Origin of the sequence: Streptomyces acidiscabies, assembly GCF_020010905.1 — a bacterium.
GTDB classification, from domain to species: Bacteria; Actinomycetota; Actinomycetes; order Streptomycetales; family Streptomycetaceae; genus Streptomyces; species Streptomyces acidiscabies.
In genome coordinates this window covers 5,450,184-5,507,020 of record NZ_JAGJBY010000001.1, presented here as the reverse complement: position 1 = coordinate 5,507,020, position 56,837 = coordinate 5,450,184, and the positions used below count along the sequence as shown (strand labels likewise).

General features: G+C 69.6%; 50 protein-coding genes and 6 pseudogenes (2 of these 56 cut by a window edge). 28 read left to right on the top strand and 28 right to left on the bottom strand.

Going from position 1 to position 56,837, the window contains the following annotated elements:
* Both J8M50_RS25055 and J8M50_RS25050 read right to left on the bottom strand, forming a co-directional pair.
* On the bottom strand, window positions 1–199 hold the 5' end (the start) of the coding sequence (locus tag J8M50_RS25055) for a zinc-dependent alcohol dehydrogenase family protein (RefSeq protein ID WP_010360736.1). The gene continues 767 nt to the left of window position 1, outside the view; only the first 199 of its 966 coding nucleotides appear in the window; its start codon is at window positions 197–199; the stop codon falls past the left edge of the window.
* A gap of 103 nt (window positions 200–302) precedes the next feature.
* Window positions 303–926 carry a TetR/AcrR family transcriptional regulator gene (locus J8M50_RS25050; RefSeq protein ID WP_010360734.1) on the bottom strand — a complete coding sequence of 208 codons (624 nt, stop codon included), beginning with the start codon at window positions 924–926 and terminating at the stop codon, window positions 303–305.
* 183 nt (window positions 927–1,109) lie between these two features.
* Between J8M50_RS25050 and J8M50_RS25045 the strand changes: the two genes are divergently transcribed.
* From J8M50_RS25045 to J8M50_RS25030, 4 genes are all read left to right on the top strand, one after another.
* Complete coding sequence (locus tag J8M50_RS25045; RefSeq protein WP_010360732.1) at window positions 1,110–1,526, top strand: nuclear transport factor 2 family protein; 417 nt, start codon at window positions 1,110–1,112, stop codon at window positions 1,524–1,526.
* A gap of 61 nt (window positions 1,527–1,587) precedes the next feature.
* The gene (locus J8M50_RS25040; protein ID WP_010360731.1) at window positions 1,588–2,004 is read left to right on the top strand and encodes a nuclear transport factor 2 family protein; all 417 of its coding nucleotides are present in this window, start codon (window positions 1,588–1,590) and stop codon (window positions 2,002–2,004) included.
* Window positions 2,005–2,077: 73 nt separating this feature from the next.
* Window positions 2,078–2,668, top strand: a complete 591-nt coding sequence (locus J8M50_RS25035; protein ID WP_010360730.1) for a flavodoxin family protein — start codon at window positions 2,078–2,080, stop codon at window positions 2,666–2,668.
* A gap of 351 nt (window positions 2,669–3,019) precedes the next feature.
* Complete coding sequence (locus J8M50_RS25030) at window positions 3,020–3,277, top strand: hypothetical protein (protein WP_059047864.1); 258 nt, start codon at window positions 3,020–3,022, stop codon at window positions 3,275–3,277.
* Between the two features lie 48 nt (window positions 3,278–3,325).
* Here the strand turns inward: J8M50_RS25030 and J8M50_RS25025 are convergent.
* The 6 genes and pseudogenes from J8M50_RS25025 to J8M50_RS50135 form a co-directional block, all read right to left on the bottom strand.
* Window positions 3,326–4,122, bottom strand: a pseudogene (locus J8M50_RS25025) (P1 family peptidase); the annotation flags it as partial.
* A gap of 28 nt (window positions 4,123–4,150) precedes the next feature.
* Entirely contained in the window at window positions 4,151–5,389 is a 1,239-nt protein-coding gene (locus J8M50_RS25020; RefSeq protein WP_050987431.1) for a low temperature requirement protein A, read from the bottom strand.
* A gap of 203 nt (window positions 5,390–5,592) precedes the next feature.
* Window positions 5,593–5,769, bottom strand: a complete 177-nt coding sequence (locus tag J8M50_RS25015; protein ID WP_162947222.1) for a hypothetical protein — start codon at window positions 5,767–5,769, stop codon at window positions 5,593–5,595.
* Between the two features lie 3 nt (window positions 5,770–5,772).
* Window positions 5,773–6,015, bottom strand: coding sequence for a hypothetical protein (locus J8M50_RS25010; protein ID WP_040838822.1), 243 nt, complete (start codon window positions 6,013–6,015; stop codon window positions 5,773–5,775).
* Between the two features lie 4 nt (window positions 6,016–6,019).
* Window positions 6,020–6,826: pseudogene (locus J8M50_RS25005) on the bottom strand (IS5 family transposase); the annotation flags it as partial.
* Between the two features lie 89 nt (window positions 6,827–6,915).
* Complete coding sequence (locus J8M50_RS50135; RefSeq protein ID WP_075662020.1) at window positions 6,916–7,224, bottom strand: enoyl-CoA hydratase/isomerase family protein; 309 nt, start codon at window positions 7,222–7,224, stop codon at window positions 6,916–6,918.
* Window positions 7,225–7,262: 38 nt separating this feature from the next.
* Between J8M50_RS50135 and J8M50_RS24995 the strand changes: the two genes are divergently transcribed.
* The 5 genes and pseudogenes from J8M50_RS24995 to J8M50_RS24975 all read left to right on the top strand — a co-directional run bounded on the left by J8M50_RS24995 (window position 7,263) and on the right by J8M50_RS24975 (window position 11,846).
* Window positions 7,263–8,240 (top strand): LysR family transcriptional regulator, encoded by a 978-nt coding sequence (locus J8M50_RS24995; protein WP_078481541.1) that lies wholly within the window; start codon window positions 7,263–7,265, stop codon window positions 8,238–8,240.
* A gap of 119 nt (window positions 8,241–8,359) precedes the next feature.
* Window positions 8,360–9,271, top strand: a complete 912-nt coding sequence (locus J8M50_RS24990) for an alpha/beta hydrolase fold domain-containing protein (RefSeq protein WP_010360718.1) — start codon at window positions 8,360–8,362, stop codon at window positions 9,269–9,271.
* Window positions 9,272–9,516: 245 nt separating this feature from the next.
* Window positions 9,517–10,364, top strand: a pseudogene (locus J8M50_RS50130) (AMP-binding protein); the annotation flags it as partial.
* 69 nt (window positions 10,365–10,433) lie between these two features.
* A complete protein-coding gene (locus J8M50_RS50125; protein ID WP_223786330.1) occupies window positions 10,434–10,745 on the top strand; it encodes an AMP-binding enzyme in 312 nt (103 codons plus the stop codon).
* Between the two features lie 528 nt (window positions 10,746–11,273).
* Window positions 11,274–11,846 (top strand): TetR/AcrR family transcriptional regulator, encoded by a 573-nt coding sequence (locus J8M50_RS24975; RefSeq protein WP_010360717.1) that lies wholly within the window; start codon window positions 11,274–11,276, stop codon window positions 11,844–11,846.
* Between the two features lie 46 nt (window positions 11,847–11,892).
* Here J8M50_RS24975 and J8M50_RS24970 read toward each other — a convergent pair whose 3' ends face one another.
* The 3 genes from J8M50_RS24970 to J8M50_RS24960 all read right to left on the bottom strand — a co-directional run bounded on the left by J8M50_RS24970 (window position 11,893) and on the right by J8M50_RS24960 (window position 14,721).
* Window positions 11,893–12,600 carry an alpha/beta fold hydrolase gene (locus J8M50_RS24970; protein WP_029184702.1) on the bottom strand — a complete coding sequence of 236 codons (708 nt, stop codon included), beginning with the start codon at window positions 12,598–12,600 and terminating at the stop codon, window positions 11,893–11,895.
* A gap of 154 nt (window positions 12,601–12,754) precedes the next feature.
* Window positions 12,755–13,996, bottom strand: coding sequence for an IS256 family transposase (locus J8M50_RS24965; RefSeq protein WP_059048641.1), 1,242 nt, complete (start codon window positions 13,994–13,996; stop codon window positions 12,755–12,757).
* Window positions 13,997–14,343: 347 nt separating this feature from the next.
* Window positions 14,344–14,721 (bottom strand): hypothetical protein, encoded by a 378-nt coding sequence (locus J8M50_RS24960; RefSeq protein WP_141655649.1) that lies wholly within the window; start codon window positions 14,719–14,721, stop codon window positions 14,344–14,346.
* Between the two features lie 134 nt (window positions 14,722–14,855).
* Here J8M50_RS24960 and J8M50_RS24955 point away from each other — a divergent pair, with 134 nt between their 5' ends.
* The 8 genes from J8M50_RS24955 to J8M50_RS24920 all read left to right on the top strand — a co-directional run bounded on the left by J8M50_RS24955 (window position 14,856) and on the right by J8M50_RS24920 (window position 25,663).
* Complete coding sequence (locus tag J8M50_RS24955; protein ID WP_223786262.1) at window positions 14,856–15,779, top strand: alpha/beta fold hydrolase; 924 nt, start codon at window positions 14,856–14,858, stop codon at window positions 15,777–15,779.
* A 435-nt stretch (window positions 15,780–16,214) separates the two neighbouring features.
* A complete protein-coding gene (locus J8M50_RS24950; protein ID WP_029184486.1) occupies window positions 16,215–16,829 on the top strand; it encodes a TetR family transcriptional regulator in 615 nt (204 codons plus the stop codon).
* Window positions 16,830–16,963: 134 nt separating this feature from the next.
* Window positions 16,964–17,833, top strand: coding sequence for an alpha/beta fold hydrolase (locus J8M50_RS24945; RefSeq protein WP_010359015.1), 870 nt, complete (start codon window positions 16,964–16,966; stop codon window positions 17,831–17,833).
* 737 nt (window positions 17,834–18,570) lie between these two features.
* Window positions 18,571–19,554, top strand: a complete 984-nt coding sequence (locus J8M50_RS24940) for a helix-turn-helix transcriptional regulator (RefSeq protein WP_010359016.1) — start codon at window positions 18,571–18,573, stop codon at window positions 19,552–19,554.
* Window positions 19,555–19,775: 221 nt separating this feature from the next.
* Window positions 19,776–21,155, top strand: a complete 1,380-nt coding sequence (locus J8M50_RS24935; RefSeq protein WP_010359017.1) for an APC family permease — start codon at window positions 19,776–19,778, stop codon at window positions 21,153–21,155.
* Window positions 21,156–21,341: 186 nt separating this feature from the next.
* Window positions 21,342–21,689, top strand: a complete 348-nt coding sequence (locus J8M50_RS24930; protein WP_010359018.1) for a N,N-dimethylformamidase alpha subunit family protein — start codon at window positions 21,342–21,344, stop codon at window positions 21,687–21,689.
* A gap of 18 nt (window positions 21,690–21,707) precedes the next feature.
* A complete protein-coding gene (locus J8M50_RS24925; RefSeq protein WP_029184487.1) occupies window positions 21,708–24,023 on the top strand; it encodes a N,N-dimethylformamidase beta subunit family domain-containing protein in 2,316 nt (771 codons plus the stop codon).
* A gap of 200 nt (window positions 24,024–24,223) precedes the next feature.
* Complete coding sequence (locus tag J8M50_RS24920; RefSeq protein WP_010359019.1) at window positions 24,224–25,663, top strand: gamma-aminobutyraldehyde dehydrogenase; 1,440 nt, start codon at window positions 24,224–24,226, stop codon at window positions 25,661–25,663.
* A gap of 193 nt (window positions 25,664–25,856) precedes the next feature.
* Here J8M50_RS24920 and J8M50_RS49225 read toward each other — a convergent pair.
* From J8M50_RS49225 to J8M50_RS24905, 4 genes and pseudogenes are all read right to left on the bottom strand, one after another.
* Window positions 25,857–26,298 (bottom strand): annotated as a pseudogene (locus J8M50_RS49225) (IS1380 family transposase); the annotation flags it as partial.
* Between the two features lie 54 nt (window positions 26,299–26,352).
* Window positions 26,353–26,535, bottom strand: a pseudogene (locus J8M50_RS49220) (siderophore-interacting protein); the annotation flags it as partial.
* Window positions 26,536–26,988: 453 nt separating this feature from the next.
* The gene (locus J8M50_RS24910) at window positions 26,989–27,798 is read right to left on the bottom strand and encodes a class II aldolase/adducin family protein (RefSeq protein WP_010359021.1); all 810 of its coding nucleotides are present in this window, start codon (window positions 27,796–27,798) and stop codon (window positions 26,989–26,991) included.
* 33 nt (window positions 27,799–27,831) lie between these two features.
* Window positions 27,832–29,352 carry an aldehyde dehydrogenase family protein gene (locus J8M50_RS24905; RefSeq protein ID WP_010359023.1) on the bottom strand — a complete coding sequence of 507 codons (1,521 nt, stop codon included), beginning with the start codon at window positions 29,350–29,352 and terminating at the stop codon, window positions 27,832–27,834.
* A 164-nt stretch (window positions 29,353–29,516) separates the two neighbouring features.
* Here J8M50_RS24905 and J8M50_RS24900 point away from each other — a divergent pair, with 164 nt between their 5' ends.
* The 6 genes from J8M50_RS24900 (at window position 29,517) to J8M50_RS24875 (ending at window position 35,939) form a co-directional block, all read left to right on the top strand.
* Entirely contained in the window at window positions 29,517–30,500 is a 984-nt protein-coding gene (locus tag J8M50_RS24900) for an SMP-30/gluconolactonase/LRE family protein (RefSeq protein ID WP_010359024.1), read from the top strand.
* A gap of 50 nt (window positions 30,501–30,550) precedes the next feature.
* Window positions 30,551–31,378 carry an SDR family oxidoreductase gene (locus J8M50_RS24895; RefSeq protein ID WP_010359025.1) on the top strand — a complete coding sequence of 276 codons (828 nt, stop codon included), beginning with the start codon at window positions 30,551–30,553 and terminating at the stop codon, window positions 31,376–31,378.
* 34 nt (window positions 31,379–31,412) lie between these two features.
* Window positions 31,413–32,654 carry an amino acid deaminase/aldolase gene (locus tag J8M50_RS24890; protein WP_010359026.1) on the top strand — a complete coding sequence of 414 codons (1,242 nt, stop codon included), beginning with the start codon at window positions 31,413–31,415 and terminating at the stop codon, window positions 32,652–32,654.
* 29 nt (window positions 32,655–32,683) lie between these two features.
* Entirely contained in the window at window positions 32,684–33,940 is a 1,257-nt protein-coding gene (locus J8M50_RS24885; RefSeq protein ID WP_029184491.1) for an MFS transporter, read from the top strand.
* A gap of 9 nt (window positions 33,941–33,949) precedes the next feature.
* A complete protein-coding gene (locus tag J8M50_RS24880) occupies window positions 33,950–35,257 on the top strand; it encodes a D-arabinono-1,4-lactone oxidase (RefSeq protein ID WP_010359028.1) in 1,308 nt (435 codons plus the stop codon).
* A gap of 82 nt (window positions 35,258–35,339) precedes the next feature.
* Entirely contained in the window at window positions 35,340–35,939 is a 600-nt protein-coding gene (locus J8M50_RS24875) for a TetR/AcrR family transcriptional regulator (RefSeq protein WP_029184492.1), read from the top strand.
* A 387-nt stretch (window positions 35,940–36,326) separates the two neighbouring features.
* On the opposite strand, the pseudogene J8M50_RS50120 reads toward J8M50_RS24875, so the two are convergent.
* The 7 genes and pseudogenes from J8M50_RS50120 to J8M50_RS24840 form a co-directional block, all read right to left on the bottom strand.
* A pseudogene (locus tag J8M50_RS50120) lies at window positions 36,327–36,876 on the bottom strand (SDR family oxidoreductase); the annotation flags it as partial.
* A gap of 100 nt (window positions 36,877–36,976) precedes the next feature.
* Window positions 36,977–37,615, bottom strand: a complete 639-nt coding sequence (locus J8M50_RS24865) for an antibiotic biosynthesis monooxygenase (protein WP_223786261.1) — start codon at window positions 37,613–37,615, stop codon at window positions 36,977–36,979.
* Between the two features lie 340 nt (window positions 37,616–37,955).
* Window positions 37,956–38,390, bottom strand: a complete 435-nt coding sequence (locus J8M50_RS24860; protein WP_010359032.1) for a VOC family protein — start codon at window positions 38,388–38,390, stop codon at window positions 37,956–37,958.
* 16 nt (window positions 38,391–38,406) lie between these two features.
* Window positions 38,407–39,411, bottom strand: a complete 1,005-nt coding sequence (ilvC, locus tag J8M50_RS24855) for a ketol-acid reductoisomerase (protein WP_010359033.1) — start codon at window positions 39,409–39,411, stop codon at window positions 38,407–38,409.
* 117 nt (window positions 39,412–39,528) lie between these two features.
* A complete protein-coding gene (locus J8M50_RS24850; protein WP_029184493.1) occupies window positions 39,529–40,596 on the bottom strand; it encodes a ferritin-like domain-containing protein in 1,068 nt (355 codons plus the stop codon).
* A 233-nt stretch (window positions 40,597–40,829) separates the two neighbouring features.
* On the bottom strand, window positions 40,830–41,528 hold the full coding sequence (locus J8M50_RS24845) for a sigma factor (protein WP_029184494.1): 699 nt from the start codon (window positions 41,526–41,528) through the stop codon (window positions 40,830–40,832).
* Between the two features lie 92 nt (window positions 41,529–41,620).
* The gene (locus J8M50_RS24840; protein WP_010359036.1) at window positions 41,621–44,440 is read right to left on the bottom strand and encodes a helix-turn-helix transcriptional regulator; all 2,820 of its coding nucleotides are present in this window, start codon (window positions 44,438–44,440) and stop codon (window positions 41,621–41,623) included.
* A 445-nt stretch (window positions 44,441–44,885) separates the two neighbouring features.
* Between J8M50_RS24840 and J8M50_RS24835 the strand changes: the two genes are divergently transcribed.
* Complete coding sequence (locus tag J8M50_RS24835; RefSeq protein WP_010359037.1) at window positions 44,886–45,152, top strand: FAD-binding protein; 267 nt, start codon at window positions 44,886–44,888, stop codon at window positions 45,150–45,152.
* Window positions 45,153–45,159: 7 nt separating this feature from the next.
* On the opposite strand, the gene J8M50_RS24830 is transcribed toward J8M50_RS24835, so the two are convergent.
* The 3 genes from J8M50_RS24830 to J8M50_RS24820 form a co-directional block, all read right to left on the bottom strand.
* Window positions 45,160–45,996, bottom strand: a complete 837-nt coding sequence (locus tag J8M50_RS24830) for a helix-turn-helix transcriptional regulator (protein ID WP_010359038.1) — start codon at window positions 45,994–45,996, stop codon at window positions 45,160–45,162.
* Between the two features lie 129 nt (window positions 45,997–46,125).
* Complete coding sequence (locus J8M50_RS24825; protein WP_162947399.1) at window positions 46,126–47,559, bottom strand: aldehyde dehydrogenase family protein; 1,434 nt, start codon at window positions 47,557–47,559, stop codon at window positions 46,126–46,128.
* Between the two features lie 112 nt (window positions 47,560–47,671).
* Window positions 47,672–48,457, bottom strand: a complete 786-nt coding sequence (locus J8M50_RS24820) for a DUF427 domain-containing protein (protein WP_029184495.1) — start codon at window positions 48,455–48,457, stop codon at window positions 47,672–47,674.
* 112 nt (window positions 48,458–48,569) lie between these two features.
* Here J8M50_RS24820 and J8M50_RS24815 point away from each other — a divergent pair, with 112 nt between their 5' ends.
* Window positions 48,570–50,081 (top strand): MFS transporter, encoded by a 1,512-nt coding sequence (locus tag J8M50_RS24815; protein ID WP_010359042.1) that lies wholly within the window; start codon window positions 48,570–48,572, stop codon window positions 50,079–50,081.
* A gap of 71 nt (window positions 50,082–50,152) precedes the next feature.
* On the opposite strand, the gene J8M50_RS24810 is transcribed toward J8M50_RS24815, so the two are convergent.
* A complete protein-coding gene (locus tag J8M50_RS24810) occupies window positions 50,153–50,605 on the bottom strand; it encodes a cupin domain-containing protein (protein ID WP_010359043.1) in 453 nt (150 codons plus the stop codon).
* A gap of 44 nt (window positions 50,606–50,649) precedes the next feature.
* A complete protein-coding gene (gene qcrB / locus J8M50_RS24805) occupies window positions 50,650–52,239 on the bottom strand; it encodes a cytochrome bc1 complex cytochrome b subunit (protein ID WP_010359045.1) in 1,590 nt (529 codons plus the stop codon).
* A gap of 283 nt (window positions 52,240–52,522) precedes the next feature.
* On the opposite strand from qcrB, the gene J8M50_RS24800 reads away from it, so the two are divergent.
* Together J8M50_RS24800 and J8M50_RS24795 are read left to right on the top strand one after the other, a co-directional pair.
* Entirely contained in the window at window positions 52,523–53,623 is a 1,101-nt protein-coding gene (locus J8M50_RS24800) for an acyl-CoA synthetase family protein (protein WP_010359046.1), read from the top strand.
* Entirely contained in the window at window positions 53,623–55,014 is a 1,392-nt protein-coding gene (locus J8M50_RS24795) for an aldehyde dehydrogenase family protein (protein WP_010359047.1), read from the top strand. The genes J8M50_RS24800 and J8M50_RS24795 overlap by 1 nt, the downstream gene beginning before the upstream one ends.
* Window positions 55,015–55,021: 7 nt before the next feature.
* Here J8M50_RS24795 and J8M50_RS24790 read toward each other — a convergent pair whose 3' ends face one another.
* A complete protein-coding gene (locus J8M50_RS24790; protein WP_223786260.1) occupies window positions 55,022–55,570 on the bottom strand; it encodes a DUF5134 domain-containing protein in 549 nt (182 codons plus the stop codon).
* Window positions 55,571–55,750: 180 nt separating this feature from the next.
* Here J8M50_RS24790 and J8M50_RS24785 point away from each other — a divergent pair, with 180 nt between their 5' ends.
* Window positions 55,751–56,837, top strand: partial view of an L-aspartate oxidase gene (locus tag J8M50_RS24785; RefSeq protein WP_029184496.1) — the 5' portion only. The gene runs 644 nt beyond the window's last position; the window shows 1,087 of its 1,731 coding nt (coding positions 1–1,087); it begins with the start codon at window positions 55,751–55,753; the stop codon falls past the right edge of the window.

Below are 56,837 nucleotides of genomic sequence, written 5' to 3'. Positions count from 1 at the left end.
CACCCTCGCTGCCGAGGACCAGCGGGAGCGGTGGCCGCCCGAGCTCGCCCCTGACGACCTTGAGGTCGTGCAGGTTCAGCGGTGAGAACTCGACCGCGACCTTGACCTCGCCGGCGCCGGGAGCGTTCGGCTCCTGGAGATCGACGACGCGTACGACGTCCTCCGGCTTGCCGAACTGGGTCATCTGGATGGCACGCATAGGGACTCCCGGTGAGAGGCGGCGAGCTCTTCGCCACAGTCAAACTGCACATTTTGCTTATGTCCGACGCGGCATGTCCGTCGTCGGAAGAGAGGGGGGAATGTCAGCGCCGCACGTACGGTGCGTCCGCCCTGGGGATCAGGTCCAGCGCCTGCCGGGCCGTCTGTCGGAGCGTCGTGGCGTCGACACCCGCCTTGGCCATGTTGTCGATGCCCCTGATCACGCTCAGCAGCAGATATCCCAGGGCCGTGGCGTCGGCGTGCTCGGCCACTTCTCCCGCGTCCTGGGCGTCGCGTAGCGCGGACGCGAGGGCGTCGGCGAGATCCTCGAACGCGCGACGGGCCGTGCCCGCCACCATGTCGTCCTCTCCAGCGCGGTCCGCGGTGACCTTGGTGAGGAAGCATCCCCGGCGGGGCGACTCGCTCGCGAAGGCGTCGGCGAGTGAGACGACGTAGCGCTCCAGGCGGGCCATCGGCGAGGTGAGCACCGCATGCGGGCCCTCCCGCAGCTCCTCGCGGGCCTGGGCGACGATGCCCTGGCAGTAGTCGGAGAAGACGCGCACGTAAAGGGCGTTCTTGTTGCCGAACGCCTTGTAGATGCTGCCCTTGCCCAGGCCGGTCGCATCCATGAGGTCATAGGTGGACGTGCCGTCGAATCCGGTGGTCCAGAACCGGTCGCGGACAACATCGAGCACGGTGGTCTCGTCGAAGCCTCGTTTTCGCCCCATGACCTCACGATACCTCATTGTGGTCCAGTTGGACCACAATGCTCGACAACCCGACCCTCCGTGCCGGCGCGGGCATATCGCCTGACACTCTTCGCCTTGTTGACCGATTGGACCACTTCATGCTCCCATTGTGGTCCAGTTAGTCAACAAAGCCGTGTCAGTCGGCAAACCTGTGGAGGACTGATGACTCAGAGCCGAAGGAAGACGGAGACGGAGCGGAACAAGGCCGCCGTCCTCGAATTCCTGACGACCGCGTTCAGCTCGAAGGACTTCACCGCGCTGGACCGGCACCTGCACCCCGACTACATCCAGCACAGCCCGACCATCCCGCCGGCCAGGGCCGGGCTGCGCAACTTCATCGCGGACCTGCCCGACGCCACCCGGTACGAGCCGGGAGCGATCATCGCCGAGGGAGACCTGGTCATGATCCACGGCAGGTACTCCGGCAGCACCGAGACACCCCTCATGGCGGTCGACATCTTCCGCTTCGAGGAGGGCCTGGTGGTGGAGCACTGGGACGTCCTGCAGGACGAAGTGCCCGCGAAGGACGCGGTGGCGGGCAACCACATGTTCACCAACCCGCAGGCCGGCCGGGCCTGAGGCACCGGGCTGAGGCCCGACCGACACCTGATGCAAACGAAGAGACAAAGGACAAGGACCGATGACGACAGATACGCAGACCTCGCGGACCGTGGCCAAGAAGTTCGTGGAGCGCCTCGCGAAGCATGACCCCGACGGCATCCAGGAACTGTTCGCCGAGGAGATCGACTGGCACGTCCCCGGCAGCGACGCGCTGCCCTGGACCGGGCGCCGTACCCGCCGGGAGGAGGTGGCACCGTACTTCACCACGATGTGGTCGCACTTCGCGCACGACGAGAGCAAGGCCGTACTGGAGCGCATCATCGTCGACGGTGGTGACGTGGCGCTGATGGCGGTCTTCACACACACCGTCGCGGCCAATGGCAAGGAGTTCAGCACACCGACGGCCATGCACCTGACCGTCGAGGACGGCCGGATCGTTCGCCTGCACCAGTACGAGGACACGCTGACCGTCGCCGAGGCGTTCAACGCCAGCTGAGCAAAGCGTACTCAAGGGCCCCGCGGCCCGGGTCCCGCGCGGCCCGACATGCACATCCGAAGGAGCAAGTAACGTGACCGCCTCTGTCGTTTCCATCGCCTACCACTCCGGCTTCGGCCACACCGCCGTCCTCGCCGAGGCCGTCCGCGATGGGGTGATCACCGCCGGCGCCACCGCCCACCTGATCAACGTCGAGGAGATCTCCGAGGAGCAGTGGAACCTGCTCGACGCCTCGGACGCGATCATCTTCGGCTCGCCCACCTACATGGGCACCGCCTCCGCCGTCTTCCACGCCTTCGCCGAGGCCAGCTCCAAGCGCTGGTTCAACCAGGTGTGGAAGGACAAGATCGCCGCAGGTTTCACCATCTCCGCGGGCAAGAGCGGCGACAAGCTCAACACCCTGCAGTACTTCACCGTGCTCGCCGGGCAGCACCACATGCAATGGGTCGGCCTCGGTCTGATGCCCGGCTGGAACACCTCCACGGCGTCCGAGAACGACCTCAACCGCCTCGGCTTCTTTCTCGGCGCCGCCGCCCAGAGCAACCAGGACCAGGGAGTCGAGGGCGTACACAAGGCCGACATCGCCACCGCCGCCGAGCTCGGCAAGCGCGTCGCCGAGGTCGCCCGCGTCTACGCCGCAGGCCGCACCGCCCTCGCCGCCTGAGCGACCGACGCCGGGGCGGATGCGCGGCCCGGACGGCGAGGTGGTGCTCGACGAAGCGCACCGGCGACTGGCTCGGGACCGGGCAGCAGCACCGCAGACTCGCGATCAGCGACGCGCAGCAACGCCATCATGAGGCGGTCACCGGCCCCAGGGATCAACGGAACCGTGGCTGGCGCTGTAATTAATCTTGAGCGATGGCGACGCCCTTCCGCACACCCCCCGGCTCCGACTCGGCACGCTTGGGGCAATCGGCCAGACACTCCCACTCGTCGAGGGTCTGCGGACCAAGCGCCCAGCGAACGGCGATGACGGCAAGAGCCAGCAGGGCGGCGACCGTGGTGTCTGGCGCCGATGGCGTTGTGGTCTTCGACATGGAGCGCGGCCGGGCTCATCGCCGTGGCGTGCGCATTCCGCCGCGACAACGACTGGCCCGGTTTCGCCGCCCTCACCGCGGTCATGATGCCGTGGACCGTGTCTTTCCTGGCCAGCTGGATTCCGCTGAACGACAACCCGCGCGGCTGGATCAGCGCCATCGTGTTCGCCGCGTTCGCCGCTCTAGCCGTCCTCCTCGTCCGCTGGGACGAACCGCCTGGGGGACGCTGTCAGTGACGCACTTCAGGCGACGGCCACCGTGGGCGCGGCGCTCATCACCGCCACGGCGACGGACACCACGGTGGTCCCGTCGTTCAGCAGATGCACCGGCCGCACGGCGCGCGCGATGCCGTCGTGCGCCGTGCCGGCCTTCTGCGCCTGCGCCTTCGGCAGGTCCGCGCCGGTGGCGACCACGGCGAGCGCGGTGTCCGGCGGGGGCGGCGCGTTCTTCGCCGCGATCTCGGCCAGCCGCAGACGCGCGGCCCGGTGGACGTCCTGTGCCGGACAGCTCACCCGCCCCTGCGACAACTCCCCGTACAGCGCCCCGGTCCCGGGTTCCACGGCCGACCCCGCCTCGTTGGCCACCACCAGCGCGTCCACCGTGACCCCCGAGTCGAGCACCGTGCTCGCGGTGCCGATCCCGCCCTTGACCGGCCCCGCGGTGGCTCCCGTACCGGCGCCCACACAGCCCTCCGGCACCGCGGCGCCCGCATCGACCGCGGCCCGTCCGGTGGCCGCGTCCGGCCTGGCCCGGAAGTCGCCGCCGCGGCCGAGGCCGAAGACACAGGCGGCGGGCACCACCGGCACGACATGCGCCGGATCCCCCCACCCGCACCCCGCGTCGCTGTTCCTCCAGCCAGGCCATCACCCCGGACGCCGCGTCGAGCCCTGACGCGCTGCCGCCGGTCAGCACGATCGCCTCGACCTTCGGCACCAGGTTGCGCGGATCGAGCGCGTCGATCTCCTTGGTGCCGGGCCCGCCGCCGCGCACGTCCACCGTGGTGCCGGTGAGCCAACCCTCGCCGGTACGCGTCGCGTGCCCCCCGCGGCCCCACGACATCTGACCGAGCGTCAACTGTCATGGGGCCCATCTCGTCCGGACCGGGCCGGTCAGGCGAACGGCGCTCCCACCGCCGTCTCGCGCTCCCGGCCCGTCGTGCGCGCCGTCAGTGTCTCGCCGGTCACCACCGTCAGCGCGCAGACGAGACCGGCCGAGAGCACCGCCCACTCGCCCAGGAACATGCAGCAGCTCACCAGCAGCGCCGCGGTCGGCAGTACCAGCTGCTGGGCGATGCCCACCTTGAAGTGACGCGCGTGCAGTGCCCAGACGGTGAACAGATACAGCGCCGTCGGCAGGGTCACGGCCGCCGACGCGGACAGCGTCGAGATGTGCGCCTTGCCCACGGACTGCTCGACCGCCACCTCCAGACCCGCACCGATCGCGGCCGCCGAGGCGAAGACGACGTAGTGGCCGTAACCCCACAGGAACGCCTGCCTGTTGGATCTCAGATGACCGTGGATCGGCACCACGAAGTAGATCCACCAGGCGGCGAAGATGATCAACAGCCCGCCCGCGGCGATCGGCAGCAGTTCGCCCAGCGCGTCCTGCTCATCGATGCCCGTCTTCACGGCGACCGTGGCCGCCGCGATGGTCTCGCCGAGCACGATGATCGTGAACAGCCCGTACCGCTCGGCGATGTGGCGCGGGTGCCAGGACGTGGGCTGGACCTTCTCGGCGTACGCCGGCACGCACATCTCGAGGACCGCCATCACCACGAACACCGCGACCAGGGTGTCCTCGGGCAGGACCACGAGGCCGACCCAGCCGATCTGGCACAGCACCACCCCGCCGGCGTACCGCAGGGCCACCCTGCGCTCCCTGCCCTGACTCGACCTGGCCACGCGCAACCATTGGGACACCGAGGCGAGCCGCATGATCACATAGCCCGCCACCCCCGCCCGGTACTCGTGGTCCTCGAACGCCCGGGAGACCCCGGCCGCGAGCACCAGCACACCGGCGATCTGGATCAGCGTGACGACCCGGAAGAGCACGTCGTCGTTGTCGTAGGCCGAGGCGAACCACGTGAAGTTCATCCACGCCCACCAGATGGCGAAGAACACCAGCGCGTAGTAGAGGATCCCCTCGCCCGCATGGCCCTCGGCGACCGCGTGCACCAACTCGATGCCCGCCTGGGCGATGGCCACGACGAAGCACAGGTCGAAGAAGAGCTCCAGCTGAGTGGCGGATCGGTGTACCTCACCGCGGTCACGGGCAGTGAGCCTGCGCAGCGGGCTGAGGTGCGCGGGCGATCGGGGCGCGTCCGGCGCGGGAGTGGAACTTGGCGTCATGAAGTCAAGCACAGCAGATGAGGCACTTAATCTCTTGCCCAGCGTGGTTTTTGTTGGTGGGAACCTGACACCGCTTGTCGCTCAGTGCCGAGAACACCTGGTTTCGCGGGAGGGCGATGTCTGTGAGAGGGCGGTATGAGACCTGATGCTCGATTCTTCGTTTCGTGCGGGACGAGCGGGCAGGTCATGGCGACTTCGATCGACTACGGCCGGGGCTGAGTGAACAAGCCTGGCTCGGTCTCGGCCAGGACCCCGCGGCCGGCCAGCCGCTTGAGCTTGAGGCGGACGTTGTTGATGTTGTTGGGCGCGACCGCCAGGTCCATCGCCTCGCACACCTGCCGCGCACGCAGCGGCTGGTCGGCTGCGGTGAACACCGCCATGATCTACTCGTAGGCCGGATGGTCCGGCAGTTTCGGTGCCGACGGCGCGGGCGGTTGCGGGTCGGGCAGCCCCAGCAGTGTCTTGCGGGTGATCCGGACTTCTTCGGCGGCCCGGCCGAGTTCGTCGAGCTGTGTGGTCAGCTGCGTGATCTGTTCTCGCGTGGTCTCGGCCTGCGCGGTGATCTCGCGTTCCCGCTCCTCCAGCCGTGCCAGCACCGCGCCGAGCGTCAGTTCCCCGCCGGTCATGCGGTGCGCCAGGCCAGCGCGGTCGCCGCGGTATCACCGCGGTCGCCCAGTACACCCGCGACTCCGAACTGCGGGGCAGATGCCCGTAGCCGCGCACCAGCCTGCGATGCAGCATCAAGATCCCATACGCGCGTTCCACGACCCACCGCTTGGCCTGGGGAACGAACCCGCTCTGCGCGGGATTGCGCTCCACGACCTCCACCTCGATGCCCACCTTCTCCCCGTGCGCGACGACGGCGTTCTTGAAACCCTGGTCGACCAGGGCCTTCTGCACGGTGTCGTTGTCGTCGGCGACCTTGTCCAGCAGCGCGATGCCGACGGCGTTCTCGTGCGCAGACGCGGCCGACACGACTACCGCGATCGCCAGCCCCAGAACGTCAACGCCCAGGCCGCGCTTGCGGCCCGGTACTTTTTTTGCCGCATCGCGCCCCATCGACTCGGCGGGCACTCCGGCCGCCGCGTGCACGCTCTGGGTGTCGAGCACCACCAGACTCGGATCCGCCTTCCGCCGCGCCATTTCCCGCACCTGCCAGCGCAGCAGGTCGTGAATGGTCTGGTCGATGCCGTCGTCACGCCAGGTGTAGAAGTAGTACTTCACTGCGCCGGGTGGCGGAAAGTCGTGTGGGAGCAGCTCCCACGGGCCACCGGTCCGGCCCTGGTAGAGCAGTGCGTTGACGATCTCCCGCATCGCGTACCGACCCTAATGGCCGCTGACCGAGGGATGCGCGGCCTTCCATGCGGCGATCACAGGCTCGACCAGCGCCCACTGCTCGTCGCTCACGTCGGTCTTGTAGGGCTTGCGCTCGCTCACGGTACTCAGCTCAACATGCCCGTGGCCGCCGACCGGCCGGAACGCCGCACCGCCACATCTTCAGGTGACGACAAAACTCCTATGCACTCTCATTCCGTCCTCTGAGGATCTCCAGGGCGGTCGACGCAGCTGCCGCCCAGGGCGTATCGACGTGACGCAGACGTTTGCCGATCTCGCCGAGGCTCGGCGCGCCGAACGCCCGGTCCACGTCCGGGAAGAACCCGATCCCGGCCCCAGGCATCGCCGGCACCGCGCTCGGTGACGACGTGGACGGACAGACCGAGACCGCCGCCCATGCACAGGCCGTCGATGAGCGAGACGACCGGCACGTGGCACTCGGCAATCCGGGCATTGAGCCGGTACTCGAAGCTGGCGAGCACCACGGCGGACAGCAGCATGTGCTCCCACGCCGCGCGCACGGTCGATGGCGGCGACCATGCCTATCGTCAGGGCGTTGAGCGCACTGGGCCGGTTCCTGACGCGCAGACTCGCGGTGTCCCGCACCGGACGCCCGGTGACAGCCGCCGACGCTCTCGGCGTGGACCACACCACCGTGTCCCGCCATATCCCCGCGCCGGAAAAGCGCCTCGGCCTGCGTCTCATCGAGCGCGGTACCGAAGGCTGGACGCTGACGGACATCGGGCGTGCCGTCCCGGAGAACGCACGCGCCATCGAGCACGTCGTCGACACCGTTGCGGGCCAGGACTCGCCACCCCTGCACGGTACGGTGCGTGTCAGCGCGCCCGACGGCTTCGGCGCCCCCGCCCTGGTACGGCTGCGCCGCCGGCATCCCCGGCTCCAGACCGAACTCATCACCACGACACGGCAGTTGGCCCTACGCCCGTCCGGTTTCGATCTCGCGTGCACCATCGGCGTCCTGCCGGCCTTCCTGACTCAGCGGACGCGACTGCGCCGACTGCTCGCCGACGAGATCGACATCCGGCTCCCCCTCACCCTGGCCGTCCGCCGCGAGGCGGTGACACACGCCAGCGGCTTCAGCGCGCGCAGCTTTCACGAGGTCCCTGCGGGGCTTCAGGTCCTGTACCCGGTTTCTCGTCCGCGTTCATTCGCCAGGCACCCGACACAGCACCCTGCGCAACGGGTGGCGACACATGTCAGCAGCACGTCCTGTGCCACATACCGTGCTCGGCCGAGGCACCCACCCTCGCCTCATCCCATTCTCCAGGTCGCCACCACCCGGCTGCACAAGGTGCGAAACACCGGCCGTCCGACCCCAAGGTTCCGAACTCGCCTTCCGCCACACGCAGTACAGAATCCCGGCGGCAAGGACAGCCGTCCCTCACGGCCGCCGGTCCTCAGCCATCTCAAGGGCCCCCTCGTTCGGGCGGTTCGACGTGCCCGGATCGAGCGAGGGTCCACGCCAATGCCCCCAAGGGCCTGCTCGCGTCCATGAGGATGACTTCACCACCTAGGTTTACTTTTCTATACTCAGCCAGTAGCGTCGTGGACAGCACATCGACCCAGCTGCCGCGGGGAACCCCGCACGGCACCCGTCCGAGAAGGAGCACCCTCATGGGCGTCAGCAAGGAAGCACACGAGTTCGCGGAGTTCCTCGCCAGCGTGACTGCGAAGGCCGAGACACCAGGGCTCGACCTGGGCATCGTCCGCGACGTCATCGACTCGCACCACAAGGCGTCGACCGAACCGGAAGGCGTCACCTACGCCGAGGTCGACGCGGACGGCGTACCCGCCCTCTGGGCCATCCCCGAGGGTGCCGCCCCCGACAAGGCGCTGCTCCACTTCCACTTCGGCGGATCCGTCGCCGCCTCCATGCACTCCGACCGCAAGGCCGCCGGCCACATCGCCAAGGCTGCCGGAGTCCGCTCCCTGGTCGTGGACTTCCGCCTGGCGCCGGAGCACCCCTACCCGGCGCAGCTCGACGACGTCGAGACGGCCTACCGGTGGCTGCTCTCCCAGGGCTACGAGCCCCGGAACATCGGCAGCACCGGCCACTCCATCGGCGGCACGCTCGCGATCCTGCTGCCGCTGCGCCTGCTGGCCAAGGGCGAGCCCGCCCCCGGTGCGATCGTCAGCGTCTCGCCCTGGACCGACCTCACCCTCCAGAACAAGTCGGTGGACGCCAACGAGGAGAACGACAAGATCCTCAGCCGCGCCACCCTCGAGTTCTTCCGCGGAGCCTGGGTGCAGGACCCCGCCATCGACCCCGCCGACCCCCGGGTCAGCATCGCCAACGCCGACCTGACCGGCCTGCCGCCCACGCTCGTCTACTACGGCGAGTACGAGACCCTCGCCGACGACGGTGCCGACCTCGGGCGCCGGCTCGCCGACTCCAAGGTCACGTCCGAGACCCACGGCCTTCCCGAGGGCCAGCACTCGTTCATCATGGGCGCGGGCCGCGTGCCCGAGGTGGACCAGGCCATCGGGCAGATGGGCCAGTGGCTGCGCACGCACCTCGGCGCGTGAGCGAAAGCCACGCCTGACGTCAGGCCGCCGCATCACCGCGATGCCGGTGACTGATCCACCGATCACCGGCATCCTGCTCGACCACACACGCATGCGGTACCTGTGTCCGCCGCGCCCTTGACTCCTCGGGCACGCCGTTCCGCCGCTGGTTTCCCTACGCGCGGCTCAACGTCTGCTTCAACGCGCTCGACCGGCACGTCGAGGCCGGCCGGGGCGAACAGCCCGCGCTCGTCCACGACTCCCCCGTGACCGACACCTACGCGCAGCTGAGGGACAAGACGGCAGCCTTCGCCGGAGCGCTGACGGGACTCGGCGTGGAACAGGGCGACCGGGTCGTCATCTACATGCAGACGGTCCCCGAAGCCGTGGTCGCGATGCTGGCCTGCGCACGGATCGGCGCGGTCCACTCCGTCGTCTTCGGCGGCTTCGCCCCCGCGAACTCGCCCTGCGTATCGACGACGCGGCCCCCGAAGTCGTCGTCTCCGCCTCCTGCGGCGTCGAGGGCAAGCGGGTCATCGCGTACAAGCCCCGGAAGAGTGTGATCCTGCAACGCCCGCAGGGGCTGGCCGAGTTGGGTCCCGACGATCTCGGCTGGGCCACTCTGGTCGCTGCCGCGTCCCCGGCCGACTGCGTTGCGTCCGGAACGACCGGAAACCCCAAGGGAGTCGTCCGCGGCTGTGGCGGCTATGCGGTCGCCCTGCGCTGGTCGATGGGCACCGTCTACGACATGGGCCCCGGCGAGACCATGTTCACCGGCTCCGACGCTCGTACATCGTCTACGGGCCCCTGCTCGCCGGCGCCACCGTGCTGTACGAGGGCAAGCCGGTCGGCACCCCGGACGCGGGCCTTCTGGCGCGTGGCCTCCGAGCACCGGGCCAAGACCATGTTCACGGCCCCCACCACCTTCCGGGCCATCCGCAAGGAGAACCCGGAGGGAACGCTCACCGCCGACTACGACCTGACCGGCCTGCGGTATCTCCTCCTCGCCGACGAGCGCCTCGCCCCCGAGACCTATCACTGGGCGAGCGATCTCCTGGGCATCCCGGTCATCGACCACTGGTGGCAGACCGAAACCGGCTGGCCCATCGTCGCCAACCCTGTCGGCATCGAGGCCGCCCCGGTCAAACCAGGCTCGCCCACCCGCCCGCTACGACGTCGCCGAATGCGCCGTCATCGGCGTCGCCGACGCCCTGAAGGACAGGTACCGCACGGCTTCGTCGTCCTCAAAGCCGGCATCAGCCGCGACGCGACCGAGGTCGAGGTCGAACTCGTCCAGCTCGTCCGGACATGCATCGGCGCCGTCGCCGCCCTCAAGGACATCGCGGTCGTGGCGGCCCTGCCCAAGACCCGCTCGGGAAAGACGATGCGCGGCATCGCCGACGGCCGTGACAAACCCATCCCCTCCACGGTGGGCAACCCCGGCGTCATCGAAACCCTTCGCCCGGTTCTCCGCCGCGACCGTCACACGCCGTGAACAGCTGCCCCGGAACCTGAACCACGGTGCACATGTTCCACGCCGTTGCTCCCTTGTGGGTAATGCCCGACCGTCGGCGGCACCGGCCCCACCGCCCGCGCGGTCGACTTCACGGAACTGCCGGTCGGCCCACCCCTGGCTCTGGACGGACCCCCCTTCGAAACCGCCGTCGCCCTGCTGCGTGACTGACCTTCGCCACCGAACTCATGGTCAGCGAACTGATGACGAACGCCATCCGCCACGGCAAGTGCCCCATCCAACTGCGGATGATCCTTCAGTTCCGCGCCGCCACCGCAGCCAACGGCTACCTGGTGCACCAGTTCCCGCCTGACGACAAGCGAGGTGCCCGGGGGAATCACCGCCCGGGGCACCTCAGCACACACGGCCGCTTCACCTCGCCGCCGGCGTTCCATGCCGCGGCGTCGCCGACCGGGTCGAAGCCTCCAGTGCCATCATATTACGCATGACAGACCATGGCTTACGCTTGAGTACGAAGCAACGACCCTGTGGAGCGAACGGAGGAAGCCTGTGGTGCGCTACGCCAAGGAACACAAACAGGTGACGCGGCAACGGATCCTCGAGAAGGCCGGCCACCGGTTCAAGCAGGACGGCATAGACGGCTCGGGCGTCTCCACGCTGATGTCGGACGCAGGGCTCACCAACGGCGCCTTCTACGCCCACTTCACTTCCAAGGACGACCTCGTGGCCAACGTCGTGGCCGACCAACTGCGCACGCAGCTCGCGGAGTACGACGCCCTGCGACCCGGCCGCACCGGACTCGAGGACCTCATTCGCGAATATCTGTCGCCCGAGCACCGGGACAATCCCGGCACGGGGTGCCCCTCCGCCGCCCTGCTCGACGAGATCGGCCGCTGCGGAGACGCGACCAAGCAGGCCTACACCGACGGCGCGCGGAGCATCTTGGACGAGATCGCCGCCCACCTGACACCCGGGGACCCGCAGTCCGCCCGCGGCAAGGCCATCGGGCTCTACACCATGCTGGCGGGGACGCTACAGCTGTCCCGCGCCCTGGCCGACCGGAAGTTCGCCGACGAAATCCTGGAGAAGGGCATCGAGAACGCCCTGGCCTTCATGGACTGACGGGGGCGGCCAGATCCCCACCAGGGCGCCGACCGCGCTTCGGTTCCTACTGCCCGTTCTGGCGTTCAAGGAACGCGATGGCTGTCTTCACGAACTGACCGTGGAACTGGAAGATGCCGCCGTGGCCGGCGTCGGGGTAGATCTCCAGCTCGGCGTCGGGCAGTCGCCGGGCCAGGTCGTACGAGTTCTTCGACGGAACCATCCTGTCGCCATCGCCGTTGGCGACAGGCACGGGCTGCCGGACGACGGAGAGATCGTGGGGCTTCTCCAGGCCCCAGCGGTGGATGGCCTTGAGCTGGTTGCTGTAGGCGATCGGTGACACTGCCTTGTCCTGGTCGACGGTGCGCTCCTTCAGGCGGGCCAGGAACTCCTTGCCGGCCCGGCGCCCGTTGGCCGTGCGGGTGAAGAAGAGGAACTGCTTCGGATCCTGGAAGGTGAGCAGGGCCCGAATGAAAATGAAGGTGACGGCGTCCTTCGCCATCCCCTGGATGGTGCGCGGCGTCGAGCCGGTGGAAGCACCGACACCCCTGTTGTCGAACGTGATGACATGGTGCTTGGCGGCGATGCCGTCGACGACACGGGGGTCCCAGTTGTCGAGGGCCCCGTAGAGATGGTTGAGGAAAACGACCGGGACGCCTGAGCGGGGACCGAGCTCGCGGTAGGCGGAGGCCGCTCCCCCAGCCGTGACGGTACGGGTCGGCGCGTTCTTGTACGACGTCACCACGTCGCCCCGAACCTCATGCGAGTCATTCACGGTCGTGCCCTTCGGATACGGGTCTTCTGCGAGCGGGCGACACCGCCTTCATGCACGTAAGACCGCAGGCAGTACCTGCAATCCCCCAGCCGCGGATGCACTCCGCGAGCCGAAGGCCAGGGGCGCCGCGGTCATGTCCCGCTGAGTGGTGTAGTCATGGCAGCTGTTTCGGTTCCGGTTGTGACGCGATCTGCGGTTCGGGCGGGGTCGGCATGGTGAGGAGCTCGGCCATGGAGGCTTCGGAGAGGTAGCGGCGGTCGAAGACCTGCCACTCGTCGTGGAGTTCGGCCAGCACCGCGGCGGCGAGTCGGTGCAGGGCGGCGGGGTTGGGAAAGACCTGGACGACGTCGGCCCGTCGTTTGATCTCCCGGTTCAGCCGTTCCAGAGGGTTGGTCGACCAGATCTTCTTCCAGTGCGCCGGCGGGAAGTCCGCGAACGCTGTGATGTCCGTCGCCGCCTCCAGCAGCATCTTCTTGACCTGCGGGAACTGTCGTCCGAGCATGTCGGCGACCACGTTCAACTGGATGCGCACCTGCTCGCCGGTGGTCTGGGCGAAGACCGTGCGGATAGTGGCGGCGACCATCTCCCCGGAGCCCCTCTCGATCACCGAGAACACGTCCCGGACGAAGTGAACCCGGCACCGTTGCCAGGCCGCACCCAGGAAGACGGTGCGGATCGCGGCCACCAGCCCGCTGTGGCTGTCGGAGATGACCAGCTGGACGTTCTCCAGGCCACGGGCCCGCAGCGAACGCAGGAACTTCGTCCAGAACGGCTTCGACTCGCTGTCGCCGACCATCAGCCCGAGGATCTCGCGGTGTCCGGTGGCGGAGATCCCGGTCGCGATGACCACGGCTTGAGATGCGATCCGGTGATTCACCCGCGCCTTGCAGTAGGTGGCATCCAGGAAGACGTAGGGGAAGACGGTGTGATCCAGTGGCCGTTCCTTGAACGCGGTCAGTTCCTCGTCCAGTTCGCCGCAGATCCGCGAGACCTCGGACTTGGAGATCCCGCTGTCCGCTCCAAGGGCTTTGACCAGGTCGTCAACGCTGCGGGTCGACACGCCGTGCACGTATGCCTCCATCACCACGGCGAACAGCGCCCGGTCGATCCGGCGTCGGCGTTCCAGCAGGGACGGGAAGAACGACCCGGTCCGGACCTTCGGGATCTTCAGGTCCAGGTCGCCGGCCTGCGTGGTCAGCAGACGTTCACGGTGTCCGTTGCGCCAGGTCGTGCGCGTCTCGGAACGTTCGCCCGGGGCCGCACCGATCGTCTCGGTGGCCTCGGCCTCGATGAGCTCCTGCAGGATGCGCTCGCACACCACCCTGATTGCTTCAACTCCCTCGGCCCGGCGTAGTGACTCCAGCAGCCGCATCAGCTCAGACTGGGACAAGGCCATCGCGCGCTCCTCCGGTTGAACTGCCCGTTCACCAGGGAGACTTGCGCGATGGCCTGCCCTTGTTCAGGGAGCATGCACCGCCAGTGGATGCACGCCCCGGGCAGACACCCGCGCGTTCCGGGTCGCGGCCCGGCTACACCACTCCATGGGACGCGATCGGCGCCGCAAAACATGGGGCGCAACGACGAAACGATCGACCGCCTGCACCACGTCAAGAGACACGTCCCATGCTCCGCGGCCCGCGATCGAAGAGGGCGGCAAGTTTCGTCTGTTCGCCCCGGCAGCGCCAGTCGCTTAGCCTCCGACGGCGCTGGCAGTTCTGGCCCGCCGTTCCCTTCGAGATCCGCTCAAGACTCTTCCGCTGCCGGCCGACCGCCGTCTCCATGACCCAGTGACGCGAGGATTGCCCCACGGCAGACGTCGAGGACCTCGTCCGCCGACGGAGAACCATGGGAGCACGCCCGCGACAGCACGATGGCGCCGACCGAGTGGGCCAGCACATTGATCACCGTGGCGCGTGCCGTGCGCCGGTCCGCGTCCGGCAAGGCGTCACCTCCGGCCTGAAGGGCTGTTGCCAGGCTCTCTATGCCGGCCGTGAACTGCGCCTTGATGTCGTCGGGTTGACGTGCAGTATCGCCCCCGAGGGCCGCAACGGTGCAGCCCGAACCCCGCCCGTCGCCATGCTCACGGGGCAGATGCGACTCGACGACCTCGGTGACGCCCAAAGCTTCTGCCAGTGACGCGGTCCGTGCGAGCCCGTTCGCGGCCACAATGCCGCCCCCGTCGCAGCCGCGCTCGCGGAACAGGTGACCCGCATACCCACCCCTCCTGTCGACGCTCGACCGCCCACCGCACACAGATGTCGATCAACATCCAAGCAGTTGACTTTTTAAATTACGACCATCATTCTAAAGTTCGCCGACTACAGAAAGGCATGGCCATGAGTGACACGCATGAGACCGCACCGACTCAGTACATCGAGGTCGGCGGAGACCGGTTCGCCTACCGGCGCTGGGGGAAGCCCTCCGGTGTCCCGCTCTTCTTCGTCCAGCACTTTCGTGGGGGCCTCGACCACTGGGATCCGCTGATCACCGACGGTCTCGCCGAGGGGCGTGAGGTCATCCTGTTCAACGGCCGCGGCCTCGCCTCGTCGTCCGGCACGCCACGCAATCGGATCGAGGACATGGCCGACGACATCGCCGCGGTCATCCGGGCGCTGGGCCTGGAGCAGGTCGACCTGCTCGGCTTCTCGATCGGCGGCATCCAGACTCAGGAGGTCGCGCTGCGCCATCCCGAGCTGGTACGCAAGCTTCTCCTGATCGGCACCGGTGTGCGCGGCGGAGAGGTGGCCGCCGACCCCAAGGCGTTCACAGAGGTCGCGACGCATCCGGTCCCGACCCTGGAGGACTTCCTCTACCTGTTCTTCGGACGTTCGGAGGCGGCGCAGGAGGCGGGCAAGGCCTTCTGGGAGCGGCGTCACCAGCGGGCCGGCCAGGATCCGCCGAGCTCGCCCGAATTCATGATGGCGCAGGTGGAAGCGGTCATGGCCTACTCGCCGCTGCGGCCGGGCGAGACGCCCTTCGTCTACCTCAACGCGATCACCCAGCCGACGCTGGTTCTCAACGGCGTGGACGACGTGATGATCCCGACGATCCACTCCTGGCACCTCGCCCAGAACATTCCCAACGCCCAGCTGATCATCTACCCCGACGCCGGGCACGCATCGCAGTTCCAGTACCCCGAGCGATTCCTGAAGCACGCTGTTCAGTTCCTCGACGAGTAGCGTCGATGGCGCATGCGCCACTCCTGTGGACCGTGGCGGTTCGTCATTCCGACTGGCGAGCCGCCACAGCCGTCCGGTTTCAGCAGTCGGCCCGCGGTCGACGCGGAGACCGCATGCCCCTGGCGGGCCGGAGGATGCGAAGCAACAGGTCGATTCCGTACGGCTTCATTTCCTGCCCCCCTCCCCTGCCCGCCCGAAGGCAGCACGGCCCGGATCCACCCCACCGAGCCCGGCGAAAGCGCCCTGCACTCCTCGACGCCACCAACACGGCCGACGATTGATCGCCTGCACCGCACCAAGGGACACGCCCCAGCCGCGTCGCCGCCACCTTGACCGTCTACGCAGGACGGGACACCCCGGCACGGGAGCGACACGGACCAGCACCACGCGGCCGGGCGGGTGCCGGCGTCTCGAAGTCATTGAATTACGGAGAGTGTGATGCGGTACAGGAAAGAGCACAAGCACGCGACCAGGCAGCGGATCATCGAGGCAGCCGGACGCCGGTTCAAGCGGGACGGCATCGACGGCTCGGGCATCTCCACCCTCATGAAGGACGCCGGACTGACCAACGGCGCCTTCTACACCCACTTCACATCGAAGGACGAACTCGTGGCCACCGCGCTGGCCGACCAGTTGCAGGCACAGAACGCGAGCATCGTCGAGCAGGCGGCACCGGGCCGCGCAGGCCTTGAGCAGATCGTGCGGTGGTACCTCTCCCCTCAGCATCGCGACAGCCCCGACGACGGCTGCCCCTCCGCCGCCCTGCTGGACGAGATCCGGCGCTGCGCGGACCCGACCCGGCAGGCATACACCGACGGGGTGCTGGTTGTCGCCGACGGCATTGCCGCGCGCCTGGCACCCGAGGATCCGCTCTCGGTCCGCACCAAGACGCTCAGCGCCTACGCCATGATGGCCGGGACGCTGCAACTCTCCCGGGCCCTGGCCGACCGGCAGCTCGCCGATGAACTCCTGGAGCAGGGCATCCACAATGCCCTCGCACTGCTGGGCATCGAAGCGCCGAACTCACCGCAGGTCACCCGTCACACCTGAGCCGCACGTCACTCTCCCCCACGGCCGAAACATCCCGGAACAGCCCCACTTGCGACCCACCGACCGACCACTTAGCATTACATTCGTAATGCAATTGCTAAGCGTCCTGAAACCCGCTACTGAAGGACCTGGACATGAACACCCCGCGCAACTCCCCCTCTCCTTCGGCGTCGTCGTACAGCAACGCGGCGACCCGCTCCGTGTCCGTTCGCGGCGAAGACTTCGTCTACCGGGAACTCGGCCCCGAGGACGGCGTACCGCTCATCCTCCTGATGCACCTGGCCGGGGTGCTGGACAACTGGGACCCGCGCGTCGTCGACGGACTCGCCGCACGGCGTCGGGTCATCACCTTCGACAACCGCGGGGTGGGCGCATCGAGCGGTGTCACACCCGACACGATCGAGGCGATGGCCCGCGACGCCGTACTCTTCATCCGGGCTCTCGGGTTCGACCAGGTCGATCTGTTCGGCCTGTCGATGGGCGGCTTCATCGCACAGGTCATCGCGACACAGGAGCCGCACCTCGTCCGCAAGGTCATCCTCGCCGGTACCGGCCCCGCCGGGGGCCCCGGCATCGACAAGGTCCCGGCACTCGCCGTCCAGGCCGCACTCAAGGGCGCCCTGACCCGTCAGGACCCCAAGCTCTCCCTCTTCTTCACCGACACCGCAGGCGGCCGGCAGGCCGGACGGGCCCTCCTGGAACGGCTGAAGGAGCGCACGCACGACCGTGACAAGGACATCGCGCTGCCGTCCTTCCGCGCCCAGTTGAAGGCCGTCAAACGGTGGGGCCGCCAGGCACCGTCCGACCTGTCGGTCATCGGCCAACCGGTCCTGGTGGCGAACGGCGAGAACGACCGGATGGTGCCCAGCCACAACACACTCGACCTGGCCGCCCGCCTGCCCGACAGCGAACTCGTCCCCCTCTACCCGGACGCCGGGCACGGGGGTGTCTTCCAGTGCCACGAGGACTTCGTACCCCGGGCGCTCGAATTCCTCGAGCCCTGAACCTGAGCGGCTGCCTTGACGATTCGAGCCTTCTCGCCACAACCTTTGGGCGTTCCCCGTGTGACACGTTATGCGAATGTGGACACCTACTACGACGAGATCGACCTCGCCCCGTACCTGAAGAGCGGCGGCAACACAGTGGCGCTGCTGGTGTGGTACTTCGGCAAGCAGGGCTTCTCGCGCAGTCGGACATCGAGGCCGGCTCGAACGCCACCCGGGTGGTCAGCGACACCGGCTGGAAGCACACCGTCCACCCGGGCTACTCGAACAGCACCAGCGGTACGCAGGTCAACTTCCGGCTGCCCGAGTCCAATGTGTACTACGACGCCCGCGCCGCCACTGTCATGTCCGGCTGGCACTCACCTGGCTTCGACACCGCGGGCGCCGCGCCCTGGAACGGTCTCGTCGAGCCCTCGTGTTACGGCGGGAATCGGCCGGTCCGCTGCCGTCGTCACCGGTCAGCGCGGCAGGTAGCGTCCGGCTCCGGTCCGCGAGTTTGCGCAGCTGGCCTCGGACCGGCTCGACCTTGCCCGGCATCAGCTCCCGGCCCAGCGCTGCGGACCGTGTCTTGGGATCCCGTGAACCCGGCAGCCAAGGGATCAGAAGCAGAACCGGCCGACTCCTCCTCCCAGGCGGTTACCGTGAGCGCGATGTGCAACGGCAGCTCTCACCCTCAGATCCTTGAAGGACGTTGCTATCGTGGCGTGGGGTAGTCCGGCTTCGAGAGGGATTCACTGATGGAGCCATCCCACACCCGGGTCCTGGTCGAGGCGGCCTACGCGGCCGGAGCCGGTGACCGGCACGAGGCCGCGATGATGGTGCTGAGGCTGCTTGAGCCGGTGACCCATCACGACGCCGGCGCCCTCATGCTCTGGGACCCGATGGCCCGCGAGCACCGCGCACTCGCCGCGGTCGCCTACGGTGATGAAACGGTTGCCGCACTGGGTGACCGCTATGCGGCGAGCGCCGAGAACCGGCCGGTCCGGGAGCGGCATCTGCCGATGCGGATCGACGACATGCCGGGCGACTACCGACGGTCCCCGATGTACCAAGAGGTGCTGAGACCTGCCGGCTTCGAAGACGGCATGACCGCCTGCCTGTTCTCGGACAGCGGTGTGTACACGGGCATGCTGCATTTCTCCGCGGCGGCGCGCGGCGCGTTCCACGACGACGCAGCCGAACTCCTCACGGCCCTGGCACCCGCGCTGGCCCAGATGTGCGACGTGGCTCGACGGCAGACCACGGGGTGCGCCATACCGCCGGGAGCGAACGCGACCGTGATCGACCACACCGGCCGTGCCTGGGCCGTCGAGTCGTGCGCCCCGGCGCTCGCGCCCACGCGGCCCGACTTCACCGGCTTTCTGCGTCGTTTCATGGCCTCGGCGCAGGTCGCCGCCACCGGGCTGCAGGCGTCGAGTGAAGGGTGGCTCACACTGCAGGTCCTGAAGGTGGCCGATCCGCTGGGACGGCCGGAGCCGGCCGTACTGGTGCAGGAGCTGCCGACAGCGGGCCTGCCCCATTCCCTCTCGCCGCGCGAGTACGACATCCTGAACGGGATGGCGGCGGGGTTCTCGAACCAGCAGCTGGCGTCGCAGCGAGACGTCTCCTTGCGCACGGTGACCACTCACGTGGAGCGGATCCTCCACAAGATGGGGCAGCCGTCGCGGGCCGGCGCGGTGGCGTCGGCGCTGCGCGAGGGGATTCTCAGCCTGGACCACTGACCGCTGCTGTCGGTAGGAATGCGTATTGAGCCGCAAGGTGGCCCGGCGCCATATTCGAGGTGAAGAGAAGCCCGCGCTGATGGCGGCCCCCACCCGCTGAGCCGGCTGTTGCCGATCCCCGCGTCCTACCCCGCTGTCGCCGCTCATGGCGCCGACAGCCGACCGGGGCTCGTTCATCCTCAGGAGGCCCGGCCTTGAACGCTCCAGAAGCTCCGCAGACAGTGCCCGAAAGACCCAGCGGCGCGGATGACGACCGCGACCGGCTGCACGAACTCGGTTACGAGCAGGAGCTCGCCCGCACGCTCAGCCTGGCCGACGTCGTCATCTACGGCCTGATCTACATGGTGCCGCTCGCCCCCGTCGCCGTGTTCGGCATCGTCTACAACATGTCCGCCGGCGCCGTCGCCTCGGTCTACGTGGTGGCCGCGATCGCGATGCTGTTCAGTGCCATCAGCTACAAGGAGATGGCGGTCCGGTTCCCCGTCGCCGGGTCGGTCTACAGCTACGTGCGAATGGGCAGCAACCGCTTCCTCGGATTCGTCTCCGGGTGGGCCATCCTGCTCGACTACCTACTACTGCCCGCACTGCTGTGTGTCTTCGCGGCCAGCGCGATGACCGGAGTCGTCTCCTGGGTGCCGGCCTGGATCTGGGTGGTGATCTTCGTCGCCGCGACCGCCCTGATCAACATCATGGGCATCAGCGTCACCGCGACGATGAACAAGATCTTCCTCTACATCCAGCTGGTCGTGCTGGCCGTGTTCCTGGTCTGGGCAGCCGTGCTCATCCTCCAGGGCCAGGCCCATCTGTCGCTCGACCCGTTCGTCCCCGCCGACGGCGGCTCCTGGTCCCTGATCCTCGGTGCGGTCCCCGTCGCCGCCCTCAGCTACATCGGCTTCGACGCGATCTCGACACTGAACGAGGAGGCCGAGGGCGGCGGCAGAACCGTCTCCAAGGCCACCATGATCGTCCTTTACCAGGTGACCGCGCTGTTCGTCGTGCAGGTCTTCGTGGCCGGCATCCTGGTCCCGAGCGGGACGAAATTCGCCGACGGCGACCCGGTCAACAACGCCTTCTACAACGTGGTGGGCACGGCCATGGCGGGCTGGTTCAAGACGGTCCTCCTGCTGACCGCCGCCCTGATCGCGATCTTCGCCAACACCATCGCCTCCAACGCCACCTCCGCCCGCCTGGTCTTCAGCATGGCCCGCGACGGGCAGCTGCCGAAGTTCCTGTCGCGGGTCAACGACCGGCACCAGGTCCCCCTCAACGCGATGATCTTCATCGCGCTCCTGTCGGTGGGAGTCGGCATCCTCGGCGTGGAGCAGTCGGGACTGCTGACCACCCTGGTGACCTTCGGCGCGATCACCGCCTACATCCTCCTCCACGTCAGCGTCTTCACCCACTTCGTCGTCCGCGGCGGCAGCCGCCGCTACTTCGTCCACTGGGTCTCCCCGATCCTCGGCGCCGCGCTCCTCCTGGTCGCGCTGTGGAACGCGGACTCCAACGCCAAGATCGTCGGCTCGTGCTGGCTCGTCATCGGCCTCGGCGTGGCGGCGTACTTCAAGCTCACCGGCCGTTCGCTCAGCGCCTCCGACGCCTGACCGCATTCCCGCTCACCGCAGGGCAGCACTCGGCACCGGTACGCGGCGCGTCACCGTCGCCGAGGCGCGAGCCACAGGCGCGGCCCGGCGCCGGCGAGCCCCTTCACCACCAGAAAGGCCCCCCGTGAGCCCATCGTCCTTGTCCCGTCGCACCGCAACGGTGTTCCAGCAGCAGGAGGTGAACTGATGCGCACCAGTGCGGACCGCTCGGCCGAGCTGCTCGAAGTGTTCCGTCTGCGCAGCGAAGAACGCCTGCGCAACGAGTGCACCGACGAGGTCGCCGCTGCCCATGAAGCGGCTCCGCTGGGACCACACGACGACCGCACGCAACGCGTACTGCGGGCGCTGCGCAGCCTGCCCGTCTCGGGCAAGCACATCATCTTCTCCGAAGGCCCCGACGGCCCCTGGCGCGTGGCGCAGATCGTCCTGGGTATGCCGGGCAACCTGCTCCTGACCCAGCAGTCCTTCGAGGACCACGAAGACGCCATGCGGTGCATCTTCACCGCGCGTGCCGCGGCACTGCAGCAGAACTAGAAAGAAACGAGGAGGGTCATGGCACTCTCAAGCGGCCGCACGACGACCCAGAACGTCTTCGGCTACACCGATCGCTTCTCCGCCCGTCCCGGCGAACAACTGTCGTTCCACATCAGCTGTGAAGGCCCGTCGACCTACGGCGCCGCCCTGGTGCGCCTGCGACACGGCTACGACGGGCAGGCGGGGCCCGGCTTCCTGGAGACCGAGGTCCCCTCCGCCATCGACGGGAGGTACCCGGGGCATTACTACGCCTGCCGGCCCGGCTCCTACGTCGAAGTCCCCGACCCGAACGGTCTGCTGGCGACCCCCGACGCGCTGGTCATCCGCGCCGCCGTCTTCCCGACCCTTCCGCGCGACAACCGCTCGGGGAGTCTGGGCGCCTATCGGGTCAGCCAGAGCTCGGTCGGCTTCACCGGCGAACGCCAGGCGATCCTGGGCACCTGGGACGCGGCGACCATGACCGGCTGGGCCCTGCTGCTCGACGACGGCAAGCCGTCCTTCGTATGGAGCGAGGGAGGTCAGCGGCGGACCCTCACCCTGGAGCAGGAGCTGACGGCCCACCAGTGGTACCGGCTGGAGGTCGAACTGCCACGGTCGGCGGGGTCGATCGCCCTGCGGCAGACCCCGCTGGACCACTGCGCGGACCGGGTGGCACCGGCCGCCGCAGCCGCCGTACCCGAGCAGGCGAACGCGACCGCCTCGGCGGCCTGGACGGCTTCCTCCATGCCGTTCCGTATCGGTGCGCTGGCTCGCGAGGACGGTGAACGGCTGCTCGCGGCAACCGCGTTCAACGGGAAGATCGGCGGCATCCGCGTCGACCGCGCCACCGACGACGCCTCCGAGGCGTGCGAGCCGGTGGCGGCCTGGCACTTCGGCCGCAGCGAGCGCCCCGACGGGCTGCTGTTGTGGGACGTGGTCGACGAGGGGCCGCACAGGCTGCACGGCCGCTGTGTCAACGCGCCCGTCCGGGGCGTCACCGGGCCCGCGTTCCAAGGTGTCGTGGAGGACTTCCGGCTCGCGCCGGACGAGTTCGACGCCATCCACTTCCACGACGACGACATCGCCGACGCCCAGTGGCCCGCGGCGTTCACCTTCGAGGTGCCCGAGGACCTGACCAGCGGCGTCTACGCGGTGCGGCTGCGGGCCGAGGGCATCGAGCAGCACGTGCCCTTCCTCGTCGGACCGGGCCGCCGGCGCAAGGACGTCGCCGTCCTGTTCCCCACCGCCACCTACCTGGCGTACGCCAACGACCGGATCGCGTTCGAGGCGGACGGCATGGAGATGCTCCTCGGGCACACGCCCATCGTCCACAAGGAAGATCTGGTCCTACAGGATCACCCCGAGTTCGGCCGCTCTCTGTACGAAATCCACAATGACGGGTCAGGAGTGGTGTTCGGCAGTGTCCGCCGCCCGCTGATCAGCCTGCAGCCGCGGTACCGGGCCTCGTTCATGAGCGAAGGCCCCTGGGGCCTGCCCGCCGACCTGTCCCTCGTGCACTGGCTGGAGACCGCGGAGTGCGAGTTCGACGCCCTCACCGACGAGGACCTTGACCGGGAAGGCCACGACCTGCTGCGCGACTACCGCGTCGTGATCACCGGAAGCCACCCCGAATACGTCACACGGCGCGAGCTCGACGCCCTCGAGGAGTTCACCGCGAACGGCGGCCGGCTGATGTACCTGGGCGGCAACGGGTTCTTCGCGACCGTCTCCTACGACCCCGACGCCCCCCACCTGCTGGAGCTGCGCCGGGCCGACGGCGGCACCCGCCCCCACCAGTCCCCCTACGCCGAACGCCGCCACACCACCTCCGGCGAGGCCAGCGGCCTGTGGCGCAACAAGGGCAAGGCCCCACAGCGTCTGGTAGGGGTCGGGATGGCGGCTCAGGGCTTCGACCGCTGCACCTACTACGAGCGCCTTGCGGACAGTCAGGATCCACGGGCGGCCTTCATCTTCGAAGGCGTCGGGGAGAACGAGCTCCTGGGCGACTTCGGCATCATCGGCGGCGGCGCGGCCGGCGCGGAGATCGACTGCTGGAACCCGGCGCTCGGCTCGCCGCCCGGAACCCTGGTCCTGGCCACCTCCGGCCCCTTCTCCGACAACTACCTGCTCGTGACCGAGGAGATCTTCGAGATGCTCCCCGGAATGGGCGGAACCGAGCAGCCGGCGGTCCGCTCGGACATGGTCTACTGCCCGCTGGAGGGCGGCGGCGGATTCTTCTCGGTCGGATCCATCGCCTGGACCGGGTCGCTGTCCCACAACGGGTACGACAACAACATCGCCAAGATCACAGGCAACGTGCTGCGTCGCTTCCGCGATGAGAAGCCGCTGGAGTAGGACGCCCCTGCCGCCTTCGGGAATCCGGCCGGCGGGGATGCACGGCCCCGGCAGCCGACCATTGTTGCCGCCGTGCTGGTGCTGCGGCCCCCGTCCCCGCCCCCGTGGCCCAGCGGCTGTCGTCCGACATCGCCCCCAGCAGCCGGATCCGGATTCGAAGAAACACGCGAGGAGCCACCTATGTGCCGACTGGAGAGCCAGTGACAACCGTTCTGCGCACGCTGCGAAATTACATCGACGGCGAGTCCCTGGACGCCGCCGACGGGCGGACCATCGAGATCGTCAACCCGGTGACCGGTGAGCCCTACGCGACCTCGCCGCTGTCCGGCCGGGCGGACGTCGATGCCGCCATGGGCGCAGCCGTGGCCGCGTTCCCGGCATGGCGCGACACCACCCCGGCCGAGCGGCAGCGCCTGCTGCTGAAGATCGCGGACGCTTTCGAGGCGAGGACCGGGGAACTCGTCGCCGTCGAGTCCGAGAACACCGGCAAGCCGCTGGGGCTGACGGCGAGCGAGGAGGTGGCGCCGATGGTGGACCAGATCCGCTTCTTCGCGGGCGCCGCGCGCCTGCTGGAGGGCCGCTCGGCCGGCGAGTACATGGACGGCATGACCTCCATCGTCCGGCGTGAGCCCGTCGGGGTCTGCGCGCAGGTCGCACCGTGGAACTACCCGATGCTGATGGCGGTCTGGAAGTTCGCCCCGGCGCTGGCCGCGGGCAACACCGTGGTCCTGAAACCGTCGGACACCACCCCGGCCTCCACCCTGCTGATGGCCGCGATCGTCGGATCCATCCTCCCCAAAGGCGTCTTCAACGTCGTCTGCGGTGACCGCGACACCGGCCGCCTGATGGTCGAACACCCCACCCCGGCGATGGCCTCCATCACCGGCTCCGTACGGGCCGGCAAGCAAGTCGCCGGGTCCGCGGCCAAGGACGTCAAGCGCGTCCACCTGGAGCTGGGCGGCAAGGCTCCGGTCGTCGTCTTCGCCGACGCCGACATCGCCCAGGCCGCCCTGGGCATCTCGATGGCCGGCTTCTTCAACGCCGGCCAGGACTGCACAGCCGCGGCCCGCGTCCTCGTACAGGAATCGGTCCACGACGAGTTCGTGACGGCGCTGGCGAGGGCCGCCACCGGCACGAAGACCGGTCGGCCCGACGACCCGGACGTACTGTACGGACCGCTCAACAACGCCAACCAGCTCACGCAGGTCTCCGGCTTCATCGAGCGTCTGCCCGCCCACGCCCGGATCGAGGCAGGCGGCCACCGCGTCGGCGACAAGGGCTACTTCTACGCCCCCACCGTCGTCTCCGGCCTTCAGCAGGACGACGAGATCGTCCAGAACGAGGTGTTCGGCCCGGTCATCACCGTCCAGTCCTTCCGCGACGAGGCACAGGCCCTGGAATACGCCAACGGCGTCGACTACGCCCTGGCCTCGTCGGTGTGGACCAAGGACCACGCGCGCGCGATGCGTATGTCCAAGAAGCTGGACTTCGGCTGCGTGTGGATCAACACCCACATCCCGCTGGTTGCCGAGATGCCCCACGGCGGCTTCAAACAGTCCGGCTACGGCAAGGATCTGTCCGCGTACGGCTTCGAGGACTACACCCGCATCAAGCACGTCATGACGTCACTGGACGCGTGACTCTCGCGCCGCCGCCAGTGCCAGCGGGATCACCTCGCAGAGGCCCGACATCCGCCCGATGTGAGGAAGGGGGATCCACCGCGGAGGAGTTCGAAAACCCCTCCGAGCCGGAGCAACGTCCGGGAGCCGGGTTCTCCTTGTCCCTCCTGGACGCGTTCGGGACGCGTTCGGGACGCAAGGACAGGAACAGACCGATCTCCAGCCAGATCTGGTTCTGAGCGAAGTCATGAGGGGAGGTTGCGCAGGCCGGTGTCGCGGGCGTTGCGGATGCGGTCCTCGCAGCGGGTGCGCTGGCGGTGGCTCAGTTCGAGCCGGCGATCGCTGGCGCATTCCCTTCAGCCAGTTCGTCAGGCAGCCCCCGGCGAGTTCGGCGACGCAAGCGCCGACGCGGATCTCGCCTCCGGTGCGACGGCGGGTGTCCAGGCCGATGCCGGGATCCTCAGTACGGCGTGGTGGATGGTGTCGGTGATGGTCATGCCGACCGAGTAGGCCGGCCACCGACCGCGCGCGGTGAGCCAGTTGAGGAATTCGTGGGTGCCGCCGCCGGAGTCGGCACGGATCAGGGTGCGGCGCCCGCGCCGGTAGGTCTTGGGGAGCTGGGCCAGGGCCAGTTGGGTATCGGTCATGTAGTCGGCTTCGCCGAGCGACGGCCGTTGCGCGCGCACGGTGTAGTTGCGCATCGGGGGCCGGAGCGCGTCGGGCATCGCGAGGTACTGCTGGTACCAGCTCATCACCCCGTCGCCGTTGCCGAGCGGCGGCGGCACGGAGGGGCTCCGCCGGCCGGGCAAGGGGAGGAAGATTTTCGTGTACTGGTCCGGCCCGGCGTCGATCATGGTGGCCGGGTTCTGTGCGGTGAGGGTGATGCGGACCATGTGCGGGGTCAGCTGTACCACCCGGCTGACCTGCAACGTCTCGTACACCATGGGCGGCTGGTTCGTACGCCCCTCGGTTACTATTAGGCGAGGCTAACCTAATTAACAACGCTCAAGTATGGGTGACTTACAACACACCCGGGTGCGGGAGGCCACTCCCGTCGCCAGGGGAGACTCGGAGATCCGCACCGACACGGATCACTTCGACGCCGCGGCCGTCACCCCCGACCAGAGCGCCGCTGGAGGCGGGCCGTCCGGCAACGACGAGCGCGGTCCGAACTTTGCAGCCGGTTCCGGCGAGGAGGCATTGAGTTTCCGCTCGCTTCTCGGCAGGGGCGCGCGCTTCCACCGTTCACGGCGATTGGTGTCGTGTCGCTGAGCAAGCCGTTGATGCGGCCGGGGTCCGCCTCCGTGAACTCAGGCGGACCCCGGCCGCATCGCTCATACCGTCCCTCAGTCGAACAGATCGGGCTGTTCCTCAGTGATCTGGTCCCACAGAGGACGGAACTGGAACCACCCCGGCAGAGCGCCGGAGATCTGCGCACGGACCGTCCTCGCCGTCTCGGCGTCGATGAGCTTCGGCTTTCCGGCAGCCATCGCCAGAAGCTGGGCCTGGCAGGAACGTTCCATGGTGATGAAGTACCAGGCCGCCTCGGCGACGGACTCCCCCACCGTCAGCAGCCCGTGGTTCTGTAGTACGACTGCCTTGCCCCCGTCCAGTGCCACGCCGATGCGCCGGCCCTCCTCGGTGTCGTTCACCACGCCCCGGTAGTCGGAGTAGATGCCGTGGTCCTCGAAGAAGGCACAGGAGTCCTGGGTGATCGGCTCCAGGGGGATGCCGAGGCTGGAGAACGCCTTGCCGTGCAGGGAATGGGTGTGGGCCGCGGCGACCACGTCCGGCCGGGCCCGGTGCACCTCTGAATGGATGCAGAACGCGGCGTTGTTGACCGGTCGCCTGCCTTCCAGGAGCGTGCCGTCGTGGTCGACGAGGATCAGGTCCGAGACCCGGATCTGACTGAACGACATACCGAAGGGGTTGACCCAGAAGGCCGACGGGTTCCCGGGGTCACGGGCCGTGATGTGCCCGGCCACCCCCTCGGAGAACCCGAAGCGGGCGAACAGGCGGAAGGCGGCGGCGAGTTCCCGCTTGCGGATCTCGCGCTCCTCCTCGACGCTCAGGTTCTGCTGGGGCAGCGGCAGCTGGACGCCCTCGGGCATGGAGCCGACGGACGCGTGCGGGACTGCGGCAGGTGTCACGGTCATGGGGCTGGCCTCTCGAAATCAGGGGTGGTGCGGTTACTTGGCACGGCCACGCAGACCGGCGCCGTACATGACGTCCGCCAGGCGCAGGATGAACCGGTAGGCCGAAGGCTCGTACGGGATCATGTGCATGTCCCGGCGCATCGGGAACCGGTTCGCGCTGACGGCCTGGAGCCTGGTGTACTTCTCGATCCCCTCGGCGCCGTGGCGGACGCCGAGGCCGGACTCCTTCCAGCCGCCCATGGGCAGGCCGAGGGCCATGTAGTTGGTCTGGGCGTCGTTGATGGTGACGCAGCCGACCTCGAACTGCTCCGCCAGCTGCCGGGCGCGCTTCATGTTCGAGCCGATGACGGAGGCTTGCAGCCCGTACGAGCTGTCGTTGACCAGCCGGACGGCTTCCTCGGCGCTCGCGACCTTCATCACAGGCAGGGTGGGACCGAAGGTCTCCTCCCGCATGCACCTCATGGTGTGGTCGACGTCGACGAGCAACGTGGGCTCGAAGAACCGGCCGGGTCCGTCGGTACGGTGGCCTCCCACGAGCACCCGAGCGCCCTTGTCCAGCGCGTCGTCGACGTGCTCCTCCATGACGGTCAGCTGCGGGGGGAAGGTCACAGCCCCCACGTCGGTGCTGCCCAGCCCCTGCAGCCTGCCCGAGGTGACCTGCTGGAACCGTTTGCGCAGCAGATCGACGAACGCGTCATACACGGATTCCTCGACGTACACCCGCTCCACCGAGGTGCACATCTGCCCCCCGTTGGACAGGGCGCCCTGGATCGTGACGTTCACGGCCCGTTCCAGGGAGGCGTCCGCGAGCACGACCAGGGCGTCCTTTCCCCCGAGTTCGAGGGAGCAGGGGATGAGCCGCTCCCCCGCCCGTGCCGCGACCAGCCTGCCGGTCTTCGTCGACCCGGTGAACATCACGAAGTCCGCGGTGTCCACCAGCGCCCGGCCGGTGGCTCCCGCGCCGGTGACGACCTGGAAGACGTCCTTCGGCCAGCCGCACTCGCGCGTCATCCGCTCCATCAGCAGCGCCGTCAGCGGTGTGTGTTCGGAGGGCTTCAGGACGACCGTGTTGCCCGCGGCCAGCGCGGGGATGGCGTCGCCGAAGGAGTTGAGCAGCGGGTTGTTCCACGGACCGATGACTCCGACGACCCCGAGCGGCACCCGGCGCGTGTACATGCTGCGGCCGAGAACGAACGGTGAGAACGAGCGGATCCTCGTCCTGGCGAGAAGGCTCCGGGCCTGCTTCGCCCAGTGCGCGAAGGCGCCGGCGCAGTAGACGATCTCGACGATCGCGTCCTCCTGCGCCTTGCCGTTCTCCTCGACGATGCGGTCCGTGATCTCCTGCCGGTGCGCCATCAGCCAGCGACGGCCGCGCGCGAAGAACTCCGCGCGCGACCGCACGTCCAGCTCCGCCCAGGCCCGTTGCGCCCGCCTGGCCCGCGCGACCGCTTCGGCCACCTCCTGCGCCGACGCGTCGAAGACATGGCCGACCACCGCTCCGGTGGCGGGGTTGTCCACCGCGATACGTACGCCCGTCGGGGGGCCGTCTGTCATGAGGGGTCGCGTCTGTGCCACGGAAAACTCCCACCGGAACGTTGACTTCTCTTCATCCAGAATGAGACGGTCACCCGTACAAGTCAAGTGACTTGTACGAGCGTCCAAGTTATGTGGGACGGCTGAGGACTCTCTTCAATTCCGCGTCACGAAGGAGCGGTTGGATGAAATGGACGGCGGAGGTCGCGTTGAGCGGCCTGGGCGTGCCCGAATCCCTGCGCTGGCACGAGGGAGCCCTCTGGTTCTCCGATCTCGCACACAGCACGGTGCACCGTTGGAGCGGTACCGGCGCACCGGAAACGGTCCTGGAGGTCCCCGGCCGGGCCGGCGGGCTCGGCTGGCTCCCCGACGGCCGCCTGCTCGTCGTATCCATGGACGGAGGGTGCGTGTACCGGCGGGAGCCCGACGGCACGCTGGTCGAGCACGCCGATCTGCGCGCCGTCGTCGGCGGTCCGGTCAACGACATGCTCGTCGATCCGCAAGGGCGGGCCTACGTCGGCAACTTCGGCTTCGACTACCACGCCTTCTCGCGCGAGCACCCGAACTCCCTGCTCTACGCGCCGCCGGGCCCGCCAAGAACCCCCATCGCGTGCCTCGCCCCGGACGGCAGCCTGCTCGGGCTGACCGAGCCGCTGCTCTTCCCGAACGGCACCCTCCTGACCGCCGACGGCAGCGCCCTGGTGGTGGCCGAGACCCTCGCCATGCGCCTCACTACCCTGCCCAGGGCCCCCGACGGCATCCCCGGAAAGCCGCAGCCCTGGGCTCCGTTGATCTCGCCGCTGCTCTGGCGGCTGCTGAACCACCCGGGGCCGGCCGGACGCGTCACCCGCAAGATCTCGGCGCTCCTGGATCACCCCGCCATCGCGAAGCGTTCCACGTCGCCGATCGCGCCGGACGGCATCGCGTGGGACGTCGACGGCGAGTCGATCTGGGTCGCGAACGCCCTGCGCGGTGAATGTGTGCGCGTCGCCCCGGGCGGTCGCGTCCTGGACCGGGTCGCGACGAGCCAGAACACCCTCAGCTGCCTGATGGCCGGACCCGACGGGCGGACGCTCTTCGCCGCCACCGTGCCGACGGACGACCCGGTCCGGGCCGCCGAACTGGGCGGCGGCCGGATCGAGATCGTACGGCTGTGGCTGCCGCGATGACGATCAGGTCCCACCCGAACTGGACGATCGACCGAGAGGAATCTGCCGCCATGCGCCACATATCCGACCAAGGCCGGGCCATTCTCGTGACCGGCGCGGCCAACGGGATCGGGGCCGCCGTCGCGGAACGCGCGATCGCCCTCGGCCATCGCGTCATGCTGACCGACGTGGACGAGGATGCCGTCCTGGCCCGCGCCCGTGCGCTGGGCCCCCGGACGGCCGCCTGTGCGCTGGACATCCGAAGCGCCGAAGGCTGGCGCACCGCGTTCGAGACGGCGGAAGCCGCTTTCGGCGTCGTCGACGTGCTGGTCAACAACGCCGGCATCACCCATACCGGACACGCGCGGGACCTCAGCCCGCGACAGCACCGCGACATCGTCGAGATCAACCTGCTGGGCACCATCACCGGGGTCTGCACGGCCCTTGAGCGCATGACCGCGCAGGGGCACGGTCACATCATCAACGTATGCAGCATGACCTCGTTCCTGCCGCTGCCCGGATACGCCACCTACTGCGGCACCAAGCACGGCCTCCGGGCCTTTCACCACAGCGTCGCCATCGAGGAACGCGACGGGCCGCTGGACTTCACGATCATTCATCCGCCGTCCACCCGGACAGGCATGCTCGACCAGGAGATGGACGATCCCTCCTGCGCCATCTCCTTCGCGGAGAAGTCCTACGCACCGGAACAGATCGCCGAGGCCGTCGTCGACGCGGTCGCCGCCAAACCGGCCGAGGTGGTGTTCCCGCCGCTGGCCGGCCGCGTCCAGCGGATCGCCGGCGTGTTCCCCAGGCTGATGCGCCGTGTCATCCCCCTGGCCGAGGCCAGGGGGCTGCGCCAGCGGGAGAAGCTCCTCACCGCCCGGTCGGCATCGTGAACCTCCCAGAAAGGGTGCGGATGTGAGTACGCACATGCCTTCCCCGCCCGGCGTGAAGCAGGCGGTCTCCGCCGTCGCGGGCCCGAGCCCGGTCCGGATGGCCCAGCTGAGCAGGGCGACCGAGCACCTGGACCCGCCGTTCGCCGTGGTGGACCTCGACGCCTTCGACCTCAACGCCGCGGATCTGGCGCACCGAGCGGCGGGGCAGGCGACCATCCGCCTCGCCAGCAAGTCGGTCCGCAGCCGGGACCTGATCCGGCGTGCCGTCCGACGGCCGGGATACCGGGGAATCCTCGCCTTCACCCTGCCCGAGGCCCTGTGGCTCGCCGAAGAGCACACGGATGTGGTCATCGGGTATCCGACGACGGACCGCGCCGCGCTGAAGCGGCTCGCGGCGGACGAGCGCGCGGCCTCGCGCATCACCCTCATGATCGACTCCGTCCGCCACCTGGACTTCGTCGACGCGGTGGTGGGCACCTCCCGGCCCGACATCCGCGTCTGCATCGATCTGGACGCCGCGCTGGAACTGGCGGGCGGCCGGGTCCACCTCGGCCCGTACCGCTCCCCGGTGCACACCCCGCAGCAGGCCGCGGCACTTGCCCGGGCCGTCCAGGACCGGGCCGGATTCCACCTGGCCGGGCTGATGTCCTACGAGGGCCAGATCGCCGGACTCGGCGACAACCAGCCCGGGTCACCGCTCATGCGGGCCGCGATCCGCGTCATGCAACGCTTGTCCGCACGTGAACTGGCGGACCGGCGCGCCGCGGCCGTCGCCGCCGTCGAAGCCGTCACCCCGCTGGAATTCGTCAACGGCGGGGGTACGGGCTCGATCGAGCAGACCGCCGCCGAGCACGTCATCACCGAGATCGGCGCCGGATCGGGCCTCTACGGGCCCGGGCTCTTCGACTTCTACCGGCGCTTCCGTCCCCGGCCCGCCGCCTACTTCGTCATGTCCGTCGTACGCCGGCCGAACCCCGGCATCGCCACCGTTCTCGGCGGCGGCTGGATCGCCTCCGGCCCGCCCGGCCCCGACCGTCAGCCCATCGTGAGCTGGCCTCATGGCCTGCGGATGAACCCCAGGGAAGGGGCCGGAGAGGTCCAGACGCCGGTCCTGGGCGCCGCGGCACACGGGCTGCGGCTCGGCGACCACGTGTGGTTCCGGCATGCCAAGGCGGGCGAGCTGTGCGAACGCGTCAACACACTCCACCTGGTGTCGGGCGCGCGGATCGTCGACCAGGTCGCGACCTACCGCGGCGAAGGACACGCCTTCCTCTGACCCACCCTTCTTCGTCTCCCGGAGGCTCCTTGTCCACGGAATTCCACCATCCGGCCCGGGTGCCGGCCGCCATCACCGGGGTGGAGGCCGAGCCCGTCTCACGTGGCTGGATCACCTTGTTCGGCCTGGTCTGGTTCGGGTACTGGATGGCGAATCTCGTCCCCCTCCAACTGCTGCTCCCACAGCAGCTGGAGGCGATCGACCCGGCCTCCAAGATTCAGGACTTCGCCGTCGTCAACGCCGTCTCAGGACTGGTCGCGCTGCTCGCTCTCCCCTTGTGCGGCGCGCTGTGCGACCGCTCCCGGAGCCGCTTCGGACGCCGAAGACTCTGGCTCGCGGCCGGCACTCTCTCGTTCGCCGCGGGGCTCGTCACCACCGGGGAGCAGAAGAGCGTGGCCGGGGTGGCCGTCGCGTGGGCGGCCTGCATGCTCGGACTCAGCGCTGCCACCGCCGGGTTGACCGCCCTCATCGCCGACCGCGTTCCCGTCGGTCAGCGCGGTCTGGTGTCCAGCGCGATCTACGGCCCCCAGGCCCTCGGCGTGGTGGTCGGCATCACCGTCGTCTCCGTCTTCGCGCTCTCCCCCGAGAGCGGCTACCTCGTCATCGCGGCCCTGCTGATCATCTGCACCGTGCCGTTCCTGGCGCGCTTCCGTGACCCCGCGTACGGTGCCGAGCCTCCACTGAGTCTGCGCGAGCTGCTCACCTCCATGGGCGGCTCTCTCAGGAACCGCGAATTCGCCTGGGCCTTCGGCGGGCGGCTCCTGGTCAACCTGGCGAACTCCCTCGGCGTCTGCTACACCCTCTACTTCCTGACCGACGACCTGAAAGTGGCCGATCCGGCCGGCAGCCTCCTGGCCTTCACCGCGCTCTATCTGCTGGCTGGAGTCCTGGCCACCTCCGTCGCCGGGGTACTGTCCGACCGCCTCGGCAGACGGCGGATCTTCGTCGCGCTGGCGGCGCTGCTACAGGCGTGCTCCGGTTTCCTGCTGGCGGGCTTCCCCGACCTCACCGTCGCGCTGGTGGCGTCGGCCCTCATGGGCGGCGGCTTCGGCGCGTACATGGCCGTCGACCAGGCTCTGATCACCCAGGTCCTGCCCGACGCGGAAAACCGGGCCCAGGATCTCGGCATCATGAACATCGGTACGGTCGTGCCGCCCGCGCTGGCCCCGCTCATCGCCAGCTTCATCATCACCTCGGACCGGGGCTATCCACTCCTCTTCGCCCTGGTCGGCGTGACCGCGGCCCTCGGGGTCCTGTTCGTGTACCGCGTACGTTCCGTCAGATGAAGGAAGTCCATGGAAACGGTCAGCAACGTCTGGCAGAACTGGGCCGGCAACGTCACCGCCCGGCCGACCCGGGACATCGCCCCCGCGTCGGTCGAGGAGCTTCGCGCCGCCGTACGGCAGGCAGCCGAGGACGGCCTTGCCGTGAAAGCGGTGGGCAGCGGCCACTCCTTCACCGCTGCCGCCGCCACCGAGGGCGTGCTGATACGGCCCGACCGCCTCACCGGCATCCGCGCGATCGACCGTGAGGCCGGCCTCGTCACCGTGGAGGCGGGTACCCGGCTCAAGGCACTGAACATCGCCCTGGCCCAGGAGGGCCTGTCGCTCGCGAACATGGGCGACATCATGGAACAGACGGTCGCCGGTGCCACCAGTACGGGCACGCACGGCACGGGCCGCGACTCGGGCTCGATCGCGGCGCAGATCCGTGACCTGGAGCTGGTGACAGCCGACGGTTCACTGCTCCGGTGCTCCGGGACCGAGAATCCGGAGGTGTTCGCCGCGGCACGCGTCGGGCTGGGCGCCCTGGGCGTCGTCACCGCCCTCACCTTCGCCGTCGAACCGCTCTTCCTGCTCGCCGCGCGGGAAGAGCCGATGACGTTCGACAGGGTCACCGCGACCTTCGACGAACTGCACGCCGACAACGACCACTTCGAGTTCTACTGGTTCCCGCACACCGACAACTGCAACACCCTGCGCAACAACCGGACCGTCGGCCCCCACGCCCCGTTGGGCCGGCTGAAGGGGTGGTTCGAGGACGAGTTCCTCTCCAACGGCGTCTTCCAGGCGCTCAACTCCGTGGGCCGGGCTGTGCCTGCGGCCGTCCCGGTCATCGCGCAGCTGGCCAGCCGTGGCCTCTCGGCCAGGACCTACACGGACATCCCGTACAAGGTCTTCACCAGCCCGCGCCGCGTCCGGATGATCGAGATGGAGTACGCCGTCCCGCGCGAGGCCGTTCTGGACGCCCTCAGCGAGCTCAAGGCCATGGTCGACCGCTCCGGTCTGCGGATCAGCTTTCCCGTCGAGGTACGCACCGCGCCTGCCGACGACATCGCCCTCTCCACCGCGTCCGGACGCGACAGCGCCTATATAGCCGTCCACGTGTATCGCGGAACCCCTTATCGTGAGTACTTCGCGAAAGCGGAGCACATCTTTATCGCGCACGATGGACGCCCACATTGGGGCAAACTCCACACTCGCGATGCCAACTATTTCGCCGAGGTGTATCCGCGTTTCGCTGAGTTCACCGCGCTACGCGACCGGCTCGATCCCGACCGGCGTTTCACCAATGCGTACGTGCGACGGATTTTGGGCCACTGAATCGAGAACCCCAGTTGGTCATTCGTCCAAGACGCCGAGTTAGGATGAGGTCTCCCAGCAAGCGTGGAGGAGCGGCGCCCGGATGTCTCGCATGGCAGCGAAGGATCGACGAGAGCACCTGATCGCCGCGGCAGTCCGCGTGATGGTCCGCGACGGAGTCGCGAAGGCCACGACACGCGCGATCGTCAATGAAGCGGAAATGCCGTTGGGAGTCTTCCACTACTGCTTCCAGTCGCGCGAGGAACTCCTGCAAGAGGTCATCACTCGCCTCACGGACAGCAGTGTGGCCACGGCGCGGCAGGTGTTCGCGTCGGAAGGCGATTTCGGCACGCGTATCACCAACAGCCTCAACGCGTTCTGGCAGGGCGTGGAGGACAGTCCGGGCGAGCAGCAAGTGGGGTACGAACTCACCCACTACGCGTTGCGTCAGGCCGGGTTCGAAGAACTGGCTCAGCGGCAGTACGCCCACTATCTGGAAGTGCATCAGGAACTGCTCGCGGAAGCGGCCGAGAGCGCCGGTATCCGGTGGACCGTCCCGCTGCCCGTCCTGGCCCGCTACATGTGCTCCGTCCTCGACGGGGTCGCCCTGACTTGGCTTGTCGACCGCGACAGCGAGTCCAGCCTCGATGTGCTCCGCCTTGTCGGCCGCCACCTTGAGACCCTCACCGAGAAGGTGGAGTAGAGGGTCGGGCGCGATGTCGTCGAGCCACAGTTTCGCGTCCCAGGGACCACTCGACTGACTCAGGCGGATCCATTGGTCCAGCATCGACAGGAACCCCAGACAGGCGAAGCGGGCTGCCCTCCCGGTCGAGGTGGTGGGACGGATGTGCTCCGACCCCGCCGGTCCCCGACTCTGCTCAACAGTCCGCGAGGTTGCCGAGCAGCGTATCGATACGAGCGCGGGCGCGGGTTCCGACGCCTGTGCCGGGAGCGGCGTGGAGGTGACCGCTCGATGGCGGCGATCGCCGTCTCGGCGACCTCCCGGAGGAGAGGATTCCCTGTCGCGTGGGGAGGTCCCGCATGGACGAGGAAGCCGGATCGCGCCCAGTGCGGCGGAGTTCCGGCCGAGGGGTGTGTCGACGAGGCCGGGGCAGAGCACCGTCGCTCCCACGGCGGGCGCGACGCGCTTCAGCTCGACATCGAGCGTCTCGGTCAGGCCGATCACGGCGTGCATGGTGGCGGTGCAGGGCGTGCGGTCGGGCAGCGGGCCGAGTCCTCCGGAGGAGGCGGTGTTGAGGAAGTGGCCCGTGCCCTGGGCGATGAGCAGCGGAGCGAACGCCTTGACACCGCACGATACCGAGCACTTTGACTCCGATCATCAACTGCCAGGTACGCGCCTCCTGTTCCCAGAGCGGAGCAGCGGGTGGCACGACTCCGGCGTTGTTGCACACCAGGTCCACCCGCCCGTACTCCGCCATCGTGCGGTCCGCGAGCGCGGTCACCGATGCCTCGTCGGACACGTCCGTCGGTACGGCCACCACTTCCACCGCGTGTTCCATGGTCCGGTCCACCCAGGGATGCAACAGGGCATCGTAGGGGCGAGTTCGGCCGGGTCCGTGACCAGGTGGGCGTAGCCCGTGAGGGCAGCGTGTTCGTGGAGCGGATGACGACGGCGCCATCGACGAGGACGTGGTTGACCGGGCGACGGTCGGCAGGAACCGCCGAGTGAAGACGACGCGTCCGAGGGAGACGCTGCCCAGCAGCCGCAGACCCGTACCGTCAGAGCCCTGCGACGGATCCGAGCAGCCGGTAGGGCCGCGCACCGGCAACGCCATTCGTATGTGTCACCGGCGCGTAGAGCAGGCCACGCGCACCGTCGTCGCTCACGAACACATGTGCAGTACCCATGCCCGGGGGCCGACCCGTTCGTAGCCGATCGGCGGTGGTCTCAGCCCATCGTGCGGCACGGGACGCCGACTCAGTCTCCGCGTGCGCGACGACGATCACGTCGACCGTGTCATCGGTGCCCTCCGTCACCACGGTGTGCGCCAACCGGTAGCGGACCAGCCCGGGACGCCGGATCCCCGGGATCTCGCGGTCGATGCGGCCGACCATGTCAGCCCGGTGCTCGCGGACGAAGGCGAGGTGAGCCTCGTCGCTGGTCCACTGTGCGACGCTGAGCAGCCCACGCCCGTCCCCGTTCGCGAAGCAACTGAGCCGCAGGAAACCCTCAGGGCGAAACCCGGCCGACAGCTCGCCCCACTCACCGAGCAACGCACGCCCCGCCCGGTCCTGCCGGTCCTGTGTGTCCACGATCCACTCGCTGATCAGCGTGGTCCCGGCGTCAGGCCGGTCCAAATCCGGCAACCGAAGCGTTGTCACACGCACCTCCTGTCGTCGCCGCGTGTCCAGCAGCATGGAACGTCAAGCGTGGTTGAGGTCAACCACTGGCCACGAACGTTGGCCGGGTTTGCGTCGACACAAGCGGCACGGGCTCAAGAAACCGCAGAGAAGCTTCAGCACCACCACCGGAAGGACTGACTCCGGACGTAGCCGAGGACCGATTGCGTGGACCGCGATCCAGCACCTCCAGAAGGCGATCGCCGCTGGGGGTGTCGGCCCGAAGCTGCTCGGCGTGTGTCCACGCCGGTGTCGTCGGCGGGAAGAAGGCCGGTGACACCGACGAGCGAAGAGGTCAACGCCCACTTCACCGAGGAGCAGATCGACGCCATCAACCTGGAGATCGCGCTGACCACTCTCAACCGCCGACCGGCACTTCCTGCAGTACCCATCCATTGCCGTCCGGGTCTTTGAACTCGGCGTATGAGTGGTAATCACGGCGCTGCGGGTCGAGTCCGGCGACCCGGTTCTCGTCGGTGCAGCGGTGGAACATGCCGCTCGTGTCGTGGAAGATGCCGCCGGTTTCCACGCCCCTTGCGTCGAGTTCCCGGCACGCCCTCTCGATGTCGGACACGACGAGGTGGAGACCCTGCACCGAGCCCGGCACAGCCGTGGTGACTCCGGTTCCGAACAGGATCGAGCATGCGGAACCCGGGGGTGTCATGTGCACCACGCGGTAGGAATCGTCGACGGTGTGGTCCGCGTCCAGCCGGAACCCGGCCGCCTCGTAGAACGCCTTGGCCCGGTCGACGTCCGAGACGGGCAGGACGAGTACGCCCAGTCTCAGCTCCATGATGTCGTGCTCCTCCTCATGCCGTTTCCCCGTCGTCGACCCAGCTCATCAGCTTGCGCAGTTGCTTGCCGGTGGCCTCCAGCAGGTGCTCGGCGTCCGCGGTCCTGTACTCGTTGTACTTCTTCAGACCGCCGTGGTACTCGGCCATCCACTCACGCGCGAAGGTGCCGTCCTGGATCTCGGCGAGGACCTGCTTCATCTCGGCCTTGGTGGCGTCGGTGATGATGCGGGGGCCGGTGACGTAGTCGCCCCACTCGGCGGTCTCGGAGATCGACCAGCGCATCTTCTCCAGGCCGCCCTCGTACATGAGGTCGACGATCAGCTTCAGCTCGTGGAGGCACTCGAAGTACGCGATCTCCGGCTGGTAGCCCGCCTCGGTCAGCGTCTCGAAACCGGCCTTCACCAACGCCGTGACGCCTCCGGCGAGGACGGCCTGCTCACCGAACAGGTCGGTCTCGGTCTCCTCGGTGAACGTCGTCTCGATGACACCGGCACGGGTGCCACCGATGCCCTTGGCGTACGACAGCGCCAGCGCGAGGGCGCCTCCGGTCGCGTCCTGCTCGACCGCCACCAGGCAGGGAACGCCGCGCCCCTCCTCGTACTGACGGCGCACCAGGTGACCCGGTCCCTTCGGCGCGACCATGCACACGTCGACGCCCGCCGGGGGCTTGACGAAGCCGAAGCGGATGTTGAAGCCGTGGCCGAAGAACAGCGCGTCGCCGTCCTTCAGGTTCGGGGCGATGTGCGTCTCGTAGATCTCGCCCTGGAGGGGGTCCGGGATCAGGATCATGACGACGTCGGCCTCGGCGGCGGCCTCGGCCACCGTCACCACGCGCAGGCCTTGTTCCTCGGCCTTCGCCCGGGACTTGGAGCCCTCGTGCAGGCCGACGCGGACGTCCACGCCCGAGTCACGCAGGGACAGCGCGTGGGCGTGGCCCTGACTGCCGTAACCGATGACCGCGACCTTGCGGCCCTGGACGACGGACAGGTCGGCGTCGGCGTCGTAGAACATCTTGGCCATGGTGATCCCTTCACTCGTGGCCCTGCGAAACGGCGGGAGGGCACCCGCCGCCGAGAAACAGTGGAAACACTATCGCACCACAAAGTGTCATCACAGTGTTCCGGAACGTTATGGGAACTAAGCGCGGTCCTCGGGAGCCACGTACTCGAAAGTCGGGCCTGCCGCCCGGCCTTCGTCGTCCTGGAGTGCCATCAGGCTCTGTGCCTGTCCCTTGGCCACGTACATGGTGCCCACGGACATGGCCAGCATCGCCGGGTTGCCGTTGAATGCCTGCTGCAACATGTTCAGCATCTTGCAGTACGTCTGGTTGAACGCTTCCTGCGCGGTGCGGATCGCGCTGCCCTCCGGCTGGTCCGCCGCACGCTGGTTGGGGCGTACGGGGCGGACACCCGCCGGGTCCACGGTCACGGTCTCGCCGGTGGGGCCGGACTCGGGTGTGTCACCGGGCTGGTAGCGCCGGCCCGAGGCGAGTTCCTGGAACCGGTAGTAGTGGGAGACCGCTTTGGTCTCGGGGTGGAACAGGTCCTTGTCGCCGTCCCAGACGGTGGCGCGGGCCGCGCCCTCGCCCTGCTCGACGATCTCCTCCAGCGCCGCGAGTGCCGAGTCGAGGCCGGTGACCGGGGCGAGGTGTCCTGCCGTGTGGGCGAACGGGCCGCCGGACACCTGGCGGGCCGGGTCCCCGGTGAAGACCTGGTCCTCCCCCAGTTCGGCGCACAAGTACCGTAGCCCCTTCCCGATCGCGTCGTAGAACTGTCCGATCGTCTCGTAGCCGTCTCCCTCGGCCGGATCTTCGGGGTGTGCCGGCTGTTCGAGGCGGAGGAACATGTCGAGCGCCTCCGGGCCGAACGGCAGCAGGGACAACTGGATGGACGGGTCGGCGTGCGGCATGGTCCGGGGGTGCGGCGGCAGCATGTGCGGCGCGTCCAGGAGGGGGCGGCCACCGACCGCGTTGAGCAGATTCGCCGCCAGGGCGAGGTGGATCATCTCCTCGACGAAGACGCTGCCGACGAGTTGTGCGGCGTCCGCGTTCCGCTCGGGGTCGAGGGAGTACAGGGCCGTCAGGTAGGGCGGCAGGGTGGAGTGTTCGAGTTCGATCGCCCACTGGAGGTGCGTGCGCAGGTCTTCCGGCGTGGCGATGCCGGTCGTGGACGGGGTGTCACGTGTGTCGAACTGGTTCTGAGGCATGGTGGAGAAGCTCACTTCGTTTCGTGGGTGTGGGGATGCTGGTTCACGCGTCACTCCACTGACAGGTGAGACCTAACATCTGTGACACGCGAGACAGTGTGATGGAACGTGTCGGCCGCTACGGCGCCATGCTCGCCACCCCTCAGTTCAACGGCGTCGTACACCGACTTCCCGTCTCGCGCGCTCGCCTGACCGGACCTGCGGGGCAGCGCCCGGTCGGTCCTGGCACTTCGTCATGCGACTTGCTGGGCGGTTCGGGAAGCGGGGTGGGACGACGGCTGCGGGCCAGGGCCGGCCGGGGGCTCGGGCGCTAGGAGACGTACGAGGTCTTCGAGGTCCCCGGTGCCGGCCGCCGCCCGGAACGCGGTGACGAGGCGGCGGTGCGACTCGGTGGGGACCGGCTGCTCGCGGTCGCGCTCCAGGCGGGTCTGCGCGCGGTGGACCATCGTCCGGGCGTTCGGGACGCTGATCCGCAGCAGCGCCGCGAGTTCGGCGTAGGCGTAGCCGAAACCCTTGCGCAGCACGTAGGCGGCCAGCCCGTTCGGTGTCAGCCGTGCCATGAGCAGGGTCAGGGCTCCCTCGACCGCCACGGCCCGCTCGGCGCTCAGTACGGGATCCTGGGCGGTGCGGTCGCCGAGGTCGAACTGCGGCTCCACCGAGGTCTCATGGCGGTACCGCGCCGACTGGACGACGTTGAGGGCGAGCCGGGTCGTGGCCGTGACCAGGAACGCGGCCGGCTGGTTGATGTCCGCGCGCCGTGTGCCCTGCCAGCGCAGCCACACCTCCTGGACCACGTCCTCGGCTCCCGCGACGTCGCCGAGAATGCGGTGGGCGATGCGGAAGAGCCGGGTCCGCTGGGCCAGGAAGATGTCGAGGGCGTTGTGCAGGTCGTCCTCGGCCGGGGTGTGGGGCGGTGTGCAGGGCGCGGACATCGGGAACTCCTCATGGTGGTCGAGCACCCGTCAAGGGCGATGGATCCACCCTCGTTCCGTGACACCGTGTGCCGCGCCCTTGATTCACGTGGTCAAGTCCGTGGGACACCGTGGGAAACCTCGTGGTGAGCCCCTGGGGCCGGGGCGTTCGCCAGGGCTCCGGGCAGGGCGCGGCGGGATCTGATGCCGAGCTTCGTGTACACCTTGCGCAGATGCCACTCCACGGTGTGCGGGCTGATGAACAGCTCCGCGCCGATCCCGGCGTTCGTCATGCCGTCGGCCGCGAGCGCCGCGACCTGCGACTCCTGGGGGGTGAGGGCACTGGCCGGCCCGTTCTCCCGTTGCCTGACGTGCTCGCCGGTCGCGAGCAGTTCACGGCGGGCCCGTTCGGCGAAAGCGTGGGCGCCCATGCCGTCGAACATCGCGTGCGCCGCGCGCAGTTGCTCCCGGGCCGGTGACCGTCGTTGGGCGCGGCGCAGCCACTCGCCGTACAGCAGGTGGGTGCGGGCCACCTCCACGGCCACGCCGCCGCGGCCGAACTCCTCGATCGCGGTCCGGTAGAGGCGGTCGGCCTCGTCGCCCTCGGCGAGGAGCGCCCGGCTGCGGGCGGCGGCGCCGCGGGCCCAGCCGGAGTCGGCGGCGCGGGTGAGGTCGAGCAGCCGGGCCAGGGAGGCTCGGGCCTGGTCCGGTTCGCCGCAGCGGGTGGCGGCCTCGACATGTTCGACCAGCGACAGTCCGGTGAAGTTGAATCCGTCGTGCTCGATGGCCGTGCGCGCGGCCTCCAGGGCCTCCTCGTAGCGCGCCAGGCCGTTGAACAGCACGCCCTGGATGTAGCCCATGGCGCCCAACAGCGATACCTCGCCCCGCTGTTCGGCCCGCTGTCTGGCCTCGTCGATGATCCCGGCGGCGACGTCCGCCTCGCCCCGCCACGCGGCCAGGACCAGGGTCGCGTACTGGTGCGGGGCGTGGCCGGTCGCTGCGGCGAGCGCGTCGGCCTCGTCGATCATGCGGGCGGCCTCGGCGAAGTCCCCGCGGTGGATGTGCACCCCGCCGGCGTAGATGAGGGCCGGTGGCAGCGCGCCGAGCGCGCCGATGTCGCGGGCCAGACGTACCGCCCGTCCCGACAGTGTGTCCCACGCGTGCAGGTCCCACGCGTAGTGGATGAACGCTTCCAGCGCGACCGGGACGAGCAGCAGCCAGCGCATGGTCGCCTCCCGGGTGCCGAGTTCCTCGTGCGCGAGCCGGTCCAGCGCGGCGTACAGCGCCGGGACGCCGCTTTCGTAGCCGTCCGTGAGGAGCGCGGCCACCCCGTCGAGGAGGAGGTCGGCGGCCTCGGAGCCCGACGGGGGCGCCCCGGACGCGCGGGCCGCGACGGCGGCGGCGCGGGCGCCGGTCGGTCCGTGCACCCGGCCCGCGAAGATGGTGGCGCTGATCGCCTCCAGGTACGTCTCCCGCGCCAGCGGTGACCGGGCGGCGGTGAACTGTGCGGCGGCCTCCAGCAGCAGGGGTGCAGCCTCGTCGCTGCGGCTGCGGGCGAAGAGGATCCTGGCCCGCAGCCGCATCAGCCGGGCGCGGTCCAGGGCGCTCAGCGGGCACAGTTCGGCCACCGTGGCGAGTTCGGTGGCCCGGTCGGGTGAGGCGGCCGAGAAGTACGCCTCGGCCGCCGCGAGGGCTCTGCGGCCCCGTGGCCGCGGATCCGGCGTCACCTCGCAGGCGCGTTCCAGCAACACCGCCTCGGCGGCGATGCCACCGCGCTGTCGCGCGCGGTCGGCGGCCTGTTCCAGCCCCGCGGCGACCTCCTCGTCCGGTCCCTCGGCGGCCTGCGCGGCGTGCCAGGCGCGGCGGTCGGGGTCCAGCACCGGGTCCGTGGCCTCGGCCAACGCGCGGTGCACCGCCCGGCGTTCCTCGGGCTCGGCCCCGTGGTAGACGGCGGAGCGCACCAGGGGGTGCCGGAACCGGACGGACTCCCCGAACTCGATCAGGCCTGCCGCCTTGGCGGGCGCGGCATAGGGGACGATCTTGAGCAGGCCGGCCGCGCGGACCAGCAGGCGCGCGTCGCCGAGCGGTTCCGCCGCGGCGATCAGCAGCAGGGTCCGGGTGGCCGCCGGCAGCGCGTCGAGCCGGCCGGCGAAGTCTCGTTCGACGCGATTCGCGACCGGTCCGTGGAGGCTCGGACGGTTCGACGCGTCCAGGCCGTACGCCAGTTCGGCGGCGCTGCGGCCACGGGAGAATTCGAGCAGCGCCAGCGGGTTGCCGCGCATCTCGGCGACGAACCGGTCCCGGACCCGCTTCTCCAGCCGCCCGCCGACGGCCGTCTCCAGGAGCCGGCCGGCCGCAGTGGTGTCGAGGCCGTCGAGCCGCAGCGTCGGCAGCCCGCCGAGCGCGGACCCTCCCTCGGGGTCGCGCACCGCGAACGCCATGGCGACGTCCTCCGCGAGCAGTCGGCGGGCCACGAACTCCAGGGTCTGCAAGGACACTTGGTCCAGCCACTGGGCGTCGTCCACCACGACGAGCACCGGCCGGGTGGCCGAGGCGCGGGTGAGCAGGGTGAGTACGGCGAGACCGACGAGGAAGCGGTCGGGCGGATCTCCGGCGACCATGCCGAACGCCACGCGCAGCGCGTCGCGCTGGGGTTCCGGCAGGTCGTCCAGCGCGTCCAGGAACGGCGCGCACAGCTGGTGCAGGCTCGCGTAGGGCAGCTCCATGTCCGCCTCGATGCCGTGCGCCCGGCTCACCCGTACCCGCGACGCCTGCGCGGCCACGTACTCCAGGAGCACCGACTTCCCGATACCGGCCTCACCGCGCAGCACCAGTACGCGCGACCCGCCTGCGCGCAGACCGGTCAGCAGGTCGTCGAGGGCCGCGCACTCGCGTTGCCGGCCGACGAGATCGGGAAGCGGACTGGCGATCATGCGACACGGCTCCTCGGGGGGAGTCAGGGGGATGAGAAGCTCCCACAACGTTGGTGGAGCGAGCCTTGCAACGGTACCTGGAACACTGCGCACACCGTGTGGGACTTCGGTGTGACAGAACCCATGGAGGAAAGTGTCCGGCGGCTGTCACAAAAGGGGGCGCTGTCCGGTCGGCGAGGCGGCTCGCCGCGCGGGCGGGACACGGTCGCGCTGGCCATCCGTACAGAGATCAAGGAGGGGCTGGGCAGCCGGGCCGGCGGGGTGTGGCTCGATCTGACCCGCCTGCCGCGCGAGACCGTTCTGGCGCGGCTGGCGCGCGTGCACCGGACCGTGCTGGACGTACAGGACCTCGACATCTCCCGCGATCCTGTCGAGGTCGCGCCGACCGCCCAGTACTCGATGGGCGCGGGCCGAGGACCACAGCACCGGGGGCGGTGGACTGTTCGTGGTCGGGGAGGCGGCCGGCGCGGGCCGGCTGGAGGGGGACTCCCCGACCGAACTCCTCGTCCACGGCCGGATCGCCGGCCGTGCCGCGGCGGAGTACTCGGCGCGCCTGACCGTTCAGCAGCGTTCCCCGGCCACGGTGCGCGCCGCTGAGGCGGAGGTGAACCGGCTGCTGACCGCCGAGGGTGACCAGAACCTCCGCGCGCTGCATCGGTCGGTGCGTCACCTGATGACGGAGTACGACGGGCCCCGCACATCGTGGAGTTGACGTCTCGTCACCCGACTAGGCCGTCCAGGAGGGACAGCCGCTGAAGGCCAGCGTGGCTCTCGGTTCCCGGCGTCGCGGTGTAGACCACGAGCCGCTGGGACTCGTCGGGGTCGGTCAGGGTCTGGCAGTGCAGTTCCAGTGCCCCGAGCTGCGGATGGCGGAAGCGCTTGGCGGCGCAGGAGGGCCCCAGCACGGGGCGCTCCTGCCAGATACCGGCGAACTCGGGGCTCTCCTCGTGCAGTACGTCGACGAGTTCGGCGGCACGCGAGCCGGCGCCGTCGCGGGTCCAGGCTCCGTGCAGGTCCGCCACCCGCAGACGGCTCTGCTCGGCGTGGTCGCTCTCGGGGTGGATCAGACGGGAGGCGGGGTCGGTGAACCAGCGGTAGTGGGAGCTGCGCGCCAGTCCGGCATGGGCCGTCTCGTCACCGAGCAGCGCCACGGCCGGACGCGTCTGCCGCAGCGTCTCGCCCAGGTGGTTCATCACCTGGGCGGGGGTGTCCGCGAGTTGGTCCAGGATGCGCGTCATACCTGGGCTGATGTGGTCCCCCTGCCGTACGCGGTACGGCAGGGCGTGTCCCGCGAGCTGGAAGAGGAGGTCGCGTTCCTCCGGTGACAGGCGCAGGCCTCGGGCCAGCGCGGCGAGCATCTGCTCCGAGGGGTGGGGGCCTCGCGGCTGTTCGAGCCGGCTGTAGTAGTCCGCCGACATGTCGCACAGTGCCGCGACCTCCTCGCGCCGCAGCCCACCGGTACGCCGACGACGCCCTCGGGGCAGGCCGGCGTCCTCCGGTTGGAGGGCCTCGCGGCGGGCCCGGAGGAACGCCGCCAGTGCCGCGCGGTCCGGCATGGGTGTCCTCCCGTCCGGGACGACGCCGTCACGGTGAGTCCGCGAGTGGGGTGGCCGTCGTCCCGTACTTTCACCGTGTGAACGGTGTGGCGGGTATCGCACATTCCCGTGACACGGTGGGACGGGCCGTCAGCGGGTGATCGCCTTCGTCTCCAGGAACTCCTCAAGACCGGCACGGCCCATCTCCCGACCGTTGCCGGACTGCTTGTACCCGCCGAACGGGGCCTGGAAGTTGTGCTGTCCCCCGTTGACATCGACCTGGCCCACCCGCAGGCGCCGGGCGATCGCCATGGCGTGGTCCTCGTCGCCGGTCACCGCGGCGTTCAGCCCGTAGACCGTGCCGTTGGCGATCTCGACGGCCTGGTCGTCGTCGGCGTAGGGGATGACGACGAGGACGGGGCCGAAGACCTCCTCCTGGGCGATCACCGACTGCGGGTCGACGTCGGAGAAGATCGTGGGTCTGACGTAGGCACCGGTCTCCAGGCCCTCCGGCCGGCCGGGGCCACCGACGACGAGCGTGGCACCGTCCGTGAGGGCCTGCCGGATGTAGCCGTCGACGCGTCGACGCTGGGTCTCCGAGGCGAGCGGGCCGATCCTCGTGCCCTCGTCCGCAGGGTCGCCGACCACGTACTCCGAGGCCGCGACCCGGAGTTTGTCGACCACGGTCGCTTGCAGCTCCCCGGGAACGAGCAGGCGTACGTAGGCGCCGCACGCCTGGCCGGCGTTGGCCCAGGCGAAGGCCAGCCCTCGGGTCACGGCGAGATCGAGGTCGGCCTCGGGGAGGACGATGTGGGCCGCCTTGCCGCCCAGTTCGAGTGCGACGCGTTTGATCGTGCCGGAGGCGGCGACGGAGACGCTTCGGCCGGCCCGGGTGGAGCCGGTGAAGGAGATCATGTCGATCTTCGGGTGTCGGGAAAGGGCCTCTCCGACGACCGGTCCGGTGCCCTGCACCACGTTGAACACACCGTCGGGCAGCCCCGCCTCGGTGGCGGTCCCGGCGAACATCCTGGCGCTGAGGGGGGACATCTCCGACGGCTTCAGGACGACCGTGTTGCCCGCGAGCATCGCGGGGACGACCTTCGTCACCAGTTGCTGGAGCGGGAAGTTCCACGGAGTGATCGCTCCTACGACGCCGATGGGCTCGCGTACGACGAGCGAGTTCTCGATCACCGACGTCCACTCGAACTGCTCCGCCGCCGTGATCGCGGCCAGGATCGAGGCGACCGGGAAACCCACCTGCGCCTGCCGGGAGAAGCCGATCGGCGCGCCCATCTCCAAGGTGATGGTGGCCGCGAGTTCTTCGCGCTGCCGCTCCAGTCCCTCGGCCAGGCGCCTCATGAGGGCGACGCGGTGCTCCACGGACGTCGCCGCCCAGCCGGGGAACGCGGCGAGCGCGGCGTCCACGGCCAGGTCCACCTCCTCGGTCGTGCCCTCGTGCAGGGTGGCGACGACCGATGTGTCGGCGGGGTTCACGACCTCGATCAGCGGGCCGGAGCCCTTGACGGCTCGGCCGTCGATCCAGTGGGACGGGGCGGGGAAGGGAACCGTACGTTGTTCGTTCATGCCGCCAAGGGAACATCGGTCGTCGGGCGGCATCCATGCTCTCCGATACCCATGATCCACGTCACTCGCCCGCCGCGACGAAGACGAGTGGACCGGAACACGGGTACGGAAATCACCGGCCGGCCCGGGTCGCAGCGCCCGGCCTCGGCAGCGGGAAGCCGTCTACGTACAGGTCGACGTGCTCGTTGTAGAACGCGGTGAGTCCTGCGATGCGGTTGGCGTGGATGGTCGGGAAGTCGTACGTCCAGGCGATGTCCTCGTGGGAGGCCGTGGCGCTGTCGAAGGACCAGTAGCTGCTGGTCGTGCCCTTGTACGGGCAGCTGGTCACCGTGTCCGAGCGCCGTAGCAGGGTCCAGTCGACGGCCGCGTGGTCGAGGTAGTAGCGGGTCGGCAAGCCCGTCTCGAACAGCTTCACGCAGCCGGTGGCCTCCGCCAGTACGACACCGTCCAGCTCGACGCGGACGCTGCTGCCCGAACGCAGCGCGTCCACGCGGGAGTAGGGGCTGCGGGGGTGGACGAAGACCGGTTCGTCCTCCTCGAACCAGGAGTCCAGCGCCTCCCACGCGAACCGCACGGTGCCGCGCAGGGGTTCCGGCGCGCCGTCTCCCCAGACCCACGCCGACCCCGCACGCACCTCCGGTCCGACCCGGAGGGTGTGCCGGTGCGCGGGACCGGCACCGCGATGCTCGGTGTGTCCGTCGTCCTGGAGCACGCCGTCCACCAAGTCCTCGACCGGGATGCTGAATTGGGGGTATGCCTGCTGTTCCCACACGTACAGCGCACGGCGGGTGTCGAAGGCGATGCGACCTCCGAGCATCCCGCGGATGCGGCGGGGAACAGGTTCGACGTGCCCGACCGGGACGATGAGGCTCGGGTGCAGAACACTTTCGGTTGCCATGGTCATCACCTTAACGGCTTCACACAACAGTGTGCCTCCAAACGGTGTCACAGATACGGGAGGCTCCCGGTCAGAGGGTGGTACCCGACGGCCACGGAATCCAGAGGCTCGCATGTCCGCATCCCCCGCCACCGACGGTGCCGGTTCCCTCCGTATCAGCAGTGCCCGTGGCCGATGGACCCTGCTGGCCACCGTGCTCGGGTCGGGTGTCGTCCTGCTCGGCTCGACCGTCACCAACGTCGCGCTGCCGCACATCGGGGACGACTTCGGCGCCGGTCTCGCCGTGCTCCAGTGGACGGTGAACGCCTACATGCTGACCCTGGCCGGCCTCATCCTGCTCGGCGGGGCCCTGGGCGACCGCTTCGGGCGGCGGCGCGTCTTCGTCGTCGGCATCGTGTGGTTCGCGGCGGCCTCCCTGCTGTGCGCTGTGGTTCCGGACGCCCCCACGCTGATCGCCGCCCGAGCGCTGCAAGGCGTCGGCGGTGCCCTGCTCACCCCCGGCTCGCTGGCGATCATCGAGGCCTCCTTCCACCCGGACGACCGGCCGCGCGCGATCGGCCTGTGGTCGGGCTTCGGCGGGGTCGGCGCGGCTCTCGGTCCGTTCCTGGGCGGGTGGCTGGTGGACGGCCCCGGCTGGCGGTGGACCTTCGTGCTGAGCATCGTCCCCGCGCTGCTGTGCGTGCCGGTGGCGCTGCGCCATGTCCCCGAGTCCATGGGCACACCCCCCGAGGAAGGCCGGGGGCGGCTCGGCTTCGACGTACCCGGCGCCGTGCTGGGCGCCCTGGCCCTCGCCCTGGCCACCTACGCGCTGACCGAGGCACGCCACAGCGGCACGGTGGCCGTCGTCTCGGGCGTCGGCGGCGTCGTGGCGGGTGCCGTCTTCCTGATCGTGGAGCGGCGCAGCGCCGACCCGATGGTGCCGCCGGCCATTTTCTCGTCCCGGCAGTTCACCGCCGTCAACCTGATCACCCTGTGCGTCTACGCGGGCACCGGCGGGTTCTTCTTCCTGACCGCCCTGCACCTCCAGATCGTCGTCGGGTACTCGGCGCTGGCGGCCGGTGCGGCGATGCTGCCCAACACGTTGGTGATGCTGCTGTTCTCCTCCGCGTCCGGCGTGCTCGCCCAGCGGGTGGGGCCGCGTATCCCGCTCACCGTCGGACCGCTGGTGTGCGGGGCGGGCATGCTGATGATGCTGCGGGTCGGGCCGGGCGCTTCCTACCTGACCGACATCCTGCCCGCTCTGGTGGTGATGGGGGCCGGCATGGTCGTCATGGTCGCTCCGCTGACCGTGACCCTGCTGTCCTCGGTGAGCGCCTCGAACGCCGGGCTGGCCAGCGGCATCAACAACGCGGCGGCCCGGGCGGCCGGTCTGGTGGCCGTGGCGGCGCTGCCGCTGCTGGTCGGGATGGGGCCGGACGCCTATCGGTCGGGCGCCGCCTTCGGCACGTCGTTCAGTCGGGCCATGCCGCTGTGCGCGGGCCTGTTGGCCATCGGTGCGGTGGTCGCCTTCGTCCTGCTCGGGCAGACCGTCACGGCCTCGCACCGGCCGCACGGGCGGTTCCACGGCTGGCTGATGGAGCCGCCGCTCGTGTCCCGCTTCGCCCATCACCGGAGCGTGGAGTGACCCCCGGCGCCTGCCTCGGAGGGGGCCCCGCGTCCGTGAGTCACGGGCGCGGGGCCCCGCCGTACGGAAGGTCAGGCGGTGGGACGCGGCGCGCGCAGGTGGGCGCGTTCCTTCAGCTCCGCCTCGTCGACCAGCTCCAGCATCGGCTTGCCCGGGGCGCAGAGCATGGTGACGACGAACTCGGTGCGCTCGTCGGCCAGTGCGTTGCCGTCCTGGTAGTGGATGGCGTCGCCGCCCGGCTCCCAGAAGGTGCCGCCGGCCTCGATGACGCGCTCGGGCTCGCCCTCCAGCTCGAAGCGGACGGCGCCCTTGACGACGTAGCCGAACGCCGGGCCGAAGTGGCGGTGCGGCGGGGTGCCCGGGTCGCCGGGCTCCCACTGGACGTGGATGGTCATCGCCGAGGCGCCTTCGGGAACGACGATCGGCGAGGCGTCCTGGAGCATCTTCGCCGCGCGGGTCCAGCTGGGGCCGTCCTCGCCGCCGGTTCCGTGGCCGTGGTGGGTGTGCTGTGGGTTCTCCGACACTGAGTCGCACCTTTCGTGGTGAACCGTGCGGCCGTGGAGGCCGCTCACCCCTTCTGACCGGGTGCCCGCTGGATCTGTGACACGGGAGTGGGCTTGGGGATCTGCGTGCCGGGGCCGTAGAGCACACGGCTGAGCCCGACGCGCAGCCGCCGGGTCCGGCCAGGCAGGACTAGCGGCCGGTACTGCTCGTGGGCGGTCAGGGTGTGCAACCGCGCCTGGTCGAGCGGTTCGTGGAGCTCGACGTACCCGCCGTCGGGAAGGCGCTTGATGACGCCGGTCTCGCGCCCGTGCACCACCTTGTCGCGGTCTCGCCGTTGCAGGCCCAGGGCCAGCCGCTTGGTGACGACGAAGGCGAGGACCGGTACGGCGAACAGGGCGATGCGGACGGTCCAGGTCACAGCGTCGAGGGAGACGTGCAGCCGGGTGGCGATCAGGTCGTTGGCGGCGCCGATGAGCGCCACCGCGTAGACGCTGAGCCAGGCCACGCCCAGCGCGGTCCGCACCGGGCGGTTGCGGGGGCGGTCCAGCAGATGCTGCTCGCGGTCGTCGTCGGTGACCCAGGCTTCGAGGAACGGATAGGCGCCCATGGCCAGGAAGAGCAGGACACCGGCCAGCAGGGGCAGGAAGGTGTCCAGGGCCAGGGTGTGGCCCCAGAAGTCGATCTCCCAGCCGGGCATGACACGCAGCAGGCCGTCGGCGACGCCCATGTACCAGTCGGGCTGGGAACCGGCGGAGACCTGGTCGGGGCGGAAGGGCCCGTAGTTCCACACGGGATTGATCTGCGCGACGGCGGCCATGAAGAAGATCACGCCGGACACGAGGAAGAAGGAGCCGGCCGACTTGACGGCGTACACCTTGAACGGGAGGCCGACGACGTTGCCGCCGGTGCGGCCGGGTCCGGGGTACTGCGTGTGCCGGTGGCGTACGGCCAGGAGCAGGTGGCCGACGAGCAGCGCGACCATCAGGCCGGGGATGACCAGGACGTGCAGGGTGTTGAAGCGGGCGATCAGGTCCTCGCCGGGGAACTCGCCGCCGAACAGGAGGAACGAGACGTAGGTCCCGACGACCGGGATCGACAGGAGGGTGCCGTTCACGACCTGCAAGCCGGTTCCGGACAGCAGGTCGTCGGGCAGGTCGTAGCCGGTCAGGCCGCCGAACATGGCGAGGACGAGCAGCAGGAACCCGAACACCCAGTTGAGTTCGCGCGGTTTGCGGAAGGCGCCGGTGAAAAAGACGCGCAGCATGTGGACGAACACGGCGGCGACCAGGACCAGGGCCGCCCAGTGGTGGGCCTGGCGGATGAGCAGTCCGGCGCGGACGTCGAACGAGATGTGCAGGGTCGAGGCGTAGGCCTCCGACACCAACTGCCCCCGCAGCGGGCGGTAACCGCCGTCGTAGACCACGGGAGCGGAGGAGGGGTGGAAGTGGAGGCTCAGATAGACGCCGGTGATCAGCACAACGACGAAGCTGTAGAGCGCTATCTCCCCCAGCATGAATGAAGCATGGCTGGGGAAGACCGTGCGGCGCACGGAGCGGGCGGTGTGGCGGTGGCCCAGCCGGCTGTCCGCCCATCGGGCGAGCCGCTCCCCCGTACGTTCCTGCCTCGGCTCGGCCGGACGGCTGTCGTCGCTCATCTCTTCGCCCTTCGTTCCTGCGTCGGCGCGTGATGTCCGGCCGAGTCCATGGATGTGCCGCTCGGGCGTGTTTCGCCGAGTTCTGTCGCCGTCATGACCGGTGAGGCGGCCCGGGCGTGACAGCGGGCCGGGTGTCGCCCGGAGCGGGTGTCCCGGCGGGAGCGGTTCGGGGTCGGTCACATCGAGCGCGGCCCGCGGGGCGGATCACGCGCGGGTGCGGCTGTGTCACAACCTGTGCCGTCGCCCGGTCTCAAGGGCGAAGGCACCACCGAGAGGACCATCCATGACATCCGAGTTCCCCGCCGTCCTGGACGCCGGGCCGTCCGACGGCGTCGATCCCGACGCGTTCGTGCGAGCGGCCATGCGCTGGCACTTCGACCCGGCGACCGGCTCCCGCTACTGGCTCGACCGGGCCGGCCGGCTCGCCTTCGACCCCCGTCACGACGTCAAGGGCGTGGACGACCTAGCCCTCTTCCCCGACCTGAGCGACGAACTGCGGGACGTTGCGGTGACGGATCTGGTCCCCCGGGGCTACGGAACCGGTGCCCGGCTGGTCAACGTCTTCGACAGCGGCGGGACGACCGGAGCCCCCAAGCGGGTCGTCCAGCTCGACGACTGGGTGCGGCACAGCACACGGCACGTCGACGCACGGCTGCGTGAGCACGGCCTGCCCGTCGGTGCCCAGTGGCTGACCGTGGCTCCGACCGGCCCGCATCTGGTGGGGGACGTGCTCCAGCGGGCGGCGGCGTCCCTCGGCGGCCCGGCGCTGAGCGTCGACATGGACCCCCGCTGGGTGAAGAAGCTGATCGCCGCCGGTCGCGTCGACGAGGCCGAGTCCTACACCGACCATCTCGTCGAACAGTGCCGCCGGATTCTGCTGACCCAGGACATCGGAGTACTCGCCGCCACCACCCCGCTGCTGGCCCGCTTCGCCCGCGAGGACGACCTCCTGGAGCGGATCAACGACTCCGTCGGGGCGATCGTCTGGGGCGGCACGCACATGGATCCCGACACCCGTCACCTGCTGGCCACGGAGGTCTTCCCCGACGTACCGCTCATCGGCATGTACGGCAACACCATGATGCTCACCGCGCTGCTGGAACGCCCCGGCCTCGACGCCTCGCAGCCCTGCGTGTTCGACCCGGTCCCGCCGTACGTGTTCCTGTCGGTCGTGGCGCCCGGCACCGGGGAACGGGTCCCGGTCGGCGAGCGGGGCCAGGTGGTCGTCAGCCACGTCAGCAAGTCGATGCTCATCCCCAACAACGCGGAACGCGACACGGCCGTGCGCGTACGGCCGGCCGGCGGTCAGGCCGGCGACGCCGTCGCGGACGTGGCACCGGTGCCCGCGGTGCGGGGCGAGGCCGTGATCGAGGGCGTGTACTGATGGCGGACATCGAAGGCGCCGGGCCGGTCCACCTGGACGCGCTCGGCCCCGGCGGCCCCTACCGGACGCGGATGCCCGGCGCCGTGACGGACGTCTCCGGTGCCGAGGTGGCGCTGCTGAGTCTGGTGCCGCCGGTGTACGTCGACCGGGCGCTGGCCGCGCTGCGCAGGGCCGAGGCGGTACCGGTGGCCGACGTCGACTCGCTGCTGGGGGCGGCTGCCGAGGAGTTCGCCACCGGCACCGTCGGCGGTCTGGGCGTGCGGGCGTACGAACACCTGGTCAGCCGCACCTCGGGCACCCCGCTGACGGTGGTGCGCGCGGCGACGCGGGGCACGGCACGGTTCGTCGCGCTGGCCCGGTCGTCCGCCGAGCAGGGCAGGCCGCGCGGGACGGTCGCCGGCCGCCGGGACCCGGCGTCGGGGGCCGGGCGCGCCGTATGGGCCCGCCGGGGTGAGGTGTTCGCCGTCAGCGCCTCCGGCAACCATCCCGGTGTGCACCGGCTGTGGCTGGAGGCGCTGGCCCTGGGCTACCGCGTCGCCGTACGTCCGTCGCGGCGGGAGCCGTTCACGCCGCACCGGCTGGTCGCGGCGCTGCACCGGGCGGGGGTGCGGCAGGACCAGCTGGTGCTGCTGCCCACGGACCACCACACCGCCGGCACGCTGATCCGCGGCGCGGATCGCACCGTGGTGTACGGCGGTGACGAGGTGGTCGCCCGGTACGCCCGCGATCCCCGCGTGCTGCCGCAGGGGCCCGGGCGGAGCAAGATCCTCGTCACCGCGGACACCGACTGGCGGGAGCACCTGGACACGATCGTCGGTTCTGTCGCCGACGAGGGCGGCACCGCCTGCGTCAACGCCACCGCCGTCCTCGTCGAGGGCGATCCGGCGCCGCTCGCCGAGGCCGTCGCGGCCCGGCTGTCCTCGTTGCCCGGACTGCCGCCGCAGGACGTACGGGCGGTGCTCCCGGTGGTGCCGCTGGACCGGGCCAGGGCCCTCGACTCGTACTTGCGGTCGGTGGCGGCGGGGACCCGGGCCTGGCTCGGCGGTGACGGCATCGTCGACGACCTCGGTGACGGGAGTGCCGTCCTGCGTCCCGCCGTTCATCAGGTGGCGAGTGCCGGTGCCGCGCAGCTGCGGACCGAACTCCCCTTCCCCTGCGTGTGGGTGGCGCCCTGGAGCCGTGCGGACGGCATCGCTCCGCTACGTGACACCCTCGTCCTGTCGGCCCTCACCCGTGACCGCGCCCTGCTCGACGCGCTGCTGGCCGAACCCACCGTCGCCAATCTCCACACGGGTGACCATCCGACGTACTGGATGGCTCCGGGAGTCCCGCACGACAGTTACCTGTCGGACTTCCTGATGCGCGGCAAGGCGGTCGTCGGCGCGCTGTGACCGGTGCTCAGTGGGGCATGAGCAGCATCAGGGCCGTCCCCAGTGCCATCGCCCCGTCGCGGGAGTGACCGTACGGGTCCGTCGCGGCGGTGCGGTGCTGCGTGTCCGTGGCGGACCGGAGGGAGGGCATGGGCAGGGTCAACGACCGCAGCGCGCACGCCAGGAGATACACCGTCAGCAGAGCGGTGACGCCGTCGGCCGAGGGCTCGTGGGTGTGAGCTGTTGTGCGCAGCATCCAGGCCATCGCCGCCATTCCGGCTGCAGACGGCAGCCGGGCGGCGATCCGCGCCGCGGTGTCCGTCGTACGGCGGTGGAGTGCGGTCAGCGGGAACCACAGGGCGGCGGCCGTGAACAGGGCCGTCGTGGTCGGCCCGGACAGCGGGCGGCCGAGGCTCCAGGGCATCGCCGCCATCGCCGTAGCCATGGTGAAGTGCAGGAGGTGGTCCGCCCGGTCACGGGGGCGGGCCGGGCGGACGCCCTGCCGGAGTGCGTGCGCCGCCACGGCGGTGAAGAGCACGGTCAGCATGCCGTGCACGATGTCGGCGGGGGTAGCCATGGGGCGGTCAGACGGTGTGGTGGTCTGCATGTGACACGGTGTGTGCCTTCCTCTTCTCAGGACGGGTCGCAGTCTTGACCAGGTGTGCGATCGATCCGTGACATGAACCCGGCGTCGGTGTCACAAACGTCCGCCCGCCCCGGTCGTAGTCGGTGACCACCCACAGCGACGGGAGCGATCGTGGCCATTACCGAACAACGTCTTGCCACCACAGTGCTGGTGATCGGTACCGGCGGTGCCGGCCTGCGGGCGGCGATCGAGTTGGCCGAGGCCGGCGTCGACGTCCTGGCCGTCGGCAAGCGTCCCAAGGAGGACACCCACACCTCCCTGGCCGCCGGCGGGATCAACGCCGCCCTGGCCACGATGGACCCCGAGGACAGCTGGCAGCAGCACGCGGCGGACACGCTCAAGGAGAGCTATCTGCTCGGCGACCCCAGGACGGCCGAGATCGTCACCCGGGGCGCGGCCCTGGGCATCGACGACCTGGAGCGCTACGGCATGGCCTTCGCCCGTGAGGAGGACGGCCGTATCTCGCAGCGCTTCTTCGGCGCCCACACGTTCCGCCGCACCGCCTTCGCCGGCGACTACACCGGCCTGGAGATCCAGCGCACCTTCATCCGGCGGGCGGGCCAACTGGCCGTCCCCGTGCTCGACAGCGTCTACATCACCCGCCTCCTGGTGCACGAGGGCGCCGTCTTCGGGGCCTACGGCTTCGATCTGAACGACGGCACGCGTCACCTCATCCACGCGGACGCCGTCATCCTCGCGGCGGGCGGCCACACCCGCATCTGGCGCCGTACCTCCTCGCGGCGGGACGAGAACACCGGAGACTCCCTGCGGCTGGCGGTCGAGGCCGGTGCCCGGCTGCGCGACCCCGAGCTGGTGCAGTTCCACCCCTCCGGCCTCATCGAGCCGGAGAACGCCGCCGGCACGCTGGTCAGCGAGGCGGCCCGGGGCGAGGGCGGCATCCTGCGCAACGCCCTCGGCGAGCGGTACATGAACCGCTACGACCCTCAGCGCATGGAGCTGTCGACGCGCGACCGCGTGGCGCTCGCCTCCTACACCGAGATCAAGGAAGGCCGCGGCACCCCGAAGGGCGGGGTCTGGCTCGACGTCTCCCATCTCCCCCGGCAGACCGTCATGGAGCGGCTCCCCCGGGTCTACCAGACCCTCCTCGAACTACAGATGCTGGACATCACCCGCGACCCCATCGAGGTCGCCCCCACAGCGCACTACTCGATGGGCGGCGTCTGGGTCCGTCCCGAGG

Excerpts from the sequence above, each read along its gene's own strand:
- J8M50_RS24890 (WP_010359026.1), top strand. The coding sequence starts at position 31,413 with ATGCCTTCCCCGCCCGGCGTGAAGCAGGCGGTCTCCGCCGTCGCGGGC.
- J8M50_RS24795 (WP_010359047.1), top strand. The coding sequence starts at position 53,623 with ATGGCGGACATCGAAGGCGCCGGGCCGGTCCACCTGGACGCGCTCGGC.
- J8M50_RS24820 (WP_029184495.1), bottom strand. The coding sequence starts at position 48,457 with ATGGCAACCGAAAGTGTTCTGCACCCGAGCCTCATCGTCCCGGTCGGG.
- J8M50_RS24850 (WP_029184493.1), bottom strand. The coding sequence starts at position 40,596 with ATGCCTCAGAACCAGTTCGACACACGTGACACCCCGTCCACGACCGGC.
- qcrB (WP_010359045.1), bottom strand. The coding sequence starts at position 52,239 with ATGAGCGACGACAGCCGTCCGGCCGAGCCGAGGCAGGAACGTACGGGG.
- J8M50_RS24945 (WP_010359015.1), top strand. The coding sequence starts at position 16,964 with ATGAACACCCCGCGCAACTCCCCCTCTCCTTCGGCGTCGTCGTACAGC.
- J8M50_RS25030 (WP_059047864.1), top strand. The coding sequence starts at position 3,020 with ATGGCGTTGTGGTCTTCGACATGGAGCGCGGCCGGGCTCATCGCCGTG.
- J8M50_RS24910 (WP_010359021.1), bottom strand. The coding sequence starts at position 27,798 with ATGACCGTGACACCTGCCGCAGTCCCGCACGCGTCCGTCGGCTCCATG.
- J8M50_RS50125 (WP_223786330.1), top strand. The coding sequence starts at position 10,434 with ATGCGCCGTCATCGGCGTCGCCGACGCCCTGAAGGACAGGTACCGCAC.
- J8M50_RS24955 (WP_223786262.1), top strand. The coding sequence starts at position 14,856 with ATGTCGATCAACATCCAAGCAGTTGACTTTTTAAATTACGACCATCAT.
- J8M50_RS24845 (WP_029184494.1), bottom strand. The coding sequence starts at position 41,528 with ATGTCCGCGCCCTGCACACCGCCCCACACCCCGGCCGAGGACGACCTG.
- J8M50_RS25040 (WP_010360731.1), top strand. The coding sequence starts at position 1,588 with ATGACGACAGATACGCAGACCTCGCGGACCGTGGCCAAGAAGTTCGTG.
- J8M50_RS25050 (WP_010360734.1), bottom strand. The coding sequence starts at position 926 with ATGGGGCGAAAACGAGGCTTCGACGAGACCACCGTGCTCGATGTTGTC.
- J8M50_RS24990 (WP_010360718.1), top strand. The coding sequence starts at position 8,360 with ATGGGCGTCAGCAAGGAAGCACACGAGTTCGCGGAGTTCCTCGCCAGC.
- J8M50_RS25015 (WP_162947222.1), bottom strand. The coding sequence starts at position 5,769 with ATGGCGGTGTTCACCGCAGCCGACCAGCCGCTGCGTGCGCGGCAGGTG.
- J8M50_RS24905 (WP_010359023.1), bottom strand. The coding sequence starts at position 29,352 with ATGACAGACGGCCCCCCGACGGGCGTACGTATCGCGGTGGACAACCCC.
- J8M50_RS24925 (WP_029184487.1), top strand. The coding sequence starts at position 21,708 with ATGGCACTCTCAAGCGGCCGCACGACGACCCAGAACGTCTTCGGCTAC.
- J8M50_RS24895 (WP_010359025.1), top strand. The coding sequence starts at position 30,551 with ATGCGCCACATATCCGACCAAGGCCGGGCCATTCTCGTGACCGGCGCG.
- J8M50_RS25020 (WP_050987431.1), bottom strand. The coding sequence starts at position 5,389 with ATGACGCCAAGTTCCACTCCCGCGCCGGACGCGCCCCGATCGCCCGCG.
- J8M50_RS24860 (WP_010359032.1), bottom strand. The coding sequence starts at position 38,390 with ATGGAGCTGAGACTGGGCGTACTCGTCCTGCCCGTCTCGGACGTCGAC.
- J8M50_RS50135 (WP_075662020.1), bottom strand. The coding sequence starts at position 7,224 with ATGCTGCTGTCCGCCGTGGTGCTCGCCAGCTTCGAGTACCGGCTCAAT.
- J8M50_RS24800 (WP_010359046.1), top strand. The coding sequence starts at position 52,523 with ATGACATCCGAGTTCCCCGCCGTCCTGGACGCCGGGCCGTCCGACGGC.
- J8M50_RS24940 (WP_010359016.1), top strand. The coding sequence starts at position 18,571 with ATGGAGCCATCCCACACCCGGGTCCTGGTCGAGGCGGCCTACGCGGCC.
- J8M50_RS24815 (WP_010359042.1), top strand. The coding sequence starts at position 48,570 with ATGTCCGCATCCCCCGCCACCGACGGTGCCGGTTCCCTCCGTATCAGC.
- J8M50_RS25010 (WP_040838822.1), bottom strand. The coding sequence starts at position 6,015 with ATGACCGGCGGGGAACTGACGCTCGGCGCGGTGCTGGCACGGCTGGAG.
- J8M50_RS24995 (WP_078481541.1), top strand. The coding sequence starts at position 7,263 with ATGCCTATCGTCAGGGCGTTGAGCGCACTGGGCCGGTTCCTGACGCGC.
- J8M50_RS24825 (WP_162947399.1), bottom strand. The coding sequence starts at position 47,559 with ATGAACGAACAACGTACGGTTCCCTTCCCCGCCCCGTCCCACTGGATC.
- J8M50_RS24865 (WP_223786261.1), bottom strand. The coding sequence starts at position 37,615 with ATGCTGCTGGACACGCGGCGACGACAGGAGGTGCGTGTGACAACGCTT.
- J8M50_RS24880 (WP_010359028.1), top strand. The coding sequence starts at position 33,950 with ATGGAAACGGTCAGCAACGTCTGGCAGAACTGGGCCGGCAACGTCACC.
- ilvC (WP_010359033.1), bottom strand. The coding sequence starts at position 39,411 with ATGGCCAAGATGTTCTACGACGCCGACGCCGACCTGTCCGTCGTCCAG.
- J8M50_RS24930 (WP_010359018.1), top strand. The coding sequence starts at position 21,342 with ATGCGCACCAGTGCGGACCGCTCGGCCGAGCTGCTCGAAGTGTTCCGT.
- J8M50_RS25045 (WP_010360732.1), top strand. The coding sequence starts at position 1,110 with ATGACTCAGAGCCGAAGGAAGACGGAGACGGAGCGGAACAAGGCCGCC.
- J8M50_RS24875 (WP_029184492.1), top strand. The coding sequence starts at position 35,340 with ATGTCTCGCATGGCAGCGAAGGATCGACGAGAGCACCTGATCGCCGCG.
- J8M50_RS24840 (WP_010359036.1), bottom strand. The coding sequence starts at position 44,440 with ATGATCGCCAGTCCGCTTCCCGATCTCGTCGGCCGGCAACGCGAGTGC.
- J8M50_RS24900 (WP_010359024.1), top strand. The coding sequence starts at position 29,517 with ATGAAATGGACGGCGGAGGTCGCGTTGAGCGGCCTGGGCGTGCCCGAA.
- J8M50_RS24830 (WP_010359038.1), bottom strand. The coding sequence starts at position 45,996 with ATGCCGGACCGCGCGGCACTGGCGGCGTTCCTCCGGGCCCGCCGCGAG.
- J8M50_RS24790 (WP_223786260.1), bottom strand. The coding sequence starts at position 55,570 with ATGGCTACCCCCGCCGACATCGTGCACGGCATGCTGACCGTGCTCTTC.
- J8M50_RS24965 (WP_059048641.1), bottom strand. The coding sequence starts at position 13,996 with ATGGCCTTGTCCCAGTCTGAGCTGATGCGGCTGCTGGAGTCACTACGC.